Below are 56,477 nucleotides of genomic sequence, written 5' to 3' on the forward strand. Positions count from 1 at the left end.
CGCGCAGGATCGTCTGCTCAACGAAGCCGAAGAGTATTCCCGTCTCTGGTTTCAACGACGCCACGAAGCAACACGCACAGCGCTTGAGTTTGCGCGGGAGACGACATCGGGTGACAAGAATGATCCGGCCAAAGCAATGCAAGCCATGGCCGAATGGCAGCGCCATTCAATGGAGCGCATGGTCGAAGATGCACGCGAGTGGTTCGAAATGATGTCACGCTGTGCACAATACGCAAGCGAAGCGGAAACCGACGCTATTGGTGAAAGTATGGAGGCAGCCTCCAAAGCTTCGGGCAAGTCAAAAGGCTAGAGCCAAACATCCGATTGGAAGCAACTTGGTATCAGCAGGCCTTGCGGTATGCGGAGCGGTATGTTTCGCGAAGCGTATCGCGTGACCACGGTTTCTACTCTGCGCCGTGGCTGTTGCGTGCCCGTCCAATCAAGGACGGGACCGATGGTCATCTTTTGGGTCGTTCAGGTTTGATGAATGTAGCGACCCGGCGCTTGGGGCAGTTTTTCGGCACCCCGTTTCTTTCCACCCATCGGCGGAGGCGCGGTTTCGCCGGTTGAGTGTTTCTTTAGCCAATCCGCCATTGCAGGCCACCAGGATCCCTGTAGCACTTCGGTGGTCTCCAACCATTCATCCGGAGAGGTGTACAGCGCGTCAGCCGGTCTGTGACCCAGCCGATAGTGTCGATGCTTGTGTCCCGGTTCGCTGAGGATGCCGCCGTTGTGGCCGCCATTTGTAAGTAAGAAGGTCAGGTCTCCGTCTGTAAAAAGTCGGATCTTGTAGACGGATCGCCACGGTGCAATGTGATCGGATTCTGTTCCAACGACGAACAGGGGAACTCGAATGTCCTTGAGTGCGACAATCCGGCCTTCGACGGCAAACCGACCGGCACTCAAACGGTTCTCGAGGAACAGACCGCGCAGGTATTCCGAATGCATCCGCGCGGGCATACGCGTTGTATCGTTGTTCCAAACCGTCAGGTCTGAAGGAAGGTCGTCCTCACCGAGGAAATATCGGCGAACAGCCCGAGCATAGATCAGGTCTTCGGCACGTATTGTGGTGAAGGTTCGTGTCATCTGTGGTCGATCCAGAAAACCTTGCAACCACATCAGGTCTTCGACAAAAGCGACCTGGCTGTCATCGATGAACAGCAGCAGCTCGCCAGCCTCAGCGAAATCGACCTGAGCCGCCATAAGTGTGACACTGGCAAGCCGGTCATCACCATTTTGCTGCATCACTGCGGCGGCAATCGTCAAAAGCGTACCGCCAAGGCAATACCCATTGGCATGGATTTTCTGGCCTGGAACGATTTTTTCCACGGCCTCGATCGCCGCCATAACGCCATTCACACGATAGTCTTCCAGGCTGAGATCGGCCTCGGCATCTGTCGGGTTGATCCAGGATATCATGAACACGGTAAAGCCCTGTTCGACCAGATACCGCACCATGGAGTTTTCCGGTGACAGGTCGAGCACATAGTATTTCATGATCCACGCTGGGACAAAAAGGATCGGTTCTGCCTGAACGTTTTTGGTGCTGGGCGTGTATTGAAGCAGTTCGAACAGCGCGTTTCGAAAAACGACCTTGCCGGGGGTCGCGGCAAGATCTTTCCCGATCTCGTAGCCTTCTGGTGCCGGTTCATGCTCTTGCGTCACCGTATGGGCAACATCCTCAAGGAAATGCGCGCTGCCCTCTACCAGATTGCGACCACATGTCTGAATCGTGCGGTTAATGATTTCCGGGTTCGACCACGGGAAATTCGATGGAGAGACAAGATCAAGGGACTGGCGGATCTGGAACTGGGCGCGTTCAGCGTCGCGCGGTGCAATGCCCGGCATTTCGTCCGTTGCTGCCTGCCACCAGTCCTGCGTGCTCAGGAACGCTTGTTGCCACAGCGAAAAGGGCGCTTTCTGCCAGCCGGGCGCGCTGAAACGGTGATCTTGGGCGCGCGTCTCAAATGGTGGGGTGGCCTTGGTTCCGGCCGCCACTTCGCTGGCATAGACCCACAGCTTTGCAACGTCGCGTGCTGCGCGCTCGGCCAATTCAAGCTGGCGCCCGGGTGACCGGCTGAGATGTAGTGCCCAATCCATCCACGTGGCCATGATCGAATGCGGCGAAACACCTGCAGTGGCACGGGCGAGCGCTGCGCGCGTCGCGCGATCAAGTTTGTCGTAGGGGTGCCCAGGGTCACTTTGCACGGGCACCGCCGAAGAGTTCCTGTCTTCGGCACTCAGCTTTTCTGGAGACAAATCAGTCATCTGGATTTTCCGCTCTGGGTAAAATGTGGCGAGTTTCGTGAATATCTGTAGTCACGGCGACTTGACCCGTACCGGCCAAGGAATCGTTTGGTTCCTGAACGTCCACGTGTGCGTCCCTAGATGGCATTACCATTGCCTTCATGAAATTCGTCACCATGCGCCATCCTCCGGCTTTGGACGAAGACCTCCAATTGGAGTGTGTCACCAAATCAGCGCTGGTGAACTGACCCATGTCAAAGTCAACGACCGAGCAAGTTCAATCGACTTACAAACGGCGAAAAAGAAGGACATCACTGGCCTGGCAGGCGTCGCCCTCTTTGGGTTGATCGACTCATACACACCGATTCTGTGGGTTTTACCGTAGAGGCTGCAAGCGTTCGGCAAGACGTTCTTCTTACTTTGGCAGCATAAAGAACTCTTCAAGCACTATTTTTCCATCTTCGACCGAATAAATGGCGATTTCGCTCAGAACCATGCGTTGACCAGTCGTTTTTTGCACGACCTCGGCATTGAAGCGCACCCCAAAGCGATTGGGTGGATGAACAAAGGGGCCATCTGCATGAAGCTCTTTGATTTCATGTGTTAAAAGCCAATCCTCTCGTTTGGCTTTGATGGCCTCCCGACCCTTGGCAATGCGAAATTGCCGTACCGGAGGCACAACGGCCTCCATCGACTGCGCGTTCTCGGCGTACATTTCGTCAACGCTTGCGATACCTTTGCGATCACGCATCGCCTGAACGAATGCCCGCCCAATTTCGACTAAACTTTCCATGCGAGACCTCCTGATGTGTCATCCAGTGTACTATCGATTGCCAATTTCAATCTTGACCAAGATCAAAGTGGCAAGATGCTGGACACTTGACCTTATGAATTGATGTTGAGGTTTGTTTGATGGAATCCAAAGATGCGCCATGGGACAGGCACGTCATACACCACGGACCATCCAGACATCATGCACTTGCTGCAGGACCTGCACAGGACAAATGCCTGTCGCGTGAATTCGGTCTGGATGGGTTTGCACCGGAACCGAATGGGTATCTAAAAGGGATCAAAAGCAAATGACTCGAAGGATGGCTTGAACATGTCTTGGATTGAAAAGTTTAAAGGCCTGAGCTTGCTGCCGGCAGATATCCGCGCGGAACTGGTGGAGGGCAGCAAGATCGTGTCCCTGCCCGCCGGCACGACGGTTTTTGAACCGGGACAGACGGCGGACAATCTGTTGTTGCTTTTGGATGGAACCGTCCGGGTGCAACAACGATCCGAGTCAGGCCGCGAGGTCTTTTTGTACCGCGTGCATGCCGGGGAAAGCTGCGTGCTGACCACTGCGTGCATGTTGGCCTTTGAAGACTATTCCGCCGAGGGCACGGCCGAAACAGATGTGACCGCTGTGGCCATCCCACGCGCGACCTTTGATGGTCTGGTGGCCAAGTCTTCGGTGTTCCGCGAGTTCGTTTTCACCGCCTACTCAAGGCGGATCACCGATTTATTCACTTTGATCGATGACATTGTCTTTCAGCGCATGGATGTCCGGCTTGCCAACCGCCTGCTTGAACTGGCCGATACCGATCAGGTGGTGCACGCGACGCACGCTTTCCTCGCCACGGAACTAGGAACCGCGCGTGAGGTCATCTCGCGCACGGTGCAGGAATTTCAGCGCCGAGGATGGGTGGAACAGTCCCGGGGCGAGCTTCGTCTGGTCGGTCGCGCCGGGCTGGAGCGGCTTGTGAAGTCCGTGGGCGCGGTGGTCTGACGCGCGTTTGCCAATGTGCTTGCTGAGTTTGGTGATCATGTCACCAAAGTCTCGCTCACTCATATGCAAAGATACAGCATCATTGAGTCGAGACGGAGCAAGACATGTCATTGAATATGGGAAAATTCGACCGTTTGGGTCGTTTGGTGATCGCAGCCGGTCTTTTGGTTCTGGCTTTGGGCACGGGTACGATTTCAGGCATACTGTTTTGGGTCGCATTGGCCGTGGCTGCCGTGTTCACGGTAACGGCACTGATCGGAAACTGCCCGCTTTATAGCATCATTGGCCTGAAGACCTGCCGGGACTGCTAGGCATGGAAACGGTGTTTACCCCCTGGTCCTCGCTGGCAGGTGGAGGGCTGATTGGTCTGTCGGCGGTCCTGCTGATGTTGACTCTGGGGCGTGTGATGGGGGCAACGGGGCTATTGGCAGGCCTGTTGCATCCGTCCTCGCGAACCGATGCCACGTGGCGCGCTGTTTTGCTTGCTGGCATGGTGTCCGGTCCAGCGGTCTATTGGCTTGCGACCGGCGTTCTGCCTGCAGTCGAGATACCGGTTTCCCGCACGGCCATCCTGGTGGGCGGCGTTCTGGTTGGGATCGGAGTGACCTTCGGTGCCGGATGCACATCCGGCCACGGTGTCTGCGGGATGGCCCGTCTGTCGCGGAGGTCCATCGCAGCCACGCTGACGTTCATGATCTTCACCTTTGCCACGGTGTACATCCTGCGCCACGGTTTGGGAGGCTGACAGATGCGTCTTGTTGCGACATACATCATCGGTTTGATCTTTGGTCTCGGCATCGCGGTATCCGGCATGATCAACCCTGCAAAAGTGCTGAATTTCTTTGACCCGTTCGGCCAGTGGGACGCCTCGCTGATGTTCGTCATGGGTGGCGCGCTTGCGACTACCTTTGTCGGATACCGGCTTGTTTTCGGGCGCAAAGCTCCAGTGTTTGACAGCTCGTTTCACTTGCCAACCAAGAACCGCATCGACGCAAAGCTGCTGGGAGGATCGGCATTGTTTGGCGTTGGCTGGGGCATAGCCGGATTTTGCCCCGGGGCGGCGTTGCCCGCGCTTGGCACAGGGCGCGGCGAGGTGCTGTTGTTCACCGGAGCGCTGATCGCAGGCATCTATCTGGCCAAGGCTCTTCAATTTATCGCGGCGCGCGGCGCGCAGACCGCCTGATTGTCCTGGGAGGACACATACATGACCGACTATCCCGTCAATATCGCCGTCAAACCTGAAGTTCAGGCATTTTTTGACGAGGCCACCAACACCATCAGCTACATCGTCAAGGATCCCGCCTCGGATAGCTGCGCCATTGTCGATAGCGTGATGGATATCGACTATGCCGCCGGACGGATCACCTTTGACCACGCCGACACGCTGATCCGCGAGATCGAGCGCCAAGGGCTTAAGTTGGAATGGATCATCGAGACCCATGTGCACGCCGATCACCTGAGCGCCGCGCCGTATCTGCAGGAACGGCTGGGCGGCAAGATTGGCGTTGGCTCCAAGATTACCGTGGTTCAGGATGTGTTCGGAAAGGTCTTCAACGAAGGCACCGAGTTCCAGCGTGATGGTAGCCAGTTCGACGCACTGTTCGAAGACGGCGATACCTATACTGTCGGCGGTATGCAGTGCTTTGCCATGTACACCCCCGGTCATACCCCGGCCTGCATGGTGCACGTGATGGGTGATGCCGCTTTTGTGGGTGATACGCTTTTCATGCCCGATGGTGGCTCGGCCCGTTGCGACTTTCCGGGCGGCTCGGCGGAAACACTCTACGATTCGATCATGAAAGTGCTGGCCCTGCCAGATGAGACCCGCCTGTTCATGTGTCACGACTATGGTCCCAATGGGCGCGAAATTCGCTGGGAAACTACGGTGGCCGAAGAAAAGGCACACAATATCCACGTCGGCGGCGGCAAGACAAAAGAGGAATTCGTCAAGTTCCGCACCGAGCGGGATGCGCAACTGACCATGCCGAAACTCATCATTCCCTCGCTGCAGGTGAACATGCGCGCAGGCGAAGTGCCCACCGACCCTGATGGGAACCCGATGCTCAAAGTGCCGGTCAACGCTCTTTGAGGCGCGTGGAAAGGAAGGATCATGGATATCAAAACCCTCTCACCGCAGTTTTCGGTCAGCCCGCAAATCACCCGAGATGACCTGAAAGACATCGCCGCGCGCGGATATCGGTCGATCATCTGCAATCGTCCGGATGGGGAAGGTGCCGACCAGCCCAGTTTTGAAGAAATCGAGACCGCAGCGTTGGCCGAAGGGCTGACCGCCCGCTATGTTCCGATCGAAAGCGGACTGGTGCGGGACGAGGATGTAGGCGCGTTCTCCGATGCGCTGCAGGACATACCGCGACCGGTGCTGGCCTACTGCCGCACCGGCACGCGTTCGGCGACGTTGTGGTCGTTCCACGAGGCCACGACCCGGCCGATCTCTGACATTCTGGCTGCAACCAAGGCGGCAGGGTATGACATGAACGGCGTAGCGCGCCGCATCGCCAATGGGGGCAAGACGCCGACCGATACGGGCGATGCGTATTTTGACGTGGTTATCGTCGGGGGCGGAGCAGGCGGTATCTCTGTCGCCGCAAGCCTCAAGTCCCGCAAACCCGATCTCGATATTGCTGTGATCGACCCGGCAGATATCCACTATTACCAGCCCGGTTGGACCATGGTGGGCGCCGGTGTTTTTGAGCCGCAGCAAACCGCAAAGACCATGGGCAGCCTCATTCCCAAAGGCGTGCATTGGCTGAAATCGGCCGTGGCCGCCTTTGAACCCGAGGCCAACGCCGTCATCCTCGATGGTTGCCGCGTCGTGAAATATGATCGCCTTGTGGTTTGCCCCGGGCTCAAGCTTGACTGGGCCGCTGTTGAGGGTCTGGAAGAGACGCTGGGCCGCAACGGCGTGACCTCGAACTATCGCTACGACCTTGCGCCCTACACCTGGAACCTGGTCCAGAACCTGAACTCTGGGCGGGCAGTGTTTACGCAGCCACCCATGCCGATCAAATGCGCGGGGGCGCCGCAAAAGGCGATGTATCTGTCCGGTGACGCCTGGTGGCGGCGCGGTGTGTTGGACAAGATCGACATCCAGTTCATGAACGCGGGCGGGGTCCTGTTCGGCGTCAAGGACTATGTCCCTGCATTGGAAGCCTATGTCGAGAAATACGACGCAACCCTGAACTACTTTCACAACCTCAAAGCTGTGGATGGGGTGGGCAAGACTGCGACGTTTTCGGTCTGCCAACCCGAAGCCGAACCCACGACGGTTACGGTTGAATTCGACATGATCCATGTCTGCCCGCCGCAGTCGGCGCCGGATTTCATCCGTGTCTCGCCATTGGCGGATTCGGCAGGCTGGGTCGATGTGGATCAGGCCACGCTGCGTCACAGCCAGTTCGACAATATCTGGTCGCTTGGCGATGTGATGAACGCGCCCAATGCCAAGACCGCCGCGGCTGCCCGCAAACAGGCGCCGACCGTGGCAGATAATATCGTTGCGGACATCGCCGGACGCTCGGCCGTTGCGCAATATGACGGGTATGGCTCGTGCCCGCTGACAGTTGAACGCGGCAAGATCGTGCTGGCCGAATTTGGCTATGGGGGCGTGCTGAAGCCCAGCTTTCCCTCGTTTCTGATCGATGGCACCAAGCCAACCCGGGCCGCCTGGTTCCTCAAGGAAACCATGCTGCCACCGATCTATTGGAAGGCAATGCTGAAGGGCAAGGAATGGATGGCCAAACCCGAGAAACTAAGAGTGTCCGCCGACTAAGCCACCATTCAGCCCGTCATGTGGGCGACCAAGGACCGATCCCTGACTGCGGTGATGCGTTTGTCGCAACGCCGCAGTCTCAATGACTGAAAGCGCCAGAATGCCAGACCTCCGCAGTTATTTCCCCATTCTCGATTGGGGACGTCGCTATGACCGCCAGGCGCTGTCCAGTGATCTGGTGGCTGCTGTCATCGTCACGATCATGCTGATCCCGCAATCGCTGGCTTATGCCTTACTGGCTGGTCTGCCACCTGAGGCAGGGATCTATGCGTCAATTGCCCCGATCCTGCTGTATGCCGTTTTTGGCACCAGCCGTGCGCTTGCTGTAGGACCCGTAGCCGTCGTGTCGCTGTTGACCGCCTCGGCGCTGGGACAAGTTGCCGAACAGGGGACAGCGGGATATGCAGTCGCCGCGCTGACGCTGGCCTTTTTGTCCGGCGGCTTTTTGCTGTTGATGGGTTTGCTGCGCCTCGGGTTTCTGGCCAACGTCCTCAGCCATCCGGTGATCGCCGGGTTCATCGCGGCCTCGGGCATTCTGATTGCCACCAGCCAGTTGAAACATATCCTTGGTATCGATGCCCACGGGCATACCCTGCCCCAGATGATCGGGTCACTGTTCAGCCATGTGCAACAGGTCAACTGGACGACGCTTGTGATTGGCCTTTCGACCATCGGTTTCTTGTTCTGGGCGCGGCGGTTCCTCAAACCGACATTGCAACGCCTCGGTGTGCCGCCAGTGCTGGGCAATATCCTGACAAAGGCAGGTCCCGTGGCGGCCGTGATTGCAACCACCCTGGCCGTCTGGGGGTTCGATTTGGCGGGGCAGGGGGTTCAGATCGTGGGCGCTGTTCCGCAGAGCTTGCCTCCGCTGACATTGCCGGGGTTTGCGCCGGATCTTCTGGGCGCACTTATCCTGCCGGCGATCCTCATCTCGGTGATCGGCTTTGTCGAAAGCGTATCCGTTGCGCAAACGCTCGCCGCCAAAAAACAGCAGCGCATCAATCCGGATCAAGAGTTGATCGGGCTTGGGGCTGCCAATCTTGGCGCAGCCTTCACCGGTGGCTATCCGGTGACCGGTGGATTTGCGCGTTCGGTTGTCAACTCCGACGCCGGGGCGGAAACACCTGCCGCTGGGGCCTTTACCGCGATCGGGTTGACCATCGCCGCAGTGGCGCTGACCCCGCTGGTGTATTACCTGCCCAAAGCCACATTGGCCGCAACCATAATCGTTGCGGTTCTCAGCCTTGTTGATCTTTCGATCCTGAAAAAGACGTTGGGGTCCTTCCGGGCCGATTTCGTGGCCGTCGTCGCCACTATCCTTTTGACCTTGTGTTTCGGGGTCGAGCTGGGGGTGGCCTCAGGTGTGGCGATCTCGATCTTGTTGCACCTCTACAAGACGTCGCGCCCACATGTGGCCGAGGTTGGGCTTGTCCCCGGCACCCAGCATTTCCGCAATATCCGTCGGCACGCGGTGGAAACGGTCCCGACCTTGGTGACCCTTCGTGTCGATGAAAGCCTCTATTTCGTGAACGCGCGCTTCCTGCAGGATATTGTCACCGCCCGAATTGCCGATGATCCCGATCTACGCGATGTGATCCTGATGTTCTCGGCCGTCAACGAGGTGGATTTTTCGGCCCTCGAAAGCCTTGAGGCGATCAATCGTGATTTGAAGGAAAAAGGCCTCAGGTTCCATCTGTCAGAGGTCAAAGGACCGGTGATGGATCGGCTGAAGCAATCTCACCTATTGGCCACCTTGAGCGGGCAGGTCTTTTTGTCCCAACATGAGGCCTGGTGCCACCTGAAACCGCCCGCGGGCCGCCCGCATCGATTGGCCTGAGCTGCGTGCAGAGATCCGCTGGAAACCGTCTTTGTTCGCGCTGGGTCGACGTCTGACCTTCGCTGCGTCCGAGCATGCAGCCTTGAAGTTCAAGGAAACCTGCCGCTTGTATGCCGAAAGTTACTCATTTGCCGAAGCATTGCGCGGGCCGGTTTGAAGTCAATGGTGGAGGCTCATGCCCGCTGTGTGACGCATCCGTTGAATGGGCGTCTGACCCAGGGGGCGCTGGCGCATGTGCTGCATATCGGTCCCGAAGGGGATTTGCTGGGCGTCTGGCAAGGGGGACGCAAGATTTCAGGCTAGGACCCTGCGGGCCGCACTGTTGCCAGATGCGCAGGGTCGCAAGAGGTCGAGTGGGGCGCTTTGTAAATCGACGGTTTTGCGTTATCCTGAACCTGAGCAGTAATCAGGAAAAATCGGAATGCGTAAATGCATAGGTGGCGTCATGACCGCCGCATTGTGGGCATCCATGGTGCAGGCGGATGCAACAGAAACCTCTCTGAGGCCCGAAAACCGGCCGTTGGAGGGATCAATACAATTGGCGTCTGCGGATGTGACGGTTTCAATCCGTCCGGTCCCGCGACCTTCGGCTGAGGTGGTTCGGGTGTCGTCGGCCGGAAATGCGCGGTTTCAGGCCTGGCTTGGGGCCTTTCAAGGCCGGGCAGTTGAGCAGGGTATATCGCAACGAACTCTGAACACGTCCCTGACGGGGCTGACCTATGACAAGGACGTCATCCGGCGCGACCGAAATCAGGCCGAGTTCTCGAAACCGATCTGGGAGTATCTGGACGCGGCCGTGTCGGACACACGCGTTGCGAATGGCAGCGCGGCCCTCGACCAGCATCGTCGCGTGCTACGGCAGATCGAGGCGCGATATGGTGTCGAGAAAGAGGTTGTGACCGCCATCTGGGGTCTTGAGACGTCGTTCGGTTCCTACCGGGGTAGCAACCAGACCATCCGATCGCTTGCCACTCTGGCCTTTGATGCACGGCGTGCCTCGTTCTTTGAAACTCAACTGGTTGCCGCGTTGCGGATCGTTCAGGCCGGAGATGTCAGCGCGGGTCGCATGGTGGGCAGTTGGGCCGGGGCGATGGGTCATACGCAATTTATGCCAACCTCGTATCTGGACCATGCGGTCGATTTCGATGGTGACGGACGGCGCGATATCTGGTCCGAAGATCCGACGGACGCGCTTGCCTCGGCAGCGGCCTATCTGGCACGGCATGGCTGGACCAAAGGGCAGCCCTGGGGTGTCGAAGTGCGTTTGCCGGATGGATTCGATTTTGCATCAGCCAAACGGGACTACACTTTGATGCCCTCAGAGTGGGCCGTGCGAGGTGTGGTTGGGCGTGACGGCAAGCCCGTCAAGGACTATGGGCAGGCCGCAATTCTGCTACCCGCCGGTGGGCAAGGCGTGGCGCTGATGATCTTTGACAATTTCAGCGTCATTGAGAAATACAACGGGGCCGATGCCTATGTGATCGGGATCGGTCATCTGTCTGATCGTCTGAGCGGGCGCGCTCGTTTCCAGGCGGACTGGCCACGTGATGACCGCGCGCTGAGCTTTACTGAAAAGAAAGAATTGCAAACGCGACTGACCCGGGCCGGGTTTGATACCCAGTCCATTGACGGACGCATTGGGCCCAACACGATCGACGCTGTACGGGCCTACCAGATGGCGCAGGGACTGATACCCGATGGCTATGCATCCATGCGGTTGCTTGAGCGGTTGCGGTAGAAACGGGGGCTCTGCCCCCGCCGCCATCCGGCGTCTCCCCCGGGATATTTTTGGCCAGATGAAGCTGTGCGGATCAGGAGGCCGCCTTCATCAGCCCTTGTGCGATAATCTCTGCCTGGGCTTCATCCAATGACTTGTAGATCCGAACGAACATCTCGTCGATATCCGAAGGGGTCAGGATCAAAGGCGGAGAGATGATCATCCGGTCGCCCACATGGCGCATGATCAGGTTGTTGGCAAAGCAGCGGTCGCGACAGATGTAGCCGACTGTGCCGGGGGCCGACGCGAACTTGGCGCGGCTGGCCTTGTCAGGCGTCAGCGCGATCGAGGCCATCATGCCGACGATCTTGGCCTCACCGACCAGAGGGTGATCGGTCAACGCCTCCCATTTCTTTTTGAGATATGGCGCGGCCACGTCCCGGACATGATCGACGATTTTCTCTTCTTCGAGAATGCGAAGGTTTTCAAGGGCCACGGCGGCCGCAACCGGGTGGCCGGAATAGGTATAGCCGTGGTTGAACTCGGTACCGCCGATCACTTCGGCGATCTCGTCGTTGACGATGGATCCGCCAATGGGGGCGTAGCCTGAGCTGAGGCCCTTGGCGATGGTCATGATATGCGGTTTGATTCCAACGGTTTGCGAGCCGAACCAATTCCCGGTGCGACCAAAACCACAGATCACTTCATCTGCGATCAGCAGGATGTCGTACTTGTCGCAGATGCGCTGAACTTCGGGCCAGTAACTGTCCGGCGCGACGATCACGCCGCCTGCGCCCTGGACGGGTTCGGCTATGAAGGCTGCAACGCGGTCCTCGCCAAGTTCAAGGATGGCGTCTTCCAGTTCGCGGGCGCGGGACAGGCCGAATTCCTCGGGTGATATGTCACCGCCCTCGGCCCACCAGTTTGGTTGGTTGATGTGGTGAATGTTCGGGATCGGGATGCCGCCCTGTGCGTGCATACCGGCCATGCCACCCAGCGACGCGGATCCCACCGATGAGCCATGATAGGCATTGTGGCGGCTGATGATGATGTTCTTGTCGGGTTGGCCTTTTTCGGCCCAATAGGTGCGCACCAGACGGATGTTGGTGTCGTTGGCCTCGGATCCGCCTGCGGCAAAGAAGACATGGTTCAGATCACCGGGTGCCAGTTCGGCAATCTTGGCGGCCAGAGCGATGGCCGGAACATGCGTCGTCTTGAAAAAGGTGTTGTAATAGGGCAGTTCGCGCATCTGCCGCGCGGCCACGTCGGCCAGCTCGTCGCGGCCATAGCCGATGTTCACGCACCACAGGCCTGCCATGGCGTCCAGAATCTCTTCGCCTTCGCTGTCGGTCAGGTAGACACCCTTGGCGCGGGTGATGACTCGTGCGCCCTCCTGACCCAACGCGCCGTTGGCCGAAAACGGATGGATGTGATGCGCTGCGTCCAGAGCTTGCAACTCGGCCGTGGGCATGTGGTTGGTGATGGTGGACATACGGAAGCCTCCTACAGCAATTGCCGATCACAATATGATCAAATTTTTTGCTGTCAATCGAATCACATGGTCCTAGGCGGTGGTCAGCGCGCCGACCATCAGCTCCATCCCTTGTTCGATGTCTTGTGCAGTCGCCAACGCAGTGGCTTCGGCGTCGCCTTTGCGCAAGGCTGCAATAATATCCTTGTGCCTGTCTGGCAGGCTTTGCGTGCCGAACCGCCCGCTGACCACCCTCAGCGACGGACCGAATCGCAGCCACAAACGTTCGGCCAGATCGTGCAGAATCGGAGCGTCTGCGTGCGCATACAGGGCTTCGTGAAAAGCATAGTTCAAATGCAGATAGCCGCTGACATCGCCATCGGCGATCATGCGGTCGAGGCGCTGGTCAATCTGTTCCAAAGCGTCAATATCCTTGGCGCTGATCTTGTCTGCCGCAAGCCTTGAAAGCTCTGATTCTATTGATTTTCTTGCAAAGGTCATCTGTGCGATATCGGCATCGGAAACCAGTGGAACACTGACCCTGCGATTGCCCTGAAAGACCAACGCCCCATCCGAGATCAACCGTCGGATCGCCTCGCGCACAGGTGTCATTCCCACTCCAAGCGAATCAGTAAGGCCCTGGATGGTCACGGGCTGGCCCGGAACCAGATCGCCAAACAGAATCTGGGATTTAAGAGTCCTGTACACTTGTTCATGCACTGGGCTTTTCTTGTCGTCCATCTGCGGTGCGGATGCCTTATTTTTGATCAAATCCAATTGGTTCTTTCCAGTTTGAAGGCCGTTGGCTTGCCGGGTGAAGCCGGTCGTGAAACCATAAACGGTAGAACTGAAAAACGCAAAACTTGATCAAATCCAAAAAACCGGGAAAATACCCGGACACTTGCAGGGAGAAAGAAATGTCAATCAAAACGCTGACACTGACAGCGGTCATCGCATTGGGGACTTCGGCGGCCTTTGCCGAAGAGGTGCGTGTTTATAACTGGTCCGATTACATTGATGAGGACCTTTTGGAAAAGTTCGAGGAAGAAACAGGTCTGACGCTGATCTACGACGTGTTTGACAGCAACGAGGTTCTGGAAACCAAGATGCTGGCTGGTGGATCGGGTTATGACGTGGTTGTTCCGTCGGGCACGTTCCTTCAGCGACAGATTCAGGCTGGTGCGTTTCAGGAACTGGACAGCGCAAAGCTTGCAAACACAGGCAATCTTTGGGATGTGATTCAGGAACGCACGGCAGGCTATGATCCGAACAATGCGTTCTCGATCAACTACATGTGGGGTACCACCGGGATCGGCGTGAACGTCGGCAAGGTGCAGGAGATTCTGGGCGAAGATGTCGCGCTGAACAGCATGGATCTTGTTCTGAAACCGGAAAACATGGAAAAGTTGGCCGCATGTGGCGTGCATTTTCTGGATGCCCCTGCCGAGATCATTCCAATGGTCCTGCAATATCTGGGCGAGGACCCGGACAGCCACGACACCGATGTAATCGGCAAGACCGAAGAGGTTCTGGCCAGCGTTCGCCCGCATATCCAGAAGTTCCATAGCTCGGAATACATCAATGCGCTTGCCAATGGGGATATCTGCGTGGCCGTGGGTTGGTCGGGAGACATCCTTCAGGCACGCGATCGCGCGGCTGAGGCCGACAACGGGGTTGAGATTGAGTATCATCCCTTCGCAGAAGGCTCGCTGATGTGGTTTGACCAAATGGCAATTCCTGTGGATGCGCCGAACCCCGAAGGTGCGCACAAGTTCCTGGATTTCATCCTGGATGCCAACAACATGGCCGCCGCGTCGAACTATGTCTACTACGCCAATGGCAACAAGGCCTCGCAGGAGTTTCTTGCTGAAGACGTCATTGGCGATCCGGCGATCTACCCGGATGATGCCACGATGCAGAACCTGTACATCACGACGCCTTACCCGTCGAAAACACAGCGGGTCGTGACCCGTCTCTGGACCAAGATCAAGTCAGGCACCTGATCCATATTTGCGGGGCGGGCTGACCGCCCCGCGTGCAATTTGTCCGTACAGACAAACGGGGGCCGATTTGAACGCTGATGTCTTTACGCCGTGGGAAGACCCGCAGGCGAAACCCTTGATCCAGTTCCAGAATGTCACCAAGAGGTTCGGCAGCTTCACAGCCATCGATAACCTGTCGCTGGACATTTTTGAGCGGGAGTTTTTCGCCCTGCTCGGGCCATCCGGCTGCGGCAAGACCACGATGATGCGCATGCTGGCGGGGTTCGAAACGCCCACCCAAGGGCATATCATGCTGGGCGGTCAGGACATTGACTCGGTTCCACCGAACAAGCGCCCGGTGAACATGATGTTCCAGTCCTATGCGCTGTTCCCTCACCTAAGCATCTGGGACAATATCGCCTTTGGTCTGCGCCGGGACAAAATGCCCAAACATGACCTTGAAGACCGGGTCGAAGAGATGTTGCGCCTGACCCGTCTGGAACAATTCGCGCGGCGCAAACCGCATCAGATCTCGGGCGGTCAGAGACAACGGGTGGCGCTGGCGCGGTCCTTGGCCAAAGCGCCAAAACTGCTGTTGCTTGATGAACCGTTGGGAGCGCTGGACAAAAAGCTCCGGCAGGACACCCAGTTTGAATTGATGGATATTCAGGAAAAAACGGGCACAACATTTGTGATCGTTACCCACGACCAAGAAGAAGCCATGACCGTCGCCAGCCGCGTGGCCGTTATGGATCAGGGGCAGTTGATGCAGGTCGCAACACCCGACCGGATCTATGAGAGCCCGAATTCGGTCTATGTCGCGGATTTCATAGGGGACGTGAACATTATCGCAGGCCGGACGACATCGACCGGCGAGGACACGTATCAGATCGCTTGGGCCGAAGGTCAGGCGCCTCTGACTGGGACCTCGGCGCGGGAGTTTTCGAACGGTCAATCCTGCCATCTGGCAATTCGGCCCGAGAAAGTGACGATCTCGGCAGACCGTCCGGCCGAGGCCATCAATGCGGTACAGGGCAAGGTGCTGGACATCGCCTATCTGGGTAACCTGTCGACCTATTATGTCGAATTGCCCGACGGCACGGTCATCAAGGCGCAGTCCGCAAACACACGCCGCATCTCGCGTCGGTCGTTTACTTGGGAAGACCCGGTCTGGCTGTCCTGGACAGCAACGGCCGCGGTTCTGCTGGCGAACTGATGCGCCGCGCCCTTCTGATTGCCGTTCCTTACGTCTGGCTGCTGGCGCTGTTCATGGTGCCGTTTTTCATTGTGCTGAAAATCTCTCTGTCCGACACCGAATTGGCAATTCCGCCCTATACACCGACGTTGGACCTGTCGCAGGGGTGGTCCGGTATCAAAGAGTTTTTCAGCCAGCTGGATTTCGAAAACTTCGTCTGGCTGACCGAAGATGACCTGTATTGGAAAGCGTATCTTTCCAGCGTCAAAATCGCCCTGATCTCGACCTTCTTCACGTTGCTGGTGGGCTACCCGATCGCCTATGGCATGGCGCGCGCGCCCGAGGAATGGCGACCGACGCTGATGATGCTGGTCATCCTGCCCTTCTGGACGTCCTTTCTGATCCGCGTCTATGCCTGGATGGGCATCCTGTCGAACGAAGGCTATCTGAACCAGCTTCTGCTGTGGACGGGTATCATCTCGACCCCGCTGACCATCCTGAACACCAATACGGCGGTCTATATCGGGATTGTCTACACCTATCTGCCCTTCATGATCCTGCCGATCTATTCGTCTCTGGAGCGTATGGACGGATCACTGATCGAGGCCGCAGAAGACCTTGGCTGTTCCCGTATTCAGGCCTTTTGGCTGGTGACCATCCCGCTGTCGCGTCCCGGTATCATCGCGGGTTGCTTCTTGGTCATGATCCCCGTGATCGGCGAGTTCGTGATCCCCTCATTGCTGGGCGGGTCCGGCACTCTGATGATCGGTAAAGTGCTGTGGGAGGAATTCTTCTCGAACCGCGACTGGCCTGTGGCCAGTGCTGTGGCCGTGGTTTTGTTGTTGATCCTCGTGATCCCGATTGTGCTGTTCCAGCGGAATCAGCAAAAGCAGACGGAGGCTGAGCAATGAACAGGCTGAGCTGGTTCAATGCGGTCTCGCTGACGCTGGGGTTTGCATTTCTGTATATCCCGATGCTGATCCTGATCATCTACAGCTTCAATGAAAGCAAGCTGGTGACGGTCTGGGCGGGTTTCTCGACCAAATGGTATGGCGAGCTTTTCCAGAATCAGCAGCTTCTGGATGCCGCATGGGTGACCCTGCGCGTTGCGGTGTTCTCGTCGACAATCGCAACCATTCTTGGCACCGCCGCAGCCTACGTCTTGGTTCGGGGTGGGCGTTTCTTTGGCCGCACGCTGTTCTCTGGCATGATCTATGCCCCGCTGGTGATGCCCGAGGTGATCACTGGCCTGTCCTTGTTGCTGCTGTTCATCGGCATCGGGTTGGACAGGGGCATCCTGACAATCGTTTTGGCGCACACGACCTTTTCGATGTGCTTTGTGTCGGTCGTCGTGTCCTCGCGCCTTGTGACCTTTGATCAGTCACTGGAAGAGGCCGCGCTGGATCTGGGCTGTTCGCCCGCGCAGGCGTTCCGTCTGGTGACGCTGCCGATCATTGCGCCTGCCGTGATTTCAGGCTGGTTGCTGGCGTTTACCTTGTCCTTGGATGATCTGGTGATTGCCTCCTTTACCTCGGGACCCTCTGCGACGACCTTGCCGATGAGGATATTCTCGGCAGTCCGACTGGGCGTAAGCCCTGAAATCAACGCGCTGTCGACGATGATGATCGCGGTTGTGACAATCGGTGTCATCACGGCCTCTTTGGTGACCAAACGCGCCATGATGCGGCAGAAACAGGACGAGATGGCTGCTGTTCGCGTCGAATGAAACGGATTTTTCCAGACTACACCTATGGTGCAGGGCCAAGGCAGGGGTGCTGGTGGGATGAAACCATACCCAGCCCGGACTGGCCCGAACAGCAAGGTGATCTGCGGGTTGACGTCGCCATTGTTGGTGGAGGTTTTACCGGAGCGTCTGCGGCTTTGCATCTGGCCGAAAACTCCACGTCGGTCGCCGTGTGCGAGGCTGAAACACCGGGGTGGGGTGCCTCGGGGCGCAATGGCGGGTTCTGCTGTTTGGGTGGCTCAAAGCTGAGCCACAAGTTGATGGCGCGTCGCTTTGGTCAGGCTGCCGCGCAGGCCTATGCCAAAGCAGAAGGCAATGCGGTAGATTTGGTTTCGGACCTTCTGGATCGCCACAAAATCGACGTGGACCGGCATTCAAACGGTGAAACCCAGCTGGCCCATTCTCGGCGCGCCATGGAAAAGCTGCGGCGCACCGCCGAAGAAGACGGTACCTTGCATGAAGCGGCAGAGTTGCCCGCGTTGGGCCTGAATGGGCCGTTTTTTGGGGGGTATACCTCTCGGGTCGGGTTTGGCCTGAACCCCCGCAAGTATCTGTTTGGCCTGTCCGATGCTGCGCAGGCGCGGGGTGCCGTGTTCTTTCAGTGCAGCCCCGTTCTTGGGGTGCAAAAGACCGGGACCGGGTTTGTTCTGCGAACCCCCAAGGGTCAGATCCGGGCCGAAAAGGTTTTGATCTGCACCAATGGGTATTCCAGCGAAGATATTCCGGCGTGGATGTCCAGCCGCTACATGCCGGCCCAATCCACAGTGCTTGTCACCCGACCATTGTCGAGGGCTGAACAGGAGGATCAAGGCTGGACCTCGGACCAGATGTCCTACGATACGCGCCATCTGCTGCACTATTTTCGCCTGATGCCGGATGGGCGATTCCTGTTTGGCATGCGCGGCGGGTTGTGGTCGTCGCCTCGGCGCGAAACGGCGATCCGGCAACAGGTTCAGAGCGATTTCAGACGCATGTTCCCGGCGTGGTCTCGGGTGGACATCTCTCATAGCTGGTCTGGCATGGTCTGCCTGTCGCGGGACTTGGTGCCCTATGTTGGGCCGATCCCGGAACAAACCGGGCTGTTGGCGGGATTTGCCTTCCATGGCAATGGCGTTGCAATGGGCACATATAGTGGGCGGGCTTTGGCACGGTTGGCGTTGGGGCACGACAGCGGGTTGCCCGAGGTCATGACCAAGATTCCAGGGCGTTTCCCACTGGGGGGCTGGCGGCGCGTCCTGATGCCACCTGCATATGCTGCCATGGCATTGGCCGATCTTTGATCGTTCGGGTTTTATGTGTCCCGAGTGAAAACAACTCAGCGGCGCTTGAGGCTTGGGTGAAAATACTGGAACGTGTGCCGGAATGGATGGGGCCCGATCTGTACGGTGCGCCAGAGGATCCGGATCGGAGGACGTAACATGAAAATTGGCGGTATCCACTACCACTCGATCTGGCGAGACGACCCAAGTGGCGAAGTCAGAATAATTGATCAACGCTGGCTGCCGCATGAGTTCCGGATTGCCAGACTCTCGTCGCTCGAAGAGTTTGCGGTTGCGATCCGTGAAATGTGGGTGCGCGGCGCGCCATTGATAGGAGCAACAGCAGCCTATGGCATGGCCGAGGCAATGTCGCGTGATCCCTCGAATCCCAACCTGGAACATTCTGCGTCCGTGTTGAACGCAACCCGCCCGACAGCTGTGAACCTGAACTGGGCTTTGCAGCGGTGCCGGGACGTCTTGATACCCTTGTCTGCGGATCAGCGCGCAGACGCGGCATGGGCCCTGGCAGACGAGATTTGCGAAGAGGATGTCGAGATCAACCGCCGCATCGGCGAACAAGGGCTTGCGTTGATCCAAGAGATTGCCGCCCGCAAACCGGCGGGCGAGCCGGTGCGTTTGTTGACCCATTGCAACGCCGGATGGCTGGCGACCGTGGATTGGGGCACCGCTACAAGCCCGATGTATCAGGCGCATAATGCGGGTCTGCCCATCCATGTCTGGGTGGATGAGACCCGGCCCAGAAATCAGGGCGCGCTGACCGCGTGGGAACTGGGCGAGCATGGCATCAGCCATCAATACATCGTGGACAATGCGGGCGGGCACCTGATGCAGCACGGTCTGGTTGATCTGGTGATCACCGGTACGGATCGCACGACAGCCACGGGTGATGTCTGCAATAAGATCGGCACTTATCTGAAGGCGTTGGCCGCGCATGACAACAATGTGCCGTTCTACGTGGCACTACCCTCACCAACCATCGACTGGACCTTGCGCGACGGGGTTGCCGAGATTCCGATCGAGGATCGTGCGGATCGAGAAATCTCGCATGTTTTCGGCATGACGGATGCGGGCCTTGGTGATGTTTGCGTCATTCCTGATGGCTCGGACGTGGGCAACCCTGCGTTTGACGTCACGCCAAACCGGCTTGTCACAGGCCTGATCACCGAGCGGGGTATCTGCCCCGCCAGTGCTGAGGGTTTGGCGGCCATGTTCCCGGAAAAAGGGCAATAGCTACAACACACCGGCAAAACGGCCCTGAAAACATCTGCGCGCGGTCGTTCAACGACCGCGCGCAGCAAGGGACAAGAGCCTAAGTGGGCGCGGGCTTAGTAATGCGCCGACGCTGTTGCCGCGTTCTTTTCTCGCGGCGGGGCGAACTTGGTCAGGTCGATACCTTCAACGGATGTCTTGTACTCCTCGACCGTCGGAGTTCGGCCCAGGATGGCCGACAGCACGACGACCGGAGTCGAAGCCAACAGAGACTCGCCCTTTTTATCAGCCGAGTCCTCGACAACCCGGCCTTTGAACAGACGGGTCGAGGTCGCCAGAACGGTGTCACCCTTGGCCGCCTTTTCCTGATTGCCCATGCACAGGTTGCAACCGGGGCGCTCGAGATACAGGATATTCTCGTACTCGGTGCGCGCAGCGGTCTTGGGGGCAAAATCATCGAACTCAAAGCCCGAGTATTTCTGAAGCACGTCCCAGTCCCCTTCGGCCTTCAACTCATCGACGATGTTGTAGGTCGGTGCGGCAACAACCAGCGGAGCCTTGAACTCGACGCTGCCGGTGGTCTTTTCCAGATTGCGCAGCATCTGGGCCACGATCTTCATGTCGCCTTTGTGAACCATGCAGGACCCGACAAAGCCAAGATCCACTTTCTTTTCAGCCCCGTAGTATGAAATCGGGCGAATGGTGTCGTGGGTATAGCGTTTCGACACATCCGCGTTGTTCACATCCGGGTCCGCGATCATTGGCTCGTTGATCTCATCCAGGTCTACAACCACCTCGGCAAAGTATTCTGCAGTGTCATCAGGCGACAGGGCAGGTTTTTCACCGGATTTGATCTGGGCAATCCGCTTGTCCGCGATGTCGATCAGGCCTTTCAAGGTCTGGTTTTCATTGTCCATACCCTTGTCGATCATGATCTGAATGCGGCTTTTGGCGATTTCCAGCGATTCAACCAATGTGTCGTCCTGCGAGATACAGATCGAGGCCTTGGCTTTCATCTCGGCGGTCCAGTCGGTGAAGGTGAAGGCCTGGTCGGCCAGCAGGGTTCCGATATGCACCTCGATCACACGGCCCTGGAACACGTTGTCCCCGAACTGCTTGAGCATCTGCGCTTGCGTGGCGTGCACGACGTCGCGGAAATCCATGTGATCGGCCATGGTGCCTTTGAAGGTCACTTTGACAGATTCCGGGATCGGCATGGTCGCCTCACCCGTCGCCAGCGCCAACGCAACGGTGCCCGAGTCGGCCCCGAAGGCCACACCCTTGGACATACGTGTGTGCGAGTCACCGCCGATGATGATCGCCCAATCATCGACCGTGATGTCATTCAGGACCTTGTGGATCACGTCGGTCATCGCGTGATAGTCCCCCTTGGGGTCACGGGCCGTTATCAGGCCGAAACTGTGCATGAACTGCATCAGCTTCGGGATATTCGCTTGCGCCTTAAGATCCCAGACCGACGCGGTATGACAGCCGGACTGATACGCCCCGTCGACGGTCGGTGAGATGACGGTTGCTGCCATCGCCTCAAGCTCCTGCGCGGTCATCAGACCGGTGGTGTCCTGCGAACCGACGATGTTGACCTTTACGCGCGCGTCCGAACCGGCGTGCAAAGTCTTGCCTGGCGTTGCGCCCACGGCGTTCTTGTTGAAGATTTTCTCGACCGCGGTCAGGCCTTGACCCTCGTGGCTGATTTCCTTGGATGCCGCAAAGACCAAAGGCGCTTCTACCCCCAGCGTTTCCGCCGCGAATGTCTGAAGCTTTTTGCCAAAGACGATAGCGTAAGAGCCGCCCGCCTTCATGAATTCCACTTTTTGCGGCGTGAAAGACGACGACACGTCCACCAGTTCTTCACCATCTTCGCTCAGGAGTTTTTGATCCTTGGTGTTGATCTTGAGAACCGTGCCTGTTGCAACCGAGTACTTCTCTTCAAGGACCGGGTTTCCGTCATTGTTCAGAATCGCGTTCCCGTCTTCGTCGACTTTCTTGACCCAGTTTTTCAGGTCGATGCCGATACCGCCGGTCACGCCAACGGTGGTCAGGAAAATCGGTGAAATGCCATTTGTGCCCGCAACAACCGGGGCGATGTTCACGAAAGGCACATAGGGGCTGGCCTGTTGACCCGTCCACAGCGCGACGTTGTTTACACCAGACATCCGGGACGAACCCACACCCATGGTGCCTTTTTCCGCAATCAGCATCACGCGCTTGTCGGGGTGCTGGATTTTCAGGTCCTGGATTTCCTGCTGCGCCCTTTCCGAGATAAGGCATTTGCCGTGCAGTTCCCGATCCGAGCGCGAATGCGCCTGATTGCCGGGTGACAGCAGGTCGGTCGAGATGTCTCCTTCGGCGGCGACATAGGTGACGATCTGAATCTCTTCATCGATGTCGGGAAGCTTGGTAAAGAACTCGGCCTTTGCATAGCTTTCCAGAATATCCCGGGCAACCGGGCTGCCAGCCTCAAGCGCAGCTTTCAGGCGGTCGGTATCGGCATCGTAGAGGAAGACCTGAGTCTTCAGAACCTCAGCCGCCTGCGCCGCAATGTCAGCATCCTGCCCGAGGGCCAGATCCAGCAGAACCTCGACCGAGGGGCCGCCTTTCATATGTGACAGCAGTTCAAAGGCAAACGCCTGAGAGATTTCCTGAACAACCGCCTCACCCAGAATGATCTCTTTGAGGAACTTCGCCTTGGCGCCGGCTGCGCTGGTGGTACCAGGCAGGGTGTTGTAGATAAAGTAGTTCAACGAGTCCGCACGGTGCGGATTGCTTGTGTCCTTTATCTGGGCAACGATTTCTTCGGTCAGCGACGCGTCTTCGATGGGTTTGGGGTTCAGCCGCTGCTCTTTACGCGTTTCGATTTCAGCAAGGTAATCAGTATACAGGCTCATGGCTATCCCGACGTATTAGCGTTAGAAGGTGCTTGAGCGCACGGGGTCAAAAGGGATTCTGGCACCCCGGTGCGCATTTTGTATGCCGCGGTATACTAAGTTTCTGGAAATTGCAAGACACCAGACCGAGACAGGTTGCCCCAGTCAGCGTATCCCGCGGCCTACGCTGAGTTTGCTACACAACGCCCTATTCCCGGAATGCCCTGTTGAAATAGTCGGTCAGCGGTTTGGTCAGATAAGACAGAGGTGTGCGTTCATCCGTCTTGATCATTGCTTCAACCGGCATGCCCGGTAGCAGAGTTTGCCCATTCAAGCGATCAAGTTGCCCTTCGTCCGGAACCAGTTCTGCACGGTAGAAGGTGAAACCCGTTGCCTCGTCAATAAACGTATCCGCCGAGACATTGATGACCTGACCGTCCAATTCAGGAGTTTCACGCTGATTGAAGCTGGGAAAGCGCAAAGCAACAGCTTGCCCACGAAACAGTTGGTCGACATGGATCGCATCCACTTTTGCCGCGACCAGAAGGGGGGTGTCCTGCGGAACGACATACATCATCTGTTCGGCTGGCTGAATGACCGATTGCAAAGCGAACACCTGGCTGTCGTATACCGTCCCCGAAACAGGTGCCCGAATGTCCAGCCGTGACAGACGCTCGGTCAGTGACAGGCGGCGTTCCCAAAGCTCGGCAATCTGTGACTGCGCATCCCGTAGTGTGGTAATCGCTTCTTCGCGTCTGGCAGCATTCAGTTCCAGAATCTGAATCTCGGTCGAAGATATTTGCCCATTCAAGCGAGCAATGGTTGCTTCCAGCCGCCCAATTGCCCCGGTCAAATCAGCCTCTTCGCGCTGCAAGGCCAACACGCGACTGGCCTGGGTCAGGCCGCGTTCCAACAGGTTTTCCTGATCCTCCAGTTCCTCGCGTATCAGGTCAACTTGCCTGCGCGCAGCAGTCAATTGCGCCTCGGTCCCTGTGATCTCGCTTTCAATCTGTGTTTTTTGTCGGGTCAGTTGTTCTGTTTGCTGGGTCAGCGTTTCAATACGGGCATCGAAAAGACGTTGTTGACCTGCAATCAGCTCGGGCCCGATCGCTTCCCGTTCCTGCACGGCCCGCAGTTTCTCGGCCAGCTGTTCCGATGTCGCGCCATCGCGTTCAGCTTCCAGCCGGGCCTGCCGGGCGAGCAGTTCAAACAACTGCGTTTCAACAACGGTTTTTTCCGACGCCATGAAGGTATCGTCCAGTCGCAGCAACAGATCGCCGCTTTCGACCTCATCGCCGTCACGGACAAAAATTTCACCAACGACACCGCCATCCGGGTGCTCGACCACTTGACGGTTGCTTTGTACTTCAATCACACCCTGCGAGATGATCGCCCCGGCCAATTGCGTTCGGATACTCCAGACGCCCAAACCGACAACAAGAATGATCAGCGCCAAAAAGCCCACTGCTGCGGGAAACGTTATGCGCCAGACGCGGCGCGCGGCACGGTCGCTCATTTCTCACCTACTTTGTTGAGGTGCCGTTTGATTGCACCGGCATTCTGCACCATCGAGCCCAGAACCTCATCCCGGGTGCCTGCTTTGACGATTTGGCCTTTTTCGACCACGATCAGATCGTCGCATTCGGAAATCGCCTGCGGGCGGTGGGTCATGATAATGGCCGACTTTCCGCTTTTCTTGAGGCTGCGCACGGCCCTGTTCAAGGCTTCGGTCCCGTCCGCGTCTAAGGCGGAGTTCGGCTCATCCAAGATCAGCAAAACGGGGTCTCCATAGAGTGCACGAGCCAGTGCAATCCGTTGCTTCTGACCCCCGGACAGCTGGCTGTCATTGCCTTCGAGGAAGGTGTCATAGCCTTTTTCAAGTGACATGATCAGCTCATGCGCATTGGCCTTTTTAGCGGCGGCCACAACAGCCGCGTCATCCGGGCTCTGAGACATTCTTGCGATGTTCTCGGTCACTGTTCCGTTGAACAGCGTCACTTGCTGCGGCAGATAACCGATATAGTGGCCCAGATCGTCCGCCGCATATTGATCCAATGTTGCGCCGCCAAGCCGGATCTCGCCTGCTGCCGGGGCAAGCAGACCCAGAAGCGCCTTTGCCAGAGTGGTCTTGCCCGACCCGCTTTTCCCGATCACTCCCAGAGCTTTGCCCGGTTCCAGGTTTACAGACGCGTTGCGCAGGGTCGGTTTCTGAACACCCGGGGGGACAACGGTCAGGCCTTTGGCGACGAGGTGGGCCTGGGGCTTTGGCAACTTGGTTTTTTCGACCTCTGGCGGGGTTTCATCCAGGAACCTGCCCAGCCGGGACCACGCTGTGCGAGCCCTTTCGATGAGGGCCCATTGACCGACGGCCATTTCCACCGGCGCCAAGGCCCGACCCAACAGGATGGATCCAGCAATCATGGCCCCTGCCGTCATTTCGTTTCGCAAAACCAGCCACGCGCCAAGGGCCAGCATTGCAGATTGCAGAAACAGGCGCAGGGACTTCGTCAATGAGGTGAAACTGCCGGTCCAGTCGCTGGCCGAGATGCTCTGCGTCAAAGCGTTGGAGCGCTGTGTCAGCCAGCGTTGTGTGACATCGCCTTGCATGCCCTGCGACCGTACCACCTCGGCCGCTTGCCGGGCCTGTTCGGCAAATGCGTTGGCACGACCTGATGCCACCTGTGACTCGGCCACTTTGTGCCGCGTCAGGATCTGGTTGAGCAATGCAATGACGATCAACAGCGTTCCACCGGCAACGGCCAGCCATCCCAAAAGCGGATGAAACAGAAAGATCGCGGCCAGAAAGACCGGTGTCCAGGGAATATCCATTACCGCCAGAAACACAGGTGACGCAAAAAGAGAGCGTACGGATTCCAGGTCGCGCAGGGCCGTTGCAGGAGCAGACCGGATTTGAGGATACAGAGCACGCCGGATGGTTCCGTCAAAGACCCGCTCATCCAAGGAAGACTGAAACTTTGCACCAAACCGCGCAACGATGCGCCCGCGCGCATAATCCAGCATCGCCATCAAGCCGTAGAGCAACCCGACCAGTAGAAACAGCGCCGTCAGGGTCTCGACCGAACGCGAGCTGAGAACGCGGTCATAGACCTGCAGCATGAACAAGGGACCGGTCAACATCAGCAAATTGACGAAGATACTGAACAGGAATGCAATTCCCAGAAAGGACGCGCCCTGATTGCGCACTTTCTGAAGCTCTCGCCTCGGGTTGGGCGGTTTGCGGTTTGTCTGTTTCAATTTGATGTCCCCGACGCGAAGTCATGCCTGATGCGGCTGAGTGTTTTTTACCGCGAACGGACTCTCAAATAAAGAGTGGTGGTATGCAACCGGGGAATCGAAGGACCAGCGAAAACTGGCCACACAAACAGACAAGGACGTTGGTCAATGCGCAAAATGAAAGCCGTGGGGCCGGATTCGGACTGCGGCCATGCAGGCCCAGAAACAAGGGCGGAAATGCGGCGTGATCGCATATCCAGTCAAAGCCGCAAAATACACCAAACCAAGTGCAAAAGCCGGTGGTTTCGAGGCGCGAATGTGGGTGCGGTGATCAGGATGACGCCATGGTTTCGTTAAAGTAGATGCGCTACGCCTGCAAAATCCCAAGCTCCAGTTGCAAGGCCTCTTCATAGTCGGTTGACCCGTTCTCAACGCGCCATAAGCAATAGGCGGCCATCCGCCATCCATACCACGGGCGCAGCGCTTGGTACCGGCTGACCGCTTCGGGTTGAGCGTACGCACCTAGAAACTCGGCTTCTTCACCCGGACTCAGTGGCGATCCCCGGTACAGGTGTTGCATAGCCGGGGACAGAAACAGGGCAATATCTTCGCAAGGATCACCGATCGCGGGACATTGCCAATCGATCAGGGTCAGGCTTTTTCTTGCCACAAGAATGTTTCCGGCCACAGGATCTCCGTGGATCAGGCAAGTTCGTTCAGTTGGTGGTACCGGCCGATCTGGCCTCAGGGTCATCAGGTGTTCTTTGAAACGTGAAGTACACAGCCCAAGCAATTCCATCGTGTGGCGTGCCAGGTCCGCACTGCCATTGCGCCCTTTGGGAAGCGGGATTGAACCCGTTGAGGCGTGCAGCCTACGTAATAGTGACGCAACGCAGCGGGTGTCTTGTTTCCAGGGGAGGCCCGGTGCGTGATCATAAAGCACCCAATCGTTGCCCCAGTGTTGCCCGGTTGCCCGCAATTGAGGTACAAAACCTTCGTTTTCAAGTGCTTTGAGGCAGATCGCCTCCAGTCTCGCATCATTGCGGAACATAGGATTGCGCAGTTCGGTGCGGTAGAGTTTCAGAACCCTGTCGCCGCTTTCTCCCAGCACCTTCCAAACCTGGTTGGTCCGCCCTCCGAACAAGGGCTCGAAATGCGCTGCGCCCTGCAGCACACCGTGGGCACATAGCTGTGCGATCAAGTCTGGCGGAGGAGAGGTGAAATCGGGCAGCAGCGGTACCGGTCAGCAAACGAATCGTGTGTGCCAAGGTTTGGACTGCTTGCCCCATCAGATCAAGTTCCGGTTCGGATGGCGGTGACTTGATCGGTATAGACAACGGCACCGCTGTCCAGCGAAAGCCGGACCGATCCATCCGCGACTTGCGCCTCTAGCACTCGACCATAGGCGGCGGCCAAACGGTCGGATAACAGCTCGTTGTTTTTGTAGCTTTCAAGTGACGCGGAGTAGCTGCCTACGGCCAAAGGGCCGCCAGAGTCATCTGTGCCAGCCCAGACAAACTCGGTATCGTCCGGGTTCACCGGGATGCGGTCGATCACAGTGTCGTTTGCGTCGCGGATCACCATGAAGGCCGCATCAGCCGCCGCGTCCGCCTGCGCAAACAGAGCTACAGGTTGACCGTTGAACTGAAAGGCGGCCTCGGTTCGCACATCCATTCCAACCCAACTGGACAGTTCATCCAGCCCCATGCTGCCCAAGGCCGCAGTGAGCGACGACAGCAGATCATTGGTTTGGACCTGCTGCTCAACCATCGAAAACTGGGCGAGCTGCGATGCGTATTCGGACGAGTCCAGGGGTTCCAAAGGGTCCTGGTTGCGGGCTTGAGCGGTGAGCATCAGCAAAAAAGTCTCGAAATCCGAGGACAAGGCTGACGCCTGCGCTGTTTCTGGCGTTCGGGCCGACGGGTTGTGTTGCGCCTGAGTTGCTGGCGTGATCATAGCTCAAAGCCTCATGTCTATACCGCGGCCGGGGCCGATACGGGGAACTACGGGTCCGGTCGGGCCGTCTTCTTCACTCAATTGGCTCTCGCCGAACGATCCGGTCTTGGAGTTGCCCGAATCGTGTTGCGCATCAGCCGAGGTACCCAGATCAAACGAGATGTCGCCATATCCAAGCTTGTGGAACTCGGAGGCCAGAACAGAGATGTGCCGCCGCATCAGATCCAGCGTTTCCGGGCGTTCTGCGGCAATGCTCATGTGCAGACCATCTTCGCGCCCGTTGAGAACGATTGAAACGCGCCCAAGCTCTTCCGGGTTCAACGCAATTTCAACCACGCCAGAGCCTGAGCGTTGTTGAATTGCAGCCGCCATCTGCCCGGCTATGGCGCGTGTTACGTCGGCTCGGGCAGATTGTGTTGAAACCAGCGTGGCAAACACAGATTCGCGTGTGTTTTGGGGCAACGCTGCGTCTCTTGGTGCCAGCACGCCGTCGACCTCGCCAATCGAGCCTGTCGTGTCGGTCTCTTGTGCTTGGGCTGAGACCATGACCTGCATTTGTGCCATCGTGGGTATGCGTTCCTGCACGTGCGGCTGAGCCACTGTTGGGTTCGGACCGGGCCTGTCTGGCAGGGGTCTGTTTTTCGTCAATCGGGTGGGTTCAAAAGTGTTGGGCTGATGGGTAGGATGCGTAGGAACAGGAAATATCGGACTTGATCCGCTGGCCGGTTTTTGGCCTGCCGCTTCGATCCCGGGATGCGCCAGAGCGTGCTGCGGTGTTTCGATTTTTGCGGTATCAGGCGTTGGGATGGGGTCGTGCGCTCCCTTGCCGATGACTTGGGTGTTCTGGACGACTGGATTGCTTTCTGACGTCGGCAAACCTGTCGCTTCCCGAGCAGTGTTGTTCAGCTCAATGGACTCTGGAACCGGGACAGGACCCCGGTTCTCCGGGGGTTCGGGTGTTTCTGCCGACACTTGATGGCGGTCGGTCGGCACGTCGTCTGTGTCGCCCTCGCTCACGACCACGTCCAGCTCGACCTCGGCATCTTCTTCCACCTCGACATCAGATTCGATGGTCGGATCTTCATTCTCCATCACATCCTGAAAGCGCGTCGACTTTTCAGCACTGCGCTGTTCTGTCTCGGGCTTTGGGGCGGCTGTGTGCGTCGATGGTGTAAGTGTAAGCGGGTTGGGCATTTTGCTCCGTCTCCGTCGTGATTGACCGCCAATCTGCCCGCAGGAAGTTACGTTTATTTTAACTGCTTTCCTCTTTGATCGAAAAAGTTCGAAGCAATTTTCGGAGAAAGCGATGAAGATCCCGCCGTCCCAGACCCCTCTGCACCTGCCGTCAACCAAAGAACGCTTGCACGCCGCGGCGGTTGAGCTGGAGGCGGCATTTCTGGCCGAAATGCTCAAGTCTTCGGGGTTGGGCGAAACGCGTGACGCCTTCGGTGGCGGAGCCGGAGAGGACCAGTTTTCCTCGTTTCTTGTCCAGCAACAGGCGCGGCAGCTGGCACAGTCTGGTGGGGTTGGCCTGTCCGAACTTATTTTCCAATCCATGACGGAGCATTCCAATGAAACATGATTCGAATCTGCTGATCAAATCGCTGGAAGAGGTCCTTGATCTTGAGCGCACCGCCCTTGTCGCAGGAGATTTGGATCGCTTGAACCACATGGTTCCGGAAAAGGAAAAGCTGATCGGAGCACTCAATGATCTGCAGGTGCTCAGCAGTGACGACTTGATTCGGGTGCATCAGAAAGTTGAACGCAATCAGGCGCTGTTGAACAGCGCAGCCGACGGGATTCGGGCTGTTGCCAGCCGCATGGCCGAGTTGCGCCGCGTGCGTCATGAGTTCAGCACGTACGGAGCGGACGGTCAGCGCAGCGGTTTCGCTGTGCGCAGCCGGGCCAAACTTGAAAAACGCGCATAGAAGCAGAGTTGATTCAAATCCGAAATTTCGAGCCCTTTGGTTTTAGCACTCCGTTAGGAGATCGGCGCCAAAAGTGGTGATGCACCTGAAACAGCGGGTGGCGCGACAGGCCGGACGGCACATCGCATAGGTCAGAAAGACATCAATGCCCGCCTCTCATGCGGGGTGATCATGGGCGCAAAAGGCCCGAACGGAAAAGGATGACATCTATGTCCAGTATTCTGACAAACAATGGCGCAATGGTCGCGCTTCAAACCCTCAAATCCGTCAACAAGAACCTGGCGCAGACGCAGAATGCGATTTCGACCGGCAAAGACATCGCAACGGCCAAAGACAACTCGGCGGTCTGGGCGATTTCAAAAGTGATGGAATCGGACGTCAAAGGGTTCAACGCTATCAAAGACAGCCTCTCGTTGGGTGAATCCACGGTGGCGGTGGCCCGAAACGCGGCAGAGACCGTAACGGACCTGCTAACGCAGATGAAAGAAAAGATTGTTTCTGCGCAAGAGGATAACGTTGATCGCGATAAGATTAACGAAGACGTCTCAGCACTGCGGGATCAGGTCGCTTCGGTTGTGGGAGCCGCCCAGTTCAACGGTCTGAACCTTGTGGATGGGTCGGCTGGTACGGCCTCCATTCTTTCGTCTTTGGACCGTGACGCATCCGGCGGTGTAACTGCGTCCTCCATATCTGTTGCCAGTCAGGACCTGTCTACCGGTGGATATGTCAGCAAAGCCGTTTTGGCAGGGTCTGACAACACGGCTACGGACAATGACGCCGCAGGTTTCACAATGGACAAGGACACCGGGTCCGGGACAATTGTCATTGACAGTTCGACCGACAATTTCGCTGTTGGCGACAGTGTATCGATCACTGTTGGCGATCAGACTGTTTCGTACACGGTGCAAGACTCTGACCTGGATCCTTCTGGCACCTATGATGCAGCCAATACTGATGCGGTTGTCGCAATTGGCCTGAAAAACCAGATCGAAGCCTTGGGGATTCAGGGCTTGTCGATTGACTATGATCCCACCGCTGAAGGTACCTTGTCGTTTGTTACCGGCACGGGTGTCGATGCTGCTGATCGGGATGTGTCAGTCTCTGCGCAGTTTACCAACGCTGGTGCAGGCGGTCTTGGCGCTTTGTCATCCATTGACGTATCGACCGATGCAGGTGCGGCTGCCGCTCTGGGAACAATCGAAACGCTGATCGATACCACAATTGATGCATCGGCAGCCTTTGGTTCCGCACAGGGTCGGATTGAAACTCAGAAAGAGTTCATTTCCAACCTGACAGACTCGTTCAAGTCCGGGATCGGGTCTTTGGTTGACGCCGATATGGAAGAGACCTCCGCTCGTCTGCAGGCCCTGCAGGTGCAACAGCAGCTGGCCACCCAGTCGCTGTCGATTGCCAACCAGGCCCCGCAGTCGATCCTGTCTCTGTTCCGCTAAAGCCGGAACCCGGTCGGGGCGTGAGTTTCGCGCCCCGATCCTGACCGCCTGACGACGGCCTATTGGAAGGATTTCAAGTGACACTGCAAAGCCAAGCTCAACGCGCCTACGCGCAATCTGCCGCTCCGACACGCACGCCGCGGGACACGGAGTATGAGGCGATTTCGAAGATTACTCATCGTCTCAAGGCGGCAGCAGCCCGGAAGGCGACGGATTTTGCGGGGTTTGTACAAGCTCTGCACGAAAACAGGCGCTTGTGGACTGTGCTGGCAACCGGAGTTGCTGATGCGGACAATTCACTGCCAAACGAACTGCGCGCGCGGATTTTTTATCTGGCCGAGTTTACCGAACAACACAGCACGCAAGTACTGGGAAACGCCGCGACGGTCGAACCTTTGTTGGAAATCAACATGGCTGTTTTGCGCGGACTACGTCAGATGAGGGCCGCCTGATGGGGGGGCTCGTACTCAAACTGGCACCGAAAGAAAGGGTGCTGATCAACGGAGTGGTGATCGAAAATGGGGACCGGCGCAGCCGCTTCTCGATTATGACACCTCAGGCCAATGTGTTGCGGCTGCGCGATGCCATTCATCCAGATGAAGTCACGACCCCGGTGCGCCGGGTTTGCTACGCCGCTCAGCTGGTTTTGTCTGGTGATATGGACGCTGAACAGGCGCGCCAACAATTGCTGCGTCGCGTAGAAGAACTGAGCCAGGTGTTCACGGATGCGGACAGCCGCCGCGTCTTGAGTGAAGCAACCGAAGCACTGGTGGCTGAGCAATACTATAAGTGCCTGAAATCCCTGCGCTCTTTGCTGCCGCGAGAAGAGCGGTTGATGGCTTACCAGCAATGACGTTCCAACCCGTCATACCTTCCGGCGGGATTGTCGGCTGGCGCTTCCTGCAGCGCACCTATGACAATCAGTTGCAAAGCTTCACAAACGCCAACGTCAATCAGAGAGAGACGCAGTACTTCCTGGAAAACATCGGGAAGGTTGAGACTGCACAAGATTTGGTGTCGGATCGTCGTCTTCTGCAAGTGGCGCTGGGGGCGTTCGGGTTGGAAGCGGATATCGACAATCGTTTCTTCATTCAAAAAGTTCTGGAAGATGGCACCCGAGCCGAAGACGCCTTGTCCAATCGGTTGTCCGACAAGCGCTATCGTGAGTTTTCCGAAGCGTTTGGGTTCGGCCCGGGAGAAGTGCGAAAGACAAGCCTGATCACGAACATGGAAATAGTCGCCGAGGATAATCTCGTCTCCCGGTTCGAGGTCTCGGTTGGGGAAACTGATGAAACAATGCGGATATCCTTGTTCGCCCAGCACGCTTTGAGTGAATTGGCAGCCAGCGAGAGCAGCGCCGACACAAAATGGTTCGACTTGATGGGCCTGCCACCGTTGCGCAGCATGATGGAAACAGCACTGGGGTTGCCGACGTCTTTTGCGCAGATTGATCTGGACCGGCAGTTGGAGGTTTTCAAAGAGCGTCTGTCTGGATTGACCGGATCAGATGATCTGGCGCAATTTACCGATCCAAATGCTGTGGAAAAGCTGACGGACACCTATCTGGCGCGCGATCAGATCGCTCAGCTGCAAAACACGGTGTCCCCGGCGCAGACGGCTTTGATACTTTTGAGTGGTGGCTGACGCTGTCGGTCTGATGGCCACATACCGGGACACACGACAGAACAGGTATGTCGACCCTCCTCATATCAAACCATGACAAACAAGTCCTTATCCGTGTTCAGCTGAAAGTCATCAGGAAGGAACTCTGCCAGTGTCACCTGGGGCTGGCGTATCGGCCGTCGTGCGCAACGCGTAGGACTTAATCGGTTGGGACACGTTGCGCAGCTTGATATCCCCCAATGGGACAGCGCTTGTGCATGCAGGTTCGATGTCTTGAGAGACCACGATTCTGTAGTTGGTTGATTTTCCGTGTTCTCCGAGACGCGCGGCCACGTTGGCCGCCTGCCCAATTACGGTGAAATCCAGCCGCTCTCGCGACCCGACATTGCCATAAGTCACCCGCCCAAACGACACACCGATCGAGCAATCACAATGAATGTCGGCATCCGAGGCACGCAGTTCGGCCAGTTTTTCGACGATCTCGATGGCTGTGCGCTGTGCGTTTGAACGCGCCAGCGCGGGCTCGTCGCCCGCTGGGAACACGGCCAGAACAGCGTCGCCGATGAATTTCAGAACCTCGCCGCCGTTGGTTTCCACGATGCCCGAGACCGTTTCAAAAAACTCATTCAAGAGGTTGATGTATTCGGCCCTGCCCAGACTTTCTTCGAGGCTTGTGGAATTGCGCAGGTCGCAGAACATTATGGCCGCGTCGATCTCGTCCCCATCGCCACGGCGGATTTCGCCGCCCAGTACGCGGGCTCCCGTGCGTTTGCCCACATATGTCTCCAACAATACCTGCGCGTTTTCACGCTGCATGAAAACCTCATAGAACCGGGCGATGACCAAGGAGCATTCAAACACCAGCCCAAGGTTTTCTGTGGTGAACCCGTCTGGGTGATCGCAGGTAAGGGTCAACACATTGGTCCGGCCGTCGGAAAAAGGCAGCGGCATGGCGACATAGTCCGTGGCCCCCTTGGCCCGCAAATCTTCCATGATGGGAAAGCTGTTGTGCGGGTTTTTGTCATCCAGCCGCTGGCGCACACCGCCCAGTCCGTTCGAGACATGGCGCAAGGGGCTATTGATAAAGGCCGGGTGGTCGTAAATCTCATAAGTCGGTGCGCGGGTCAGGATTTCATTCTCGCCTTTTTCCCAGATGAAATGTTTGCCCGCGATCAGGGGATGCAACGACCAGGCCAGAATACTGAGTCTTTGGATGGCGATACCGTGCTCCAGCATCTTTTCGGCCAAAGCTTTGGTGAAAGCTTCCGGTGTATCCGACAGAGAAGCCCCTCGCATCAGCCAGTCGATCAGCGGGCCGCTGATATTTCCATCTTGGGGTTCGCGCAGGCGATTGTCGCCAAGATCGATGTCTGTGTAGGCGCCGGGCACAAAGCCGATGTGTCCCTGTATGGCGGTGCTTTCCGGCAGCGCTTCTTCGTAAGCCCAAACCGAATTGGTCAGGCGTTCGCCGGGCAAGTTGATGTCGTGATAGGTGGCAGTTCCCTTGAACGGGCAAAAGGTTTGCAGGTCGGTTTCCGTGCTCAGATCGACACATACATCGTCGCGGGGGATGTAGATGGTCGGCGGCAGCCGGGTTTCATACATCACCTTTGCGTTGCTGCTTTCGGCCAAAAGCGTGCCATTGCGAAAGATGGCGATCCTGCCGGTCAGTTGATCGACGGAAATACCGTAGCCTTTGGATTTTGGTGTGGCGTGAACGTTCATGGGTATCGCTCCCTTGCCCGGAGTTCACATAAAATGGGCTGTCCAGGCACGTATGCCAAGAGGGCGTGCAGGGATTTTACGGCCCGCTCATCAGGTTCCCGCCGGTCAGACCATCTGAATGACGTCTTTTTCGATAGAGAGCATGTACCCTTTTTTTGCGATATTCTTGACCAGCAATTCGCTCACCATCTGATTGCCCAACGCGTCACGCAACCGCTTGATACGCGTAGCCCCCGCAGCCTCGTCACAATCGGCAGCATCGCGGCCCGAGATCATCCCCTCGATCTGTGCGCCGGACAGGACCTCGTCATCCAGCCGGGACTCTGCCAGCACTGACAGGGTTTCCATGGCGGCAGGTGTCAGTTTGAAATCCATGTTGTTGAGATAGACGGTGTTCTCTTCGCGGCTGATCAACAGGGACGTAACCTGAATGCCGGTGCGTTCTATCTGTGCCATACGGCGGTTCAAAAGCACGAGCATGACCAGAAAGACCAGCGCCGAGATCATCATGGCGCAGGCAAATACCAACAGCACATAGATGACCATACGGTAGCTGGACAGAGTATCGGCAAAAGCTGTGCCTGATTGGGCCAGAATTTCCAGAAGACGAATCTCGGTTTGCGAGGTCAGGTCGGCCTCGACAAACAGCCGCTCGACCCGCGCGTTGAAGGCATTGGCGTCTGGCAAGGTCCAGAACAGGAAAACGGCCGCGGTGATCAGGATCACAACGATAGCGGCGATGCCCAGACCGACAAGGCGCACACCGGATCGCCGTGCCTCAGTAACGGAGATAGAATTGTCCGGCATTGGCCTTCCTTTGATCCAATCCTTCCGGCCCGAACACGGACTGGACATCCAGCAAAGTCCAGCCTGATCCGCTCAGGCGCTGGGCGACTTCTTTTTTTGCCTGCCCTTTGTTGCAGGATGACACCTGCATCACGCCGTAATGCAGGCGCAGCGGATTGTCCTGCTTGGCCTTGTAATCCGCGTAGCAATCCGCAGCAGAGGCAGCAGAGCCCACCGATATCAGGGCCGCCATAGCCAGAGAAGAGATGATCTGTTTCATAGGCTGCATCCTGCGCATGGGTCAGCTTGATATTCAATGACCAAAGGGGTTTGCGGGCGCTGATATCCGATAGCAGGTTGTCGATATTGCTTGTCCGGGGGGCGCGAACCCAGAGTTGGGGCATCAATGACGCGGTCCGTTTCGAGGTCGCCCCAAACTCTGAAAGGACATGCACTATGCATAAGAAATTCATCGCTCTGATCATCGCGACGGCCATGGCCATCACTGGCGTGTCCGCGTCGCAGGCGCGCGCTGCGGATACTGGCGACATTCTTGGGGGGCTGGCTGCGATTGCGCTGATTGGTGCCGGCGTCCACTACTACAACAAAGAAAAGCGCAAGGATCGCGAGAAAGCAGCACGACAGTACAACCAAGTCTACAATACACCACAGATCAATCGCCATAAGGTTAAACCTTTGCCGAAACGCGTGGCACGGTATGATTTGCCGCAACGCTGCCTGCGCGCACATGACGGCTACAGTCAACGTCCGCTGCTTGAGACGAAGTGCCTGAACAAACACTACAAGCATGTCAAAAGCCTGCCGCAACAATGCGAGGTCGGTTTCTGGAATGGCAAAAAGGTGAAGCAGGCTTACGAGCCTGCCTGCCTGCGCCATCACGGTTACCGGGTGGTTTACAAGTAACAGTTTTCGAGCAGGAGTGGTGCCACAGAAGCACCGCGCAGGAGAGGGCGGCCTAGGTCGCCCTCTCTTTTTTCTTGCGGTGACGGATGAAACCGGGTTTGCCAGTGCCATGGCGTTACCGAATTTTGAGTTGGAACAGGCCCTGATGGACAGAGGCCATGTTCGGATTGCTGGCGTGGATGAGGTCGGGCGCGGCCCGCTGGCCGGGCCTGTCGTGGCGGCGGCGGTTATTCTGAACCCTCGGGATATTCCGAACGGGTTGAATGATTCAAAAAAGCTGACGGCAGGGCGTCGCGCGGCATTGGATGCGGCTTTGCGGGCCAGTGCCGCATTTACGGTAGCCGAGGCGACAGTGGCCGAAATCGATGAGATCAACATTTTGCGCGCTTCGCATCTGGCGATGGTGCGGGCAGTTGCGGCCTTGGACCCAGCGCCGGATTTTTTACTTATTGATGGGAACATGATTCCGCGCGGGATGAAAATTCCGTCTCAGGCCGTTGTCAAAGGCGACGCGCGTTCTGTGTCGATTGCGGCAGCCTCGATCGTCGCCAAAAACTGGCGTGATCAACTGATGGTGGATTTGGCGCAACAGCATCCGGGCTATGGATGGGAGACCAATGCCGGGTATCCGTCAAAACAACACAAAGATGCTTTGCAAAATCTGGGTGTGACCCCACACCATAGACGTTCCTTCAAGCCGGTCCACAATATCTTGTATCAAGAGTAAATCGTAAGTCGCTGATTCAAAAAAGAAATTGACGGCGATTCGTCTTTGACTCATCCTAGTCTCAACCAAATGAGCGCAAAAGCGCCGTGGACACTTGAGGCAGTGATATGACGACGACCACCAAAAAGGGCGCAAAAGCGCTCCCTATCAACACGATTCTTTCCGGAGACTGCATCGAGGTGATGAACAGTCTCCCCGAGGCGTCGGTCGACCTGATTTTTGCAGATCCGCCCTACAACTTGCAACTCAAAGGCCAGTTGCACCGGCCCGACAATTCTCAGGTCGATGCGGTTGACGACCATTGGGATCAATTCAGCAGCTTTGGAGTTTATGACCAGTTCACACGAGACTGGTTGAAGGCGGCACACCGTCTGCTGAAACCCAATGGGGCGATTTGGGTGATCGGCTCGTACCACAACATCTTCCGCGTGGGGTCTGCCTTGCAGGACGCGGGATACTGGATTTTGAATGATGTGGTGTGGCGCAAGTCGAACCCGATGCCGAATTTCCGCGGCAAGCGGTTCACCAATGCGCATGAGACGATGATCTGGGCCAGCAAACGTGAAGGCGCAAAATACACCTTCAATTATGAGGCGCTGAAGGCCCTGAACGAAGGCGTGCAGATGCGCAGCGACTGGGTGCTGCCGATCTGCACCGGGCATGAGCGGCTGAAGGACGAAAACGGCGACAAGGCGCATCCGACGCAAAAACCGGAATCGCTGTTGCATCGGGTTCTGATTGGTTCGACCAATCCGGGCGACGTGGTGCTGGACCCCTTCTTTGGCACTGGGACCACAGGTGCGGTGGCCAAGATGCTGGGCCGCGAATTCATCGGGATCGAACGCGAAGAAAGCTATCGCAAAGTTGCCGAAAAGCGCATCGCCAAGGTGCGCAAGTTCGACCGCGAAGCGCTGGAAGTCAGCGCCAGCAAGCGCGCCGAGCCGCGCGTTCCCTTCGGCCAACTGGTCGAGCGTGGCATGCTGCGCCCGGGTGAGGAACTGTATTCCATGAACCAGCGCCACAAGGCCAAGGTCAGGGCTGATGGCACGCTGGTGGGTCAAAACATCAAGGGTTCGATTCATCAGGTTGGGGCGCATCTTGAGAACGCCCCGTCCTGCAACGGCTGGACGTACTGGTGCTTCAAACGCGATGGAAAGACTGTGCCGATTGATGTGCTGCGCCAGCAGATCCGGGCCGAAATGCACAACTGATTTCACCAACACCGCCGGTGCCTGTGGCCTGACACATGGCACTTAGCCTTGCCCCGCCGATCTCGGCGGGGTCTTTTGTTTTCCTGATTTAGGTGTTTCCATGGGCATGTCGCCCCACAACGCCACAGAGATTCCAGCCATGAGCGAAACAACCGCCAACCCGTCCCGTCTGGAAAGGTTTGGCTTTACCCAGCCTGATCCCGTCGAACTGGACAACAAATACACCGAAGCCGCGATGGAGCGGCACAAGCAGGAAGGGCTTGAACTTGCCGTTCGAGCGCGATGGATCGCAATGGGGCTGACCGGTATTTTGCTGGTTTTTCTGAACCCTCAGTGGGCTGTGCTTTGGTACCATTTCATTCTTCTGCTGATCTGCGCAAACGGCTGGTTGATCCGTCGTGCAGGTCGCGTTGGGCAGTCGCGCACCGAACTGTTGTTGATCTTTGCAGATCTGCTGATCATGACCCTTGCGATGATTGTACCGAACCCGTTTAGCGACGACGTGCGACCGTTGGCGATGCAGTATCGTTTCGATAACTTCCAGTATTTCTTCATTATTCTGGCAGCCGGTACGTTGGCCTATTCCTGGCGGACGGTGATAGCTATTGGAACTTGGACCGCGATGGTCTGGACTGCGGGGTGGGTCATAGCATGGTGGGTTGCCACTCCGATGCCGGGCCTGAGTGAAAAGGTGGCCCAGGCGTTGCAGGGGTATCCGGATGTGGCCGAGTGGCTGGACCCCAACAGTTTCATGATCTCTCATCGCATCCAGCAAGTCATCGTTTTTGTCATGGTCGCCGTGACATTGGGCGTGTCGATGCGGCGATTGAACCGGTTGCTGATCACCAATGCGGGGCTTGAGCGGGAACGGGCGAACCTGTCTCGATATTTCTCGCCTAATGTGGTCGATGAGCTTAGCCAGAATGACGAGCCGCTGAAACAGGTGCGCAAAGAAAGCATTGCTGTTCTGTTTATCGATATTGTCGGGTTCACCAAATTTGCAGCGGGGCGCGATCCCTATGAGGTTATTGAAGTTCTGCGCGGATTTCATGCCCGGATGGAAACCGAGGTGTTCCGCCATCACGGCACGTTGGACAAGTATCTGGGCGATGGCTTGATGGCCACATTCGGAACTCCGATCCCGACGCCTTTGGATGCCAGCAACGCGCTGGGATGTGCGCGGGCGATGGCCGATGTGATCGACCGCTGGAATCTTGAGCGGCGTCGCGCGGGTGACGATGAAATTCATGTTGGGATCGGCGTGCACTATGGCGAAGTGGTTTTGGGCGATATCGGCGCCAACAGGTTGGAATTCGCGGTCATAGGCGATGCGGTGAACGTTGCGGCGAAGCTTGAGGCGGTGACGCGCGATTTTCAGGCGCGGATTGTGGTCAGCGATGCATTGAGGGATCAGGCTTTGCGCGAAAGCCCGACAAGCCAATCGGTGTTGGACGGGTTTGCGAAGCGCGATGGGCAGGCTGTGCGGGGCGTCGCGCGCCCTATGGACCTCTGGGTGCTCTGAACGGCTCCCGCCTGTCGGATGCTGCATCAAGGATGCAGCACCTCCCGTTGGGCCGGGCAGCGCGCGTTGCGCGCTGCGCTCACGGTTTTGGCTGTGGGTTCTGCGCCTTGTTATAGGGATGCCAGTCCGTAATCTCGGGGTAGTAGTGCTGCCGCCACGCCCGGACCCGGGGGTTCATGACGCGGCGCCAGAGGGGTGGGATCATTGCCGCGATTGTCATCACGGGATAGCCAAAGGGAAGCTGCGGAGCGTCTTGCTGGTCATGATGTTGCAACAGAGGAAACCGCCGGTTCGGTTTGTAGTGGTGATCCGAGTGGCGTTGCAGGTTGATCAACAACCAGTTCGAAGCCATTTGTGAGGCGTTCCATGAATGACGCGGAAGGACGTGTTCGTATTTGCCGTCTTTGATGTGCTTGCGGGTCAGACCGTAGTGTTCGACGTAGTTGACCAGTTCCAACTGCCAGATGGCAACCCCGGCCTGTAGCAGGAAAAGTCCCAGCCCCGCCCAGCCTCCAATCCAGAAGGCCAGCAAGATCATGAGGCCTTGAAGCGTCCAGTAGCGCCAGAACGGGTTTGAAAGGTCGGTCCAGGGGCGGTTTTTACGGGCCAGCCTGTTTTTTTCCGCCTTGAACGCGGATATCAGACTCTGCCGCAGGACACGCGGATAAAACCGATGAAACCCTTCGTTGTAGCGTGCGGTGACCGGGTCGCGCGGTGTGCCGACATAGCGATGGTGAATCAGAAGGTGCTCGGACCGGAAATGGGAGTACAGGACCATTGCCAGAAGCACGTCCCCCAGCCCGCGTTCCAGACGGGACTTCTGATGCATCAACTCATGGCTGTAGTTGATGCCGATCGTACCCGAAATGACGCCCATCCCGAAAAACAATCCGATCTTCGACCATGTCGACAGGTGGTCGCTGTGGGTTGTATACCAGATCAATCCAAACAGAGTGACAAACTGCACGGGCACCCAAAGCTTGGTCAGCACGATGTACCAGTGCAGAACTGTGTCGGGTGCTTCAGGGTCTGCATTGTCCAGATTGAGACCGGTCAGGCGATCCAACACAGCAAACGCCCACCAAGTCGACAACGGGACCAGCAGAACCCACCACCCACCCAAGCTCGCCGTGATCCAAATCAACGGGATCAGCAAAAAGGATACCCAAAAGGGCAGCGCAGTCTGCCACCGGGATAAGGATGCTGTTGTGATCATCATGGACGCTCCGGATAAGCAGGTACGAGCCTAACCGCGCAGGTCGCACTTGCAAGCGGGCTTATTGTCCTCGCCAGAGATCGTGCGCCTTACGCATCACCGTGGGCAGATCACTGGGTTTGAACGCATGTTTGGTCAGTATCGTCAGACCCTCCGGTGCGTCCCTGTTGGGCAATTCTGACGTCCAGACGCGCAGCACCAGGTGGAAATGTGTGAACGTGTGGCGCACTTCGCCAGGCAGCTCATACCAGTCCGCCGGAAACGGAGGCGCTTTGGTTGGGGCATCGGACCAGTCCGAGCCCGGCCAGCCCAGCATACCGCCCAGCAGCCCTTTGTCGGGGCGGCGTTCCAGCAGGAAGGCTCCGTCTGGGCGCTGGGCGATATAGATATGTCCAAATCGCGTTGGTTTCGGTTTCTTTGGTGTCTTCTTCGGCAGCTCAGACTGTGTGCCCGCGATGCGCGCAAGGCAGGGGTCGCGCAGGGGGCAGATGCCGCACGCTGGAGATTTCGGAGCGCAAATAGTCGCACCCAAATCCATCACTGCCTGGGCATAGTCTCCGGGGCGCTGAGCTGGTGTCAGTGCTGTGGCCCTTGCTTGCAGAACAGGCTTGGATCCAGGTAGCGGGTCGTGAATGTCGTAAAACCGTGCCATGACCCGTTCGACATTGCCGTCCAGTACGGTCTCTGGCTGGTCAAAGGCGATGGCCGAGATTGCCGCTGCGGTATAAGGGCCGATCCCCGGCAGTTTCAGCAGCGCGTCATAGGTGTCGGGGAACTGCCCGTCGTGACCTTCGGCCACAACCCGCGCGCATTTCAGCAAGTTACGCGCGCGCGCGTAATATCCAAGCCCGGCCCATTCACCCATGACCTGCTCGTCCGGGGCGGCGGCCAATGCCTGAATTGTGGGCCAGCGGGTGACGAAGCGCATGAAATAGTCGCGCACGGCAGCCACGGTCGTCTGTTGCAACATCACTTCGGACAGCCACACGCGGTAGGGATCCGGTCTGATGCCCAACGCCCGGTCGGACGGCCCAACACGCCATGGCATCTCGCGCGCGTGGCGGTCGTACCAGTCGAGCAACGCTGTGCTCACGTCGAATTCAGGGCTGTCACGCAAGTTTTATCTATCTCACTGTCGGGTTTCGCTGGCGCCTGCCAGTCTGCCTATTACAATAGCAGGGCAGGAGTTGGAAACCAGATGCAGCGCAGACGTTCTTCGACCCGCGGGTTCAAACGCACCGCGACATTGCTGAACGACCAGATCAGGCGTGCCGGAGAGACCCGGGGTTTCGCGGTGTCGCGTCTTCTGACCCATTGGGCCGAGATCGTGGGGCAGGACACTGCCGCCATCGCAAGACCTGTAAACGTAGGCTATGGCAAGGGCGGGATTGGTGCGACGTTGACCTTGCTGACGACGGGTCCGCAGGCACCGATTCTGGAAATGCAAAAGGAACAGCTGCGTGGCAAGGTGAATGCCGTCTACGGCTATAACGCGATCAGCCGCATTCGCATTACCCAGACGGCTCCGACCGGTTTTGCCGACGGACAGGCCAGTTTCGATCACAAGCCGAAAGAAACAAGACCGGAAATCAATTCAGAAATCGCTGCCGAGGCAGATCAGGTATCCCGCGACGTTCATGATGGAGATTTGCGCGCGGCACTTGAACGACTGGGCCGCAACGTCTTATCTAAACACAAACGCTGAGAAAGGGCTGAGAATGAGCCGTATTGCAACCGTAATATGTGCGGCTGTCGCCGTCGCCGCTGGCGGCTATTGGCTGTCAACCTCCAATGCCACCACCGCCAACCCGCTGGTTGGCAGCGCTGTTGCGCAAGAGGCTGATCTGGACACCTCCAGCATCGTCGAGATGGTGCAGGGGTCCAAAGACGCACCGGTCGAGATCATCGAATACGCATCCTACACCTGTCCGCATTGCGCGACCTTTCATCAGGGCACGTATAAGAAACTGAAGAAAGATTTCATCGACACCGGTAAGGTGAAGTTCATCTACCGCGAGGTGTATTTCGACCGCTATGGTCTTTGGGCTTCGATGGTCGCACGCTGCGCCGGGCCCGATAAGTTTTTCGGCATCACGGATCTGATCTATCAAGATCAGTCAGAATGGAGCCGCGCGGGTGGCCCGGCCGAAATCGTGGACGAACTGCGTAAGATCGGACGACGGGCAGGTATCGACAATGATCAGCTCGAAGCCTGCCTGCAGGATGGAAACCGTGCCCAGACGCTGGTAGCGTGGTATCAGGAAAACGCCGAACGGGACGATATTACCGCGACCCCGTCCTTTGTGGTCAACGGCAAGAAAGTTTCGAACCAGTCCTACGACGACTTCAAGGAACTGATCGAAAACGAGCTCGGCAGCTAGGCCGGTCTTTGGTCGGCCTGACACAGGCCGACCACCTCATCACGGGGATGGGGCAGCTTTCAGGATCATCTCTTTCACCTCTTCGGACCCAGCAACCTGTAGCCGAACAGGCAGCGTCACGACTTTGCTGCGGAAGTCTGGCGGCAGACGAACGGCGTCTTTCTCGGTGGTCACCAGTTGAGCGCCAAGCAGGCGGGCTTCGTTCTCCAGCCGGGTCATCAGCGCAGAGGTCAGAGGTTGGTGATCATCCAATGCCTCGGCCCGCAGGACATCCGCCCCTTGCTGACGCAGAGTCCGGAAGAATTTCTCGGGGTGACCGATCCCTGCAAAGGCCAATACGCGCGACCCGGACCAATCCATTCCGGTTTGCAAGGGTTCGATCACGCCCGTTGCATGGGGCACTGTAAGTTTTGGCCCCCACTGGTTGGCAAAGTTGTCCTGAGCGTATGTGTCACCCAAAGACAAGACCAGATCAGCGCGCTGTAGCCCAACGTCCACGGGCTCCCGCAAGGGACCCGCAGGCAGGCACAGACCGTTGCCGAACCCGCGCTGGGCATCCACCACGATGATCGAGAAATCCTTGGCGACTGTCGGGTTCTGAAACCCGTCGTCCAGAACGATCACGGTTGCCCCGGCCTCGGCAGCCGCGCCTGCGCCTGCGGCACGGTCTTTTGCGACCCAAACCTCGGCGAACATGGACAGCAGCAGGGGTTCGTCCCCGACCTGCGCCGCGTCGTGTTTTGACGGATCAACCCGAACCGGTCCTTCCAGAGATCCGCCATGGCCGCGTGTGACCACGTGGGGCTCGTGCCATCCACTGCGCAGTTGTTCCAGCGTCCAGATCACCGTGGGCGTCTTGCCGGTACCGCCCGCGTTCAGATTGCCGATGCAGATCACCGGAACCCCCGGTACGAAACCGTCGCCGGATTGAATTCGCCGTGCAGTCGCCGCTGCATAGAGACGACCCAGCGGAGCCAACAGACGGGCGCGCAGGGCTGGATGCGCAGGGTCGGTATTCCAGAATTCAGGTGCGCGCATCGGGGTCACTCCGCCGGTCCAAATGGTCTTGTACCATCTCGATCAGATGTTCGGCCTGCGGGGCGCCTTCGGTGATGGCCTGCCATCCGGCCAGTGCCATATCCGCTGCACGATCTGGCGCCAAAAGGGCCACCACGGCGTCCCCAAGCTCGGTTGCGGTTTTGACAGACAGGGCTGCCCCGGCCTGTGCAAGACGGGTGTAGATGTTTTGATACAGGTCCACGTGAGGGCCGTGAATGATGGCCGACCCAAACGCAACCGCGTCAAGCGGGTCTTGCCCCCCCGCACCACGCTCAAGCGAGCTGGCCATGAACGTTACCGCCGATACACGTTGCCAAAGGCCCAGATCCTCGGGCTCCGAGGACAAGATCACCTGTGTCGTGTCTTCGATCGGACTGCCATCATCCCAGTTTGCACAGCGTAGATCCATGGATTCGAGCCTGCGGTGCAAGGGAAGGGCTTCGGCCCTGTCGGCGACATGCAGGATCAGGGCCAGCCGGGGCAGGATCCGCAGAGCTTGCCGATGCGCACTGAGGACCGAGATGAATTCTTTTGCTTGAACCCTGGCGGCCAGCCAAACCGGACGTCCGGCAAGCACATGATTGATCTGGATCAGTTCGTCTTCGGGCCATGACCTGGGGTTCGGGCTGACCTGCAGCGGCGGCGCATCGGTCACTTTTGCAGACGGGATACCCAGCCGCCTGATTTGGCGGGCGGTTTCTTGCGAAGGGGTCAGAATCGTTTGGAAACAGTCGAACGTGTATCTTGAAATGTCAGGCAACCATCGCGCGTTGCGGGAGAGTGAGACATCAAGCTGAGCCTCGATCAGGATCATGGGGATACCGTGCTCATCTGCCCGCGTGATGACATTGGGCATCAACCCGCCACCCACCCAAAGCCCCATGTCGGGCCTCCAGTGATCCAGAAAGTTTCGCGCCGCGCCTGTTTGTTCGTTCGGCAAGTTGACGATGGGAAAGGCGCAGCCGGTCCAGCGGGTCAGGTCAGCTTCGGGAGGGGCGCTGAGCAAAATGGACAGGCCAGGTCGGGTTTGCTGCATTCTGACGCAGAAATCACCAATCGCGCGCAAACGATCGCGCGAAGAGATATGAACCCATAGCAATTCACCGTCCGGGCGGGGCTGCTCAGGTCCACCACTGTGCTGCTGGACGCCCCAGGACAAAACCCGGTAGGCGGCAAGGCTCAGGGATCGCGGTTTGTTCATGGGTCAATCCCGGAGCTATCCGGATCAAGCCGCGTCGACAACTGCGTGTGAATGTCTTGCCCGGCAGCGAGGACACCGTTCAGTCTGGGATGTGCGTTGTTGAAAAGCAGAGGGTTTCCAGCACGGTCTGTGCAGGTTCCGCCTGCCTCGCGAATGATCAGGTCACCGGCTGCGATGTCCCATTCCCAACTGGGCCTGAGCGTCAGCATCCCGTCAAAACGCCCCTGCGCGACCAGGGCCATGCGATAGGCCAACGAGGGACGGTACGCACGATCGAACCGAGGCACCTCGCGCCGGTTCCAATGCTTGCGGTCGAGGTTGGGTTTGGCCGCCAATATGGTTGCCATGTCCAATGCCGATGTTTGCGATGCCTGTATCGGCATGCCGTTCAACGTGGCCCCCTGACCCTTTGCCGCGGCGTAAAGCAGATCGCGCCGGGGCAGATAAATGACCGCCGCCGTAACCTCGCCACGGTCCGCAACCGCCAGTGAATGTGCCCAGGTGCGCGAGCCTGCGGCAAAGCTGCGGGTGCCGTCGATCGGGTCAATGATAAACGCGCTGTCCCGGGACAGGCGGTTGTCCGAATCCTCGGTCTCTTCGCTCAGCCAGCCATATTCGGGCCGCGCCTGTGGCAGCATCTGCTCCAGCATATCATTGACCGCCAGGTCCGCCTCGGTCACTGGACCGGCCCCATCCGGCTTGTCCCAGCGCTGGGCCTGCGCACCCGAGTATCGGGTGGCGATCTGTCCGGCTTTGCGCGCCGCGTCGATCAGCAAAGGCAGGTCAGTTGCCGGCAAGTGTCATTCCTTCGATCAGCACCGAGGGTACAACGCGCGACAGGTAGGGGCGCGCATCATTGGCCGGGATGATCCGTTTCAGCATGTCCCGCAGGTTGCCGGCGATGGTGCATTCATTGACCGGGTGCGTGATCTCTCCGTTCTCGACCCAAAAGCCCGAGGCGCCCCGGGAATAGTCCCCGGTATTGGGGTTGATCGTTGATCCGATCATCGAGGTGACCAGCAATCCGGTTCCCATATCCCGCAACAGGTCTTCCCGACTCTGGCTACCTTGTGTCAGGCTGAGGTTCCAGTTGCTGGGCGAGGGGGGTCCGGAAACACCGCGTGCGGCATTGCCCGTCGAGACCATGTCCAGCTTGCGGGCGCTGGACAAATCCAGCGTCCAGCCAGTCAAAACCCCGTGTTCGACAATCGCCCGGCGGCGCGTAGCCAACCCTTCGGCATCAAAGGGGCGTGAGCCCGAGATACGCGGGCGGTGCGGGTCTTCGATCAACGACAGATGCTCTGGCAATACCTGCTCGCCCAGAGAATCCTTCAACCACGAGGCCCCGCGCGCGACGGCCGCCCCGTTTCCAGCCGCCAAAAGATGTCCGATCAGGGAAGACGAAATGCGCTCGTCGAACAGAATCGGGAAACTACCTGTTGCCGGCTGGCGCGCGCCGATCAGTTCGACCGCGCGTTCCCCGGCCTTGCGTCCGATGTCACTGGGGCTGCGCAGATCGGATTGAAAGGTACGGCTGTCGCCGTCATAGTCCCGTTCCATCCCGGTGCCCTCGCCCGAGATGGCAACACAGGAAGTCGAACGGCTGCTGCGTTCATACCCGCCGGAAAATCCATTGGTGGCAGTCAGATGAACGCGATGAGTGCCGTAGCCTGCTGCCGCATCCGAAACCTGCGAAACACCGGACACTGCCAACGCGGCGGCCTCGGCGGCCAACGCGTCTTGCATCAGGGCTTCGGCAGACGGTTCAGGCGTCGGGTCAAACAGTTCCAACGCGTCAAGATCCCAGCTTTCCGCCAACTGATCGCTGGTCGCCAGACCTGTGAACGGGTCCTCCGGAGCTTCTTGGGCCATGGCGACAGCCCGTTCAGCCATTGCCTTCAATGTTTCCGGGCGGCTGTCGGAACTAGAGACAATCGCCTGTTTTTTGCCCAGAAACACCCGCAGCCCCAGATCGGTACCTTCCGAACGTTCGGCATGTTCCAGAGCGCCGTTGCGCACCTCGACCGAAACCGACGATCCGTCGATGACAATGGCATCCGCCGCCTCGGCCCCGGCAATACGCGCGGCCTCAAGCAAGTGTTGGCTGATCTCTTCTGGTGTGCGGGTCATGCGGCCTCCGGTTTGATTGCCAAGGACCTAGCCTTGCACCGCGCCTCTCGCAAGACCCTGACGGTAATGTGCGGGAAGGCCGAATGGTGCGGCCTTCCCGGATCGCATCACTTGATGCGTTGACCATTGGCCAGAATCTGGCCGTCCTCGGTGAATTCGATGGTCGAGTTCAGCGTGTCGGCTTCCTCGCCCGCAACCGCCATCATGCCCATCATCATCCGAGCACCCAGCGCGTCGTCATCCGACATCAGACCCATGCCGATCAGCTTGTCGATCAGCGCGTTGGCACCCACCAGTTGCAGGTTGGCGATACCAGACGGCGCAGGTACGCCAAATTCCTCGGTGTTTTCGTTGTCGAACGTAAATTCGCCATCACCTGTCAGTTGCGCGCCGATCATCGAAACCAGCAACTCGTTGATATTCAGCGAATGCAGCTCGGCGGGAACATCACCTGTGTCCTCCAGCGCTGCGGTATCTTCGGGGTCGAAGATGTTCATCAGAACCTTCGCGGTTCCGGTGGTGTCCAACGCAATTGTTGCCGGATCGCGCGGCAAGGTGGCTGCCGGGTCGAACATGCTCCAGAGGATATCGGACATGGTGAAGTCTGTCAGGTTCAGTCCAAACGCAAAGGGTGCGGCCTCATCCGATTCCTGAATGGGAATTTCAAGGTTCAATCCGGCTTTCGCCATCGCGATTTCGATGGGGAAGGGCAGGTCGCCCGTGGTCACCGCCAGTTTTGCGTCGTTCTGTTCGAGGTCATAGGCCACACGCTCAGCATCGACGCTGGCTTCCAGCCGCCCGCCCTGGGACGAGCTTGCCATGGTGAACTGCTCACCTTCGCTGACGCCGCTGATATCGGTTTTGCCCGACCCGTAGGCGATCATTCCCGAAAAGGCGAAGCCGGATTCATAGAGGGCTTGCGGATCGGACAGATCGATATCCGTAGGCATGATCGAATCGCCGTCGGATGTCAGCTCGTTCAGAACGCCTTCGAACAAGCCTGATTCCCCGCTTTCGGGATCTTCAAAGCTCAGCCTGTATGTCATTTGGTCCGCATCGAGCGTCTGGGCGATTTCGCGGGTCTCGCCAATCACCATCTGCGAGGTGCCTGTCATGCCGGTGAACTCAAACGTCGCTTCCAGCGCGTCTTCGGGAAGCGGTTCGTCGCCGCCTTCGATCGAATCCAACACGATCCCAATCGCGGTGGCCGAGTAGTCATAGGTCATTTCTTCCGGGGAGCCCGACACAACCATATCGAGATCGGTTTGGTTGTATGTGAGGTTGACCGTAAACTCTTCGTCCTCGGCCTGACCGGAAATCACCATTGGAAAGCTCTCGGGGAAACCGACGCTGACCGTGCCGTCTCCGTTTTCGGTCAAGATCACCTCGGGCATGGTCATCTGGAACTGACCGTCTTCCTCGGTTAGGTCCAGAACCATGGTCATATTGGTGATGGTGGTGACATCGCCTGCGCTGCTCTGCTCGCCAGAGATGGTGTAACCCATGGACTGGAAATAGCTTTGCCAGTCGCTCCAGACATCATTTGCGGTCAGATCAGCCAATGCACCCTGGGTGGCAACGGCATAGACCAGCGCTGCGCCACAGCTACTGCGGAGGAAAACGGACATAAGGTAACCCTTCTTGATCAATTTGTGCGCATGGTCGGGGTTGTGGCGGGTATCGTCAAGGGGGCAAGGACTGGACCCTTTCCCCCTTTCCGCGCTACGCCTGTTGCAAGGTTCCAGCCCATTGTCCGAGGAGAGGTAAATGCAGGGAAAAACGGTACTTATAACAGGGGCCAGTCGCGGGATCGGGGCCGAAGCAGGGCGCGTTTTTGCCGCAGCGGGTGCGAATGTGGCGCTGGTGGCCCGTAGTCGGGATCAGATCGATGCGTTGGCAGCCGCGCTTGGCGACAACGCGATTGCGCTGGCCTGCGATGTCAGCGATTTCGCGCAGGTCGAACAGGCCGTGGCCGATTGCGTCGCCCGCTTTGGCGGATTGGACGTTCTGATCGGCAATGCCGGGGTGATCGAGCCGATCTTTCATCTGTCCAGCGCCGATGTCGTGGCATGGAGCCAGGCCATAGATATCAATCTCAAAGGCGTTTTCTATGGCATGCGCGCAGCGCTGCCTGTGATGCGTGCGTCTGGCGGCGGTACAGTTCTGACCGTTTCTTCGGGCGCGGCATCAAACCCGGTTGAGGCCTGGAGCCACTATTGCGCTTCGAAAGCGGGCGCGAAAATGCTGACAGAATGCCTGCATCTGGAAGAGGTACATAACGGTATCCGCGCAATGGGCCTGTCACCGGGTACGGTGGCCACGGATATGCAGCGGGTCATAAAGGCCAGCGGCATCAATCCGGTCAGCCAGCTGGATTGGGATGTTCACATCCCGGCCGATTGGCCCGCGCGGGCGCTGCTGTGGATGTGCTCGTCCGATGCGGATGAGTTTCTGGGCTCCGAGATTTCGTTGCGCCAGGACGATATCCGCCAAAGGATCGGTCTGACGTGATAGATCTGACGCGGGAGGACGGGCTTTGGACCGTCACGATCAACAATCCGGACAAGGCAAATGCCTTGACGGGGGCGATGCTGACCGAGCTGGCCGAAATCGCCGAGGCCGCCACCGCAGCTCGTGCTCTCATCCTGACTGGAAACGGCAAGGTGTTCAGCGCCGGTGCCGATCTGGACGAGGCGCGGGCCGGGTTGGCGACCTCGGATGTGTGGGAGAGGCTGTCAGGAGCGATTGCTGCTCTGCCCTGTCTGACGGTGGCGGCATTGAACGGAACGTTGGCGGGTGGGGCGAACGGGATGGTTCTGGCCTGTGATCTGCGCATTGCCGTGCCCTCGGCCAAGTTCTTCTATCCGGTGATGAAGCTGGGATTTCTGCCGCAACCGTCTGATCCCAGGCGCATGGCGGCGCTGATCGGCCCGGCACGGACCAAGCTGATCCTGATGGCCGGTCAAAAGATCACGGCGGAAGAGGCCTATGCCTTTGGCCTCGTGGATCGCATCGTCGCGCCTGAGGCGTTGATGCCAACAGCGCGTGAACTGGTAGCAGACAGTGTTGCCGCGACCCCAAAGATCGCTGCGGGCATTGCAGAGTTGTGCCGATGAGGTTGTCCGCACTGCGCTTGCGCGTCGCCGACCCGGATCGCCTGGCTTCTTTCTATCGGGACGCGTTTTGCATGTCGGTACGGGAAGACGGTGAAAACCGGCGGGTTGGATACACCGGTCAGGACGCCGACCTGCTGCTGATGCCTGGTGGCGGTGGATACACTCACGATCAGGCCCAGAGGTATTGGAAGATCGGGATTACGCTGCCGGATGTGGATCTGGCGGTCGATGTCTTGCGCCAACGCGGGATTCCAGTCAGTGCCCCGCACCAGTTTCTGGACATCGGCTATATGGCCCATCTGAACGACCCGGAGGGCTTTGTCATCGAGCTTTTGCAGCATGATTTCGAAGGCAACCGCCCTGAAAACACAGCCGATCCCGACAAACCGTTTGCTCAGGCGCGGGTCGGTCAGATCACCCTTCGGACCGGGGACATCACCGCCGAAGATGCATTCTGCCGGTCCCAAGGGATGAAGCTGCTGTCGATGCAGGATGTGGCCTCATATGGGTTCGATCTGCACTTCTACGCTTTCACGCAGGAGGCCCCGCCGGATTCTGATCTTTGGGCCGCAGGCAACCGGGAATGGTTGTGGAAACGCCCCTACACAACGCTGGAGTTCCAGCACGTGCAGGGTGCGCAATTCGCGCCTGTACCGGACTATAGGGGTCTGGAACTCGAAGGTCTGACCGAGCGGCTGACTGATGCGTTTGGCGATCCTCTTCTGCCGGGCTGATCACCGCCCGCGCCGCTTGCCGGGTACTTTCGAACGAAAACCGGGTGGGCGCTGACGGACCCAGTTCAGAAATTTCTCAAGCCGTGGCTGGGCTCGCAGGGCCTCGACCGAGTTGAAGCTGCGGGCCAATTCGGCTTCGGTCAGGGTGGCGTGGACCTCTTTGTGGCAGATCTGGTGCAGCAGAACGGTCGGCCCGCCCTTGCCTCCTTTGAGTTTTGGGATCAGATGATGCAGGCTTCCGCCACCCTCGGGGATCGGGCGGTCGCAAAGCGGGCAGATCGGATCGCTGTTCGTCATGGTAGGGTATGATGCGCCTGCGGGCGATGAAGGCAAGAGGGCAAGAATGGCGCAGGCAGTGGTGATCGGGGCAGGGCCTGCTGGATTGATGGCGGCTCAGCAACTTGCTCTTGCTGGCCATAAGGTACTGGTAGCCGAGGCCAAGCCTTCGGTCGCCCGCAAGTTTCTTATGGCGGGGAAATCCGGTCTGAACCTGACCAAGGATGAGTCGTTTGAGACCCTGATCCAATCCTATGACGAAGCCGTCGACTGGCTGCGTCCTATGTTGTCCGAATGCAATGCGCAGGCGATCCAGGACTGGGCGCGCGGTTTGGGGCAAAACCTGTTCACCGGTTCGACGGGCCGCGTGTTTCCGACCGTTATGAAGGCGTCGCCATTGCTGCGCGCGTGGTTGGCGCGTTTGTCCGAGGCCGGCGTCGAGATCAAAACCCGCTGGCGCTGGACCGGATGGGACGGAGACGCGCTGACATTCGACACGCCAGAAGGGCCGCAAGCCCTGATGGCGGACGTGACGATTCTGGCGCTGGGTGGGGCCAGTTGGGCGCGGTTGGGGTCGGACGGCGCCTGGGCGGATCGTCTTGTGGAGAAAGGGGTCGAAGTGACTCCGTTCGCACCGGCCAATGCCGGGCTGTTGGTGAATTGGTCGGATCACATGACCCCACATTTCGGCGCGCCCATCAAGGGTGTTGCGTTGAAAGCCGGGGGCTTGCACACGCGGGGAGAGGCTGTGATTTCCGCGCGCGGATTGGAGGGCGGGGGCATCTATGCGATTTGCAAGGCTGTTCGGACCGGAGCCCCCCTGACGATCGATCTGATGCCAGACCTGACTGCGAGCGACATAGTTACCCGTCTGAGCAAAGCACGCGGCAAGGCCAGCCTGTCCAACCATATCCGCAAGGTCCTGAAACTTGGGCCAACAAGAACGGCTTTGTTGATGGAGTTCGGACGCCCCCTTCCTGATGCGCCCCAGGCCTTGGCCCAACGGATCAAATCCTTGCCCACCCGCCATTCGGGTTTGCGCCCGATGGATGAAGCGATCTCGACCGCAGGCGGTGTCTCGCGCCGCGCGGTCAATGAAAACCTGATGCTAATGGCCTTGCCGGGCGTCTTTTGCGCCGGAGAGATGCTGGATTGGGAGGCCCCGACGGGCGGCTACCTGTTAACCGCCTGTTTCGCCACCGGGCGCTGGGCAGGGAAATCAGCGGTGAATTGGTTGTCGGAAAACGGCGTCAATTGAGTTCAGCTAATCTGTTAAACGCTGGCCTGCTTCTCATCTGCTTGCCGTAGGTTTTCAACAAGTCGGAATTCAGCGGGAACCCCACGCCCTTTGCCCAACTCATACAATGGACCAGAAGGATGTCAGCGATTGTCATCTCATCGCCCAACAGAAAGGGGCCCTGGAAACGGCGTTCCAACCGCTTGAAATTCTGGTCAAACTCCCACATCGCAGCGTCTCTGACGGCGGGTACGCGCTTGTCCTCGGGCAGGACAAAGACATGCCGGGCCGCAACCCAAAGCACTGCATCCAACTCATCCAGAATAGCGTGGAACAGCGAATCCTGAATCGCCCTCTCGTAGCTTCCGGCTGGATATGTGAACGCGCCATGTTTGTCCGCCAGATAGGTCATGATCGCGGAACTGTCCGAGATCACGTGATCGCCATCCACCAGAACCGGAATCTTGCCCGTGTGGTTCAACGCGGCGACCTCGGGGTCGCGTGGACCAACCTGCACAAGCTCGTAGGGTTGTCCCAGTTCTTCAAGCAACCAGATCACGCGTGATGCGCGGCTTTGAACGCGACCATAGACCTTGTACATGCTGACCTCCCGCCAAGTTTTGGACTGACTGTGACCCGGGGCGCGCGGACGTCAATACCTACGCAGGGTCAACGCGTCCGGGCCAGCATCGCCAAACGGATCATGGCCCGTTCAACCAGGGCCATGGCAGGGGCTGTCTGACCAGCGGAACGCAAGGACAGGTCCGTATCCGTCAAAACCGTCAGCGCCGTCTGCAACTTCGGTGCGCCCCAACCCTGCGCCTGCCGCAAAATTCGGTCACGCCGTTTGCCATAGACAGGCGGGCGCAGCCTGCCGATGCCTTGTGCCGCGCCACCCGGGTCCGACGCACAGGCATAGAGCGTCCGAAAATGCCGGGTTGCCCCGATGCAAAGTGTCACCCCGTTGGTTCCTTGCGCCTGCAATCGCCGGATCAACGGCCCTATCTCTCCGGCACGTCCTTCAGCGACAACGTTCAGAACGTCGTCCAACGCCGCTTCGGTCGAGCGTGGCGCGCAGGCCTCGATATCTTCCAGGCCAAGCTCAGAAGGGTCGCCACGCTTGTACAACGACAGTTTCTCAACCGTCTGGGCGAAGTCCCCCGGGCTAAGGCTGCTGGCCAACTCACCAAGCGCTGACATCGCGTCGCGCGGGATATTCTGTAGCCCGGCCTGGGTCAGAATGCGTTCGACCTCGGCCCGAGAGGGTGGATCGTCATAGATGCCCACTGCGTAGGCGGCCGGATGTGATTCAAAGGCCTTGCGGATTTTCGAACTGGGTTTGAGCTGACCTGCCGTGACGATGATCTGCGCATCACCGGGCGCCCAATCCTCAAGCGCGGTGAGGATCGAAGGTGCAGCGGTATCGGTGGCATCCTCTACAAATACAGCACGAGGGCCAGGGAAGAATCCGACTGATTTGACCGCGTCCAGCAACAGGGCAGGATCGCCGCGCAAGTCGCTGCCGGGCATGCGGGTCATGCGCATTTCTTCCTCGGCATTGGCACCCAGCAATGCCGCCAGCACCTGCTGGCGTTTCAGCGCTACCCGCATGGCATCGGCGCCGTAGATCAGCAGCCCGGTCTTGTCGGCATCCGGTTTGGCAAAATATCCATCAGCCTCGCGCGGGCTCAGCTTCATGTGGTCAGGTCCGGCGTGGCATAGAGGCGATTGACGATCTGATCGGACAGAATCACCATAAGGCGTTCCTTGGCATCTCTTTCGTCGGCCAAAGTCGACACGGTAGAGCCGGCCGCCGAATAGCCCACAAAATCCGTCACGATGCCCGACGCAAGGATCTGACCGGTTTCATTCGAGGTCAGCTTATATTCTGCGCGACCGTCGATGGACAGCCGGTTGGTTTCATTTGTGGTCGTGATCGCCGCAGCCTGCGTGACGGTGGCAACGCTTACATCCAGACGATAGGCATTGCCCGACACTGCGCTGCGCCCCAGCTTTTGCTCGAGGTTCTGAACCAGCAGGTAGCTATCGACCGAATTGGGGGCCGAAACCTCGACTTTGCCGAACAGCGCCGAGCCTGCCCCGCCGGGGGCATAGATCGGTTCAAATCCGCAGGCAGCCAGCGCCAGCGGGAAGAGCAATAGAGTTCTGCGACTAAACGACGACATTCACGATCCGGCCCGGGACGACAATCACCTTCTTCGGCGCATTACCATCTAGCGCCTTTTGTACAGCTTCGGTGCTGAGCGCGATTTTTTCAACCTCTGCTTTGTCCATATCTTTCGGAACGCTGATTTCCGCGCGGCGTTTGCCGTTGATCTGGATCGGCAGGGTGATGGTGTCGTCGACCAGCATCGTTTCGTCAGCCACGGGCCATGGGGCGGTCGCCACCAGACCTTCGCCACCCAGTAGCTGCCAGAGTTCCTCGGACAGGTGCGGGGTCATCGGCGACATCAACTGTGCCAGTGTCTTCGCGGCCTCGCGTTTGGCCTCGGTCCCTGCTTTCGACTTCGCCAGAGTATTGGTGAACGCATAAAGCTTGGCGATGGAGGCGTTGAAGCCAAAGGATTCCACACCACCCGACACATCATGGATCGCCTTGTGCATTTCGCGCAGCAAGGTTTCGTCTTCACCATTGGCTGGAACGTCTGACTCGGCGATCTCGGACGCGATGCGATGTACACGACTGAGGTGCTTGAATGCAGCTTCAGCGCCCGATGCAGTCCATTCCACGTCTCGCTCGGGCGGCGAATCGGACAGGACGAACCAGCGGGCCGTGTCTGCACCGAAGGCCGAGATGATGCTGACCGGATCAACCACGTTTTTCTTGGATTTCGACATTTTGGCCGAGGGAATGATCTCGACCTTAGTACCGTCGGCCAGTTTGCCGTCGG

General features: G+C 58.1%; 57 protein-coding genes (2 of these 57 running past the window's edge). 32 read left to right on the plus strand and 25 right to left on the minus strand.

From position 1 onward, the window contains the following. Window positions 1–310: the 3' portion of a phasin family protein gene (locus ACR0L4_RS05825; protein ID WP_480511309.1), read on the plus strand. Its footprint begins 119 nt before the window's first position; 310 of the gene's 429 nt are visible here — the last part of the coding sequence; its start codon lies off the left edge, out of view; its stop codon occupies window positions 308–310. 164 nt (window positions 311–474) lie between these two features. Here ACR0L4_RS05825 and ACR0L4_RS05830 read toward each other — a convergent pair whose 3' ends face one another. Both ACR0L4_RS05830 and ACR0L4_RS05835 read right to left on the minus strand, forming a co-directional pair. Next, entirely contained in the window at window positions 475–2,268 is a 1,794-nt protein-coding gene (locus tag ACR0L4_RS05830) for a PHA/PHB synthase family protein (protein WP_480511311.1), read from the minus strand. Window positions 2,269–2,662: 394 nt separating this feature from the next. Beyond that, window positions 2,663–3,040: a SnoaL-like domain-containing protein gene (locus tag ACR0L4_RS05835; RefSeq protein WP_480511313.1), complete on the minus strand. Its 378-nt coding sequence runs from the start codon at window positions 3,038–3,040 to the stop codon at window positions 2,663–2,665. A gap of 303 nt (window positions 3,041–3,343) precedes the next feature. Between ACR0L4_RS05835 and ACR0L4_RS05840 the strand changes: the two genes are divergently transcribed. The 9 genes from ACR0L4_RS05840 to ACR0L4_RS05880 all read left to right on the plus strand — a co-directional run bounded on the left by ACR0L4_RS05840 (window position 3,344) and on the right by ACR0L4_RS05880 (window position 11,383). Next, complete coding sequence (locus ACR0L4_RS05840) at window positions 3,344–4,018, plus strand: Crp/Fnr family transcriptional regulator (protein WP_480511315.1); 675 nt, start codon at window positions 3,344–3,346, stop codon at window positions 4,016–4,018. A gap of 104 nt (window positions 4,019–4,122) precedes the next feature. Continuing rightward, complete coding sequence (locus ACR0L4_RS05845; RefSeq protein WP_170750156.1) at window positions 4,123–4,329, plus strand: YgaP family membrane protein; 207 nt, start codon at window positions 4,123–4,125, stop codon at window positions 4,327–4,329. Between the two features lie 2 nt (window positions 4,330–4,331). Further along, window positions 4,332–4,763, plus strand: a complete 432-nt coding sequence (locus ACR0L4_RS05850; RefSeq protein WP_170750155.1) for a YeeE/YedE thiosulfate transporter family protein — start codon at window positions 4,332–4,334, stop codon at window positions 4,761–4,763. A 3-nt stretch (window positions 4,764–4,766) separates the two neighbouring features. Then, window positions 4,767–5,201 carry a DUF6691 family protein gene (locus ACR0L4_RS05855; protein ID WP_480511317.1) on the plus strand — a complete coding sequence of 145 codons (435 nt, stop codon included), beginning with the start codon at window positions 4,767–4,769 and terminating at the stop codon, window positions 5,199–5,201. Window positions 5,202–5,222: 21 nt separating this feature from the next. Beyond that, window positions 5,223–6,107 carry an MBL fold metallo-hydrolase gene (locus ACR0L4_RS05860; RefSeq protein WP_170750153.1) on the plus strand — a complete coding sequence of 295 codons (885 nt, stop codon included), beginning with the start codon at window positions 5,223–5,225 and terminating at the stop codon, window positions 6,105–6,107. A gap of 21 nt (window positions 6,108–6,128) precedes the next feature. Then, window positions 6,129–7,808, plus strand: a complete 1,680-nt coding sequence (locus ACR0L4_RS05865) for a bifunctional protein tyrosine phosphatase family protein/NAD(P)/FAD-dependent oxidoreductase (RefSeq protein WP_480511319.1) — start codon at window positions 6,129–6,131, stop codon at window positions 7,806–7,808. 100 nt (window positions 7,809–7,908) lie between these two features. Next, window positions 7,909–9,645 (plus strand): SulP family inorganic anion transporter, encoded by a 1,737-nt coding sequence (locus ACR0L4_RS05870; protein WP_480511321.1) that lies wholly within the window; start codon window positions 7,909–7,911, stop codon window positions 9,643–9,645. A 162-nt stretch (window positions 9,646–9,807) separates the two neighbouring features. After that, window positions 9,808–9,948: a hypothetical protein gene (locus ACR0L4_RS05875; protein WP_170750150.1), complete on the plus strand. Its 141-nt coding sequence runs from the start codon at window positions 9,808–9,810 to the stop codon at window positions 9,946–9,948. Between the two features lie 118 nt (window positions 9,949–10,066). Beyond that, window positions 10,067–11,383, plus strand: a complete 1,317-nt coding sequence (locus ACR0L4_RS05880; protein WP_480511324.1) for a lytic murein transglycosylase — start codon at window positions 10,067–10,069, stop codon at window positions 11,381–11,383. 73 nt (window positions 11,384–11,456) lie between these two features. Here the strand turns inward: ACR0L4_RS05880 and ACR0L4_RS05885 are convergent, their stop codons facing one another. Together ACR0L4_RS05885 and ACR0L4_RS05890 are read right to left on the minus strand one after the other, a co-directional pair. Beyond that, entirely contained in the window at window positions 11,457–12,854 is a 1,398-nt protein-coding gene (locus tag ACR0L4_RS05885) for an aspartate aminotransferase family protein (RefSeq protein ID WP_480511326.1), read from the minus strand. Between the two features lie 72 nt (window positions 12,855–12,926). Then, the gene (locus ACR0L4_RS05890) at window positions 12,927–13,610 is read right to left on the minus strand and encodes a GntR family transcriptional regulator (RefSeq protein ID WP_480511328.1); all 684 of its coding nucleotides are present in this window, start codon (window positions 13,608–13,610) and stop codon (window positions 12,927–12,929) included. Window positions 13,611–13,750: 140 nt separating this feature from the next. Between ACR0L4_RS05890 and ACR0L4_RS05895 the strand changes: the two genes are divergently transcribed. The 6 genes from ACR0L4_RS05895 (at window position 13,751) to mtnA (ending at window position 20,264) form a co-directional block, all read left to right on the plus strand. Then, on the plus strand, window positions 13,751–14,836 hold the full coding sequence (locus ACR0L4_RS05895; protein WP_170750146.1) for a polyamine ABC transporter substrate-binding protein: 1,086 nt from the start codon (window positions 13,751–13,753) through the stop codon (window positions 14,834–14,836). A gap of 67 nt (window positions 14,837–14,903) precedes the next feature. Next, a complete protein-coding gene (locus ACR0L4_RS05900; protein WP_480511330.1) occupies window positions 14,904–16,031 on the plus strand; it encodes an ABC transporter ATP-binding protein in 1,128 nt (375 codons plus the stop codon). Further along, window positions 16,031–16,921 (plus strand): ABC transporter permease subunit, encoded by an 891-nt coding sequence (locus ACR0L4_RS05905; protein ID WP_480511332.1) that lies wholly within the window; start codon window positions 16,031–16,033, stop codon window positions 16,919–16,921. The genes ACR0L4_RS05900 and ACR0L4_RS05905 overlap by 1 nt, the downstream gene beginning before the upstream one ends. After that, window positions 16,918–17,736 (plus strand): ABC transporter permease, encoded by an 819-nt coding sequence (locus ACR0L4_RS05910; protein ID WP_170750143.1) that lies wholly within the window; start codon window positions 16,918–16,920, stop codon window positions 17,734–17,736. Before ACR0L4_RS05905 ends, ACR0L4_RS05910 begins: the two co-directional genes overlap by 4 nt. Continuing rightward, window positions 17,733–19,034 (plus strand): NAD(P)/FAD-dependent oxidoreductase, encoded by a 1,302-nt coding sequence (locus ACR0L4_RS05915; protein WP_480511334.1) that lies wholly within the window; start codon window positions 17,733–17,735, stop codon window positions 19,032–19,034. The genes ACR0L4_RS05910 and ACR0L4_RS05915 overlap by 4 nt, the downstream gene beginning before the upstream one ends. A 138-nt stretch (window positions 19,035–19,172) precedes the next feature. Further along, window positions 19,173–20,264, plus strand: a complete 1,092-nt coding sequence (mtnA, locus tag ACR0L4_RS05920) for an S-methyl-5-thioribose-1-phosphate isomerase (RefSeq protein WP_480511336.1) — start codon at window positions 19,173–19,175, stop codon at window positions 20,262–20,264. A gap of 95 nt (window positions 20,265–20,359) precedes the next feature. Here mtnA and ACR0L4_RS05925 read toward each other — a convergent pair whose 3' ends face one another. The 6 genes from ACR0L4_RS05925 to ACR0L4_RS05950 form a co-directional block, all read right to left on the minus strand. Next, a complete protein-coding gene (locus ACR0L4_RS05925) occupies window positions 20,360–23,149 on the minus strand; it encodes a bifunctional aconitate hydratase 2/2-methylisocitrate dehydratase (RefSeq protein WP_480511338.1) in 2,790 nt (929 codons plus the stop codon). Window positions 23,150–23,336: 187 nt separating this feature from the next. Continuing rightward, entirely contained in the window at window positions 23,337–24,644 is a 1,308-nt protein-coding gene (locus ACR0L4_RS05930) for an HlyD family type I secretion periplasmic adaptor subunit (RefSeq protein ID WP_170750139.1), read from the minus strand. Next, window positions 24,641–26,383: a type I secretion system permease/ATPase gene (locus ACR0L4_RS05935; protein ID WP_480511340.1), complete on the minus strand. Its 1,743-nt coding sequence runs from the start codon at window positions 26,381–26,383 to the stop codon at window positions 24,641–24,643. The genes ACR0L4_RS05930 and ACR0L4_RS05935 overlap by 4 nt, the downstream gene beginning before the upstream one ends. Before the next feature lie 346 nt (window positions 26,384–26,729). After that, complete coding sequence (locus tag ACR0L4_RS05940) at window positions 26,730–27,536, minus strand: phosphotransferase family protein (protein WP_480511342.1); 807 nt, start codon at window positions 27,534–27,536, stop codon at window positions 26,730–26,732. Window positions 27,537–27,655: 119 nt separating this feature from the next. Beyond that, entirely contained in the window at window positions 27,656–28,318 is a 663-nt protein-coding gene (locus tag ACR0L4_RS05945) for a flagellar hook capping FlgD N-terminal domain-containing protein (protein ID WP_480511344.1), read from the minus strand. Between the two features lie 3 nt (window positions 28,319–28,321). After that, complete coding sequence (locus ACR0L4_RS05950) at window positions 28,322–29,512, minus strand: flagellar hook-length control protein FliK (protein WP_480511346.1); 1,191 nt, start codon at window positions 29,510–29,512, stop codon at window positions 28,322–28,324. Between the two features lie 112 nt (window positions 29,513–29,624). Between ACR0L4_RS05950 and ACR0L4_RS05955 the strand changes: the two genes are divergently transcribed. The 6 genes from ACR0L4_RS05955 to ACR0L4_RS05980 all read left to right on the plus strand — a co-directional run bounded on the left by ACR0L4_RS05955 (window position 29,625) and on the right by ACR0L4_RS05980 (window position 33,341). Further along, complete coding sequence (locus ACR0L4_RS05955; protein WP_480511348.1) at window positions 29,625–29,900, plus strand: rod-binding protein; 276 nt, start codon at window positions 29,625–29,627, stop codon at window positions 29,898–29,900. After that, entirely contained in the window at window positions 29,890–30,246 is a 357-nt protein-coding gene (locus ACR0L4_RS05960) for a flagellar biosynthesis protein FlgN (RefSeq protein ID WP_480511350.1), read from the plus strand. The genes ACR0L4_RS05955 and ACR0L4_RS05960 overlap by 11 nt, the downstream gene beginning before the upstream one ends. Before the next feature lie 209 nt (window positions 30,247–30,455). Further along, window positions 30,456–31,697, plus strand: coding sequence for a flagellin (locus ACR0L4_RS05965; protein WP_170750133.1), 1,242 nt, complete (start codon window positions 30,456–30,458; stop codon window positions 31,695–31,697). Between the two features lie 77 nt (window positions 31,698–31,774). Next, entirely contained in the window at window positions 31,775–32,149 is a 375-nt protein-coding gene (gene flaF / locus ACR0L4_RS05970) for a flagellar biosynthesis regulator FlaF (protein ID WP_480511352.1), read from the plus strand. Continuing rightward, window positions 32,149–32,550, plus strand: a complete 402-nt coding sequence (gene flbT / locus ACR0L4_RS05975; protein ID WP_170750131.1) for a flagellar biosynthesis repressor FlbT — start codon at window positions 32,149–32,151, stop codon at window positions 32,548–32,550. The genes flaF and flbT overlap by 1 nt, the downstream gene beginning before the upstream one ends. Further along, window positions 32,547–33,341: a DUF1217 domain-containing protein gene (locus ACR0L4_RS05980; protein WP_480511355.1), complete on the plus strand. Its 795-nt coding sequence runs from the start codon at window positions 32,547–32,549 to the stop codon at window positions 33,339–33,341. Before flbT ends, ACR0L4_RS05980 begins: the two co-directional genes overlap by 4 nt. Before the next feature lie 111 nt (window positions 33,342–33,452). Here ACR0L4_RS05980 and ACR0L4_RS05985 read toward each other — a convergent pair whose 3' ends face one another. The 3 genes from ACR0L4_RS05985 to ACR0L4_RS05995 form a co-directional block, all read right to left on the minus strand. Continuing rightward, window positions 33,453–35,045, minus strand: a complete 1,593-nt coding sequence (locus ACR0L4_RS05985; protein WP_480511357.1) for a DUF427 domain-containing protein — start codon at window positions 35,043–35,045, stop codon at window positions 33,453–33,455. Between the two features lie 105 nt (window positions 35,046–35,150). Further along, the gene (locus ACR0L4_RS05990) at window positions 35,151–35,852 is read right to left on the minus strand and encodes a winged helix-turn-helix domain-containing protein (RefSeq protein ID WP_480511359.1); all 702 of its coding nucleotides are present in this window, start codon (window positions 35,850–35,852) and stop codon (window positions 35,151–35,153) included. Beyond that, the gene (locus ACR0L4_RS05995) at window positions 35,824–36,111 is read right to left on the minus strand and encodes a hypothetical protein (RefSeq protein WP_170750127.1); all 288 of its coding nucleotides are present in this window, start codon (window positions 36,109–36,111) and stop codon (window positions 35,824–35,826) included. Before ACR0L4_RS05995 ends, ACR0L4_RS05990 begins: the two co-directional genes overlap by 29 nt. A 176-nt stretch (window positions 36,112–36,287) precedes the next feature. On the opposite strand from ACR0L4_RS05995, the gene ACR0L4_RS06000 reads away from it, so the two are divergent. The 4 genes from ACR0L4_RS06000 (at window position 36,288) to ACR0L4_RS06015 (ending at window position 40,215) form a co-directional block, all read left to right on the plus strand. After that, on the plus strand, window positions 36,288–36,755 hold the full coding sequence (locus ACR0L4_RS06000) for a hypothetical protein (RefSeq protein WP_170750126.1): 468 nt from the start codon (window positions 36,288–36,290) through the stop codon (window positions 36,753–36,755). A gap of 109 nt (window positions 36,756–36,864) precedes the next feature. Then, window positions 36,865–37,482: a ribonuclease HII gene (locus ACR0L4_RS06005; RefSeq protein WP_480511794.1), complete on the plus strand. Its 618-nt coding sequence runs from the start codon at window positions 36,865–36,867 to the stop codon at window positions 37,480–37,482. Between the two features lie 107 nt (window positions 37,483–37,589). Next, window positions 37,590–38,693, plus strand: coding sequence for a site-specific DNA-methyltransferase (locus ACR0L4_RS06010; RefSeq protein WP_170750124.1), 1,104 nt, complete (start codon window positions 37,590–37,592; stop codon window positions 38,691–38,693). Window positions 38,694–38,832: 139 nt separating this feature from the next. After that, entirely contained in the window at window positions 38,833–40,215 is a 1,383-nt protein-coding gene (locus ACR0L4_RS06015) for an adenylate/guanylate cyclase domain-containing protein (protein ID WP_480511362.1), read from the plus strand. 79 nt (window positions 40,216–40,294) lie between these two features. Here the strand turns inward: ACR0L4_RS06015 and ACR0L4_RS06020 are convergent, their stop codons facing one another. Both ACR0L4_RS06020 and mutY read right to left on the minus strand, forming a co-directional pair. Beyond that, the gene (locus ACR0L4_RS06020) at window positions 40,295–41,431 is read right to left on the minus strand and encodes an alkane 1-monooxygenase (RefSeq protein ID WP_480511796.1); all 1,137 of its coding nucleotides are present in this window, start codon (window positions 41,429–41,431) and stop codon (window positions 40,295–40,297) included. Between the two features lie 61 nt (window positions 41,432–41,492). Further along, on the minus strand, window positions 41,493–42,548 hold the full coding sequence (mutY, locus tag ACR0L4_RS06025; protein ID WP_480511364.1) for an A/G-specific adenine glycosylase: 1,056 nt from the start codon (window positions 42,546–42,548) through the stop codon (window positions 41,493–41,495). Between the two features lie 81 nt (window positions 42,549–42,629). Between mutY and ACR0L4_RS06030 the strand changes: the two genes are divergently transcribed. Together ACR0L4_RS06030 and ACR0L4_RS06035 are read left to right on the plus strand one after the other, a co-directional pair. Beyond that, window positions 42,630–43,136: a DUF721 domain-containing protein gene (locus ACR0L4_RS06030; protein ID WP_480511366.1), complete on the plus strand. Its 507-nt coding sequence runs from the start codon at window positions 42,630–42,632 to the stop codon at window positions 43,134–43,136. A 13-nt stretch (window positions 43,137–43,149) separates the two neighbouring features. Further along, window positions 43,150–43,812, plus strand: coding sequence for a DsbA family protein (locus ACR0L4_RS06035; protein WP_480511368.1), 663 nt, complete (start codon window positions 43,150–43,152; stop codon window positions 43,810–43,812). Between the two features lie 39 nt (window positions 43,813–43,851). Here the strand turns inward: ACR0L4_RS06035 and lpxK are convergent, their stop codons facing one another. The 5 genes from lpxK to ACR0L4_RS06060 all read right to left on the minus strand — a co-directional run bounded on the left by lpxK (window position 43,852) and on the right by ACR0L4_RS06060 (window position 49,830). After that, window positions 43,852–44,850 (minus strand): tetraacyldisaccharide 4'-kinase, encoded by a 999-nt coding sequence (gene lpxK / locus ACR0L4_RS06040; RefSeq protein WP_480511370.1) that lies wholly within the window; start codon window positions 44,848–44,850, stop codon window positions 43,852–43,854. Beyond that, entirely contained in the window at window positions 44,837–46,072 is a 1,236-nt protein-coding gene (locus ACR0L4_RS06045; RefSeq protein ID WP_480511372.1) for a 3-deoxy-D-manno-octulosonic acid transferase, read from the minus strand. Before ACR0L4_RS06045 ends, lpxK begins: the two co-directional genes overlap by 14 nt. Beyond that, window positions 46,069–46,869 carry an inositol monophosphatase family protein gene (locus ACR0L4_RS06050; protein WP_480511374.1) on the minus strand — a complete coding sequence of 267 codons (801 nt, stop codon included), beginning with the start codon at window positions 46,867–46,869 and terminating at the stop codon, window positions 46,069–46,071. The genes ACR0L4_RS06045 and ACR0L4_RS06050 overlap by 4 nt, the downstream gene beginning before the upstream one ends. Next, on the minus strand, window positions 46,856–48,202 hold the full coding sequence (locus ACR0L4_RS06055; protein WP_170750116.1) for a TldD/PmbA family protein: 1,347 nt from the start codon (window positions 48,200–48,202) through the stop codon (window positions 46,856–46,858). The genes ACR0L4_RS06050 and ACR0L4_RS06055 overlap by 14 nt, the downstream gene beginning before the upstream one ends. A gap of 107 nt (window positions 48,203–48,309) precedes the next feature. Continuing rightward, window positions 48,310–49,830 carry a DUF2125 domain-containing protein gene (locus ACR0L4_RS06060; RefSeq protein ID WP_480511376.1) on the minus strand — a complete coding sequence of 507 codons (1,521 nt, stop codon included), beginning with the start codon at window positions 49,828–49,830 and terminating at the stop codon, window positions 48,310–48,312. Window positions 49,831–49,969: 139 nt separating this feature from the next. Between ACR0L4_RS06060 and ACR0L4_RS06065 the strand changes: the two genes are divergently transcribed. The 3 genes from ACR0L4_RS06065 to ACR0L4_RS06075 are packed head-to-tail and all read left to right on the plus strand — an operon-like array spanning window position 49,970 to window position 52,052. Beyond that, window positions 49,970–50,713: an SDR family oxidoreductase gene (locus ACR0L4_RS06065; protein WP_480511378.1), complete on the plus strand. Its 744-nt coding sequence runs from the start codon at window positions 49,970–49,972 to the stop codon at window positions 50,711–50,713. Continuing rightward, on the plus strand, window positions 50,710–51,318 hold the full coding sequence (locus ACR0L4_RS06070; protein ID WP_480511380.1) for an enoyl-CoA hydratase/isomerase family protein: 609 nt from the start codon (window positions 50,710–50,712) through the stop codon (window positions 51,316–51,318). Before ACR0L4_RS06065 ends, ACR0L4_RS06070 begins: the two co-directional genes overlap by 4 nt. Then, the gene (locus tag ACR0L4_RS06075) at window positions 51,315–52,052 is read left to right on the plus strand and encodes a VOC family protein (protein WP_480511382.1); all 738 of its coding nucleotides are present in this window, start codon (window positions 51,315–51,317) and stop codon (window positions 52,050–52,052) included. The genes ACR0L4_RS06070 and ACR0L4_RS06075 overlap by 4 nt, the downstream gene beginning before the upstream one ends. Here ACR0L4_RS06075 and ACR0L4_RS06080 read toward each other — a convergent pair whose 3' ends face one another. Then, complete coding sequence (locus tag ACR0L4_RS06080) at window positions 52,053–52,349, minus strand: HNH endonuclease (protein WP_480511384.1); 297 nt, start codon at window positions 52,347–52,349, stop codon at window positions 52,053–52,055. It abuts the gene before it with no gap. Window positions 52,350–52,395: 46 nt separating this feature from the next. On the opposite strand from ACR0L4_RS06080, the gene ACR0L4_RS06085 reads away from it, so the two are divergent. Further along, complete coding sequence (locus ACR0L4_RS06085; protein ID WP_480511386.1) at window positions 52,396–53,586, plus strand: TIGR03862 family flavoprotein; 1,191 nt, start codon at window positions 52,396–52,398, stop codon at window positions 53,584–53,586. On the opposite strand, the gene ACR0L4_RS06090 is transcribed toward ACR0L4_RS06085, so the two are convergent. From ACR0L4_RS06090 to leuS, 4 genes are all read right to left on the minus strand, one after another. Further along, window positions 53,579–54,166, minus strand: a complete 588-nt coding sequence (locus ACR0L4_RS06090; protein WP_480511388.1) for a glutathione S-transferase family protein — start codon at window positions 54,164–54,166, stop codon at window positions 53,579–53,581. The genes ACR0L4_RS06085 and ACR0L4_RS06090 overlap by 8 nt on opposite strands. Before the next feature lie 68 nt (window positions 54,167–54,234). Continuing rightward, window positions 54,235–55,263: a DNA polymerase III subunit delta gene (gene holA, locus ACR0L4_RS06095; RefSeq protein WP_480511390.1), complete on the minus strand. Its 1,029-nt coding sequence runs from the start codon at window positions 55,261–55,263 to the stop codon at window positions 54,235–54,237. Beyond that, a complete protein-coding gene (lptE, locus tag ACR0L4_RS06100; RefSeq protein ID WP_480511392.1) occupies window positions 55,260–55,751 on the minus strand; it encodes an LPS assembly lipoprotein LptE in 492 nt (163 codons plus the stop codon). Before lptE ends, holA begins: the two co-directional genes overlap by 4 nt. Beyond that, a protein-coding gene (gene leuS / locus ACR0L4_RS06105; protein ID WP_480511394.1) for a leucine--tRNA ligase crosses the window boundary here: on the minus strand, window positions 55,738–56,477 show its 3' end. 1,795 nt of this gene lie beyond the right edge of the window; 740 of the gene's 2,535 nt are visible here — the last part of the coding sequence; the start codon falls outside the window, past its right edge — the gene reads right to left on this strand; it ends in the stop codon at window positions 55,738–55,740. The genes lptE and leuS overlap by 14 nt, the downstream gene beginning before the upstream one ends.

This window comes from Ruegeria sp. AB5 (assembly GCF_056542645.1).

Coding starts and splice junctions, on each gene's coding strand:
- ACR0L4_RS05830 (WP_480511311.1), bottom strand. CDS start 2,268: ATGACTGATTTGTCTCCAGAAAAGCTGAGTGCCGAAGACAGGAACTCT.
- ACR0L4_RS05835 (WP_480511313.1), bottom strand. CDS start 3,040: ATGGAAAGTTTAGTCGAAATTGGGCGGGCATTCGTTCAGGCGATGCGT.
- ACR0L4_RS05845 (WP_170750156.1), top strand. CDS start 4,123: ATGTCATTGAATATGGGAAAATTCGACCGTTTGGGTCGTTTGGTGATC.
- ACR0L4_RS05850 (WP_170750155.1), top strand. CDS start 4,332: ATGGAAACGGTGTTTACCCCCTGGTCCTCGCTGGCAGGTGGAGGGCTG.
- ACR0L4_RS05855 (WP_480511317.1), top strand. CDS start 4,767: ATGCGTCTTGTTGCGACATACATCATCGGTTTGATCTTTGGTCTCGGC.
- ACR0L4_RS05860 (WP_170750153.1), top strand. CDS start 5,223: ATGACCGACTATCCCGTCAATATCGCCGTCAAACCTGAAGTTCAGGCA.
- ACR0L4_RS05865 (WP_480511319.1), top strand. CDS start 6,129: ATGGATATCAAAACCCTCTCACCGCAGTTTTCGGTCAGCCCGCAAATC.
- ACR0L4_RS05870 (WP_480511321.1), top strand. CDS start 7,909: ATGCCAGACCTCCGCAGTTATTTCCCCATTCTCGATTGGGGACGTCGC.
- ACR0L4_RS05875 (WP_170750150.1), top strand. CDS start 9,808: ATGGTGGAGGCTCATGCCCGCTGTGTGACGCATCCGTTGAATGGGCGT.
- ACR0L4_RS05880 (WP_480511324.1), top strand. CDS start 10,067: ATGCGTAAATGCATAGGTGGCGTCATGACCGCCGCATTGTGGGCATCC.
- ACR0L4_RS05885 (WP_480511326.1), bottom strand. CDS start 12,854: ATGTCCACCATCACCAACCACATGCCCACGGCCGAGTTGCAAGCTCTG.
- ACR0L4_RS05895 (WP_170750146.1), top strand. CDS start 13,751: ATGTCAATCAAAACGCTGACACTGACAGCGGTCATCGCATTGGGGACT.
- ACR0L4_RS05905 (WP_480511332.1), top strand. CDS start 16,031: ATGCGCCGCGCCCTTCTGATTGCCGTTCCTTACGTCTGGCTGCTGGCG.
- ACR0L4_RS05910 (WP_170750143.1), top strand. CDS start 16,918: ATGAACAGGCTGAGCTGGTTCAATGCGGTCTCGCTGACGCTGGGGTTT.
- ACR0L4_RS05915 (WP_480511334.1), top strand. CDS start 17,733: ATGAAACGGATTTTTCCAGACTACACCTATGGTGCAGGGCCAAGGCAG.
- mtnA (WP_480511336.1), top strand. CDS start 19,173: ATGAAAATTGGCGGTATCCACTACCACTCGATCTGGCGAGACGACCCA.
- ACR0L4_RS05925 (WP_480511338.1), bottom strand. CDS start 23,149: ATGAGCCTGTATACTGATTACCTTGCTGAAATCGAAACGCGTAAAGAG.
- ACR0L4_RS05930 (WP_170750139.1), bottom strand. CDS start 24,644: ATGAGCGACCGTGCCGCGCGCCGCGTCTGGCGCATAACGTTTCCCGCA.
- ACR0L4_RS05945 (WP_480511344.1), bottom strand. CDS start 28,318: ATGATCACGCCAGCAACTCAGGCGCAACACAACCCGTCGGCCCGAACG.
- ACR0L4_RS05950 (WP_480511346.1), bottom strand. CDS start 29,512: ATGCCCAACCCGCTTACACTTACACCATCGACGCACACAGCCGCCCCA.
- ACR0L4_RS05955 (WP_480511348.1), top strand. CDS start 29,625: ATGAAGATCCCGCCGTCCCAGACCCCTCTGCACCTGCCGTCAACCAAA.
- ACR0L4_RS05960 (WP_480511350.1), top strand. CDS start 29,890: ATGAAACATGATTCGAATCTGCTGATCAAATCGCTGGAAGAGGTCCTT.
- ACR0L4_RS05965 (WP_170750133.1), top strand. CDS start 30,456: ATGTCCAGTATTCTGACAAACAATGGCGCAATGGTCGCGCTTCAAACC.
- flbT (WP_170750131.1), top strand. CDS start 32,149: ATGGGGGGGCTCGTACTCAAACTGGCACCGAAAGAAAGGGTGCTGATC.
- ACR0L4_RS05980 (WP_480511355.1), top strand. CDS start 32,547: ATGACGTTCCAACCCGTCATACCTTCCGGCGGGATTGTCGGCTGGCGC.
- ACR0L4_RS05985 (WP_480511357.1), bottom strand. CDS start 35,045: ATGAACGTTCACGCCACACCAAAATCCAAAGGCTACGGTATTTCCGTC.
- ACR0L4_RS05990 (WP_480511359.1), bottom strand. CDS start 35,852: ATGCCGGACAATTCTATCTCCGTTACTGAGGCACGGCGATCCGGTGTG.
- ACR0L4_RS05995 (WP_170750127.1), bottom strand. CDS start 36,111: ATGAAACAGATCATCTCTTCTCTGGCTATGGCGGCCCTGATATCGGTG.
- ACR0L4_RS06000 (WP_170750126.1), top strand. CDS start 36,288: ATGCATAAGAAATTCATCGCTCTGATCATCGCGACGGCCATGGCCATC.
- ACR0L4_RS06005 (WP_480511794.1), top strand. CDS start 36,865: ATGGCGTTACCGAATTTTGAGTTGGAACAGGCCCTGATGGACAGAGGC.
- ACR0L4_RS06010 (WP_170750124.1), top strand. CDS start 37,590: ATGACGACGACCACCAAAAAGGGCGCAAAAGCGCTCCCTATCAACACG.
- ACR0L4_RS06015 (WP_480511362.1), top strand. CDS start 38,833: ATGAGCGAAACAACCGCCAACCCGTCCCGTCTGGAAAGGTTTGGCTTT.
- ACR0L4_RS06020 (WP_480511796.1), bottom strand. CDS start 41,431: ATGATCACAACAGCATCCTTATCCCGGTGGCAGACTGCGCTGCCCTTT.
- ACR0L4_RS06030 (WP_480511366.1), top strand. CDS start 42,630: ATGCAGCGCAGACGTTCTTCGACCCGCGGGTTCAAACGCACCGCGACA.
- ACR0L4_RS06035 (WP_480511368.1), top strand. CDS start 43,150: ATGAGCCGTATTGCAACCGTAATATGTGCGGCTGTCGCCGTCGCCGCT.
- lpxK (WP_480511370.1), bottom strand. CDS start 44,850: ATGCGCGCACCTGAATTCTGGAATACCGACCCTGCGCATCCAGCCCTG.
- ACR0L4_RS06045 (WP_480511372.1), bottom strand. CDS start 46,072: ATGAACAAACCGCGATCCCTGAGCCTTGCCGCCTACCGGGTTTTGTCC.
- ACR0L4_RS06055 (WP_170750116.1), bottom strand. CDS start 48,202: ATGACCCGCACACCAGAAGAGATCAGCCAACACTTGCTTGAGGCCGCG.
- ACR0L4_RS06060 (WP_480511376.1), bottom strand. CDS start 49,830: ATGTCCGTTTTCCTCCGCAGTAGCTGTGGCGCAGCGCTGGTCTATGCC.
- ACR0L4_RS06065 (WP_480511378.1), top strand. CDS start 49,970: ATGCAGGGAAAAACGGTACTTATAACAGGGGCCAGTCGCGGGATCGGG.
- ACR0L4_RS06075 (WP_480511382.1), top strand. CDS start 51,315: ATGAGGTTGTCCGCACTGCGCTTGCGCGTCGCCGACCCGGATCGCCTG.
- ACR0L4_RS06080 (WP_480511384.1), bottom strand. CDS start 52,349: ATGACGAACAGCGATCCGATCTGCCCGCTTTGCGACCGCCCGATCCCC.
- ACR0L4_RS06085 (WP_480511386.1), top strand. CDS start 52,396: ATGGCGCAGGCAGTGGTGATCGGGGCAGGGCCTGCTGGATTGATGGCG.
- ACR0L4_RS06090 (WP_480511388.1), bottom strand. CDS start 54,166: ATGTACAAGGTCTATGGTCGCGTTCAAAGCCGCGCATCACGCGTGATC.
- holA (WP_480511390.1), bottom strand. CDS start 55,263: ATGAAGCTGAGCCCGCGCGAGGCTGATGGATATTTTGCCAAACCGGAT.
- lptE (WP_480511392.1), bottom strand. CDS start 55,751: ATGTCGTCGTTTAGTCGCAGAACTCTATTGCTCTTCCCGCTGGCGCTG.